At 58.8% G+C, this 56831-nt stretch carries 57 protein-coding genes and 1 rRNA gene (1 of these 58 running past the window's edge); 5 read left to right on the top strand and 53 right to left on the bottom strand.

Annotated features, from left to right (window positions below):
- The 6 genes from AC6I6H_RS11235 to AC6I6H_RS11260 all read right to left on the bottom strand — a co-directional run.
- Positions 1–144: ribosomal RNA gene (locus tag AC6I6H_RS11235) — 16S ribosomal RNA — on the bottom strand; the annotation flags it as partial.
- A 449-nt stretch (positions 145–593) separates the two neighbouring features.
- Entirely contained in the window at positions 594–1964 is a 1371-nt protein-coding gene (locus AC6I6H_RS11240) for an FAD-binding oxidoreductase (RefSeq protein ID WP_497953861.1), read from the bottom strand.
- Positions 1965–1976: 12 nt separating this feature from the next.
- Positions 1977–2627, bottom strand: coding sequence for a methionine ABC transporter permease (locus AC6I6H_RS11245; RefSeq protein ID WP_497953963.1), 651 nt, complete (start codon positions 2625–2627; stop codon positions 1977–1979).
- Positions 2628–2635: 8 nt separating this feature from the next.
- Positions 2636–3667, bottom strand: a complete 1032-nt coding sequence (locus AC6I6H_RS11250) for a methionine ABC transporter ATP-binding protein (protein ID WP_497953862.1) — start codon at positions 3665–3667, stop codon at positions 2636–2638.
- A gap of 37 nt (positions 3668–3704) precedes the next feature.
- A complete protein-coding gene (locus AC6I6H_RS11255) occupies positions 3705–4577 on the bottom strand; it encodes a MetQ/NlpA family ABC transporter substrate-binding protein (protein WP_497953863.1) in 873 nt (290 codons plus the stop codon).
- 22 nt (positions 4578–4599) lie between these two features.
- Positions 4600–5778 (bottom strand): pyridoxal phosphate-dependent aminotransferase, encoded by a 1179-nt coding sequence (locus AC6I6H_RS11260; RefSeq protein ID WP_497953864.1) that lies wholly within the window; start codon positions 5776–5778, stop codon positions 4600–4602.
- 360 nt (positions 5779–6138) lie between these two features.
- Between AC6I6H_RS11260 and proB the strand changes: the two genes are divergently transcribed.
- From proB to proC, 3 genes are read left to right on the top strand one after another with little or no spacing between them, the layout of a single operon-like run.
- A complete protein-coding gene (gene proB / locus AC6I6H_RS11265; protein WP_497953865.1) occupies positions 6139–7236 on the top strand; it encodes a glutamate 5-kinase in 1098 nt (365 codons plus the stop codon).
- A 24-nt stretch (positions 7237–7260) separates the two neighbouring features.
- On the top strand, positions 7261–8517 hold the full coding sequence (locus AC6I6H_RS11270) for a glutamate-5-semialdehyde dehydrogenase (RefSeq protein WP_497953866.1): 1257 nt from the start codon (positions 7261–7263) through the stop codon (positions 8515–8517).
- Between the two features lie 13 nt (positions 8518–8530).
- A complete protein-coding gene (gene proC, locus AC6I6H_RS11275) occupies positions 8531–9406 on the top strand; it encodes a pyrroline-5-carboxylate reductase (RefSeq protein ID WP_497953867.1) in 876 nt (291 codons plus the stop codon).
- A gap of 189 nt (positions 9407–9595) precedes the next feature.
- On the opposite strand, the gene AC6I6H_RS11280 is transcribed toward proC, so the two are convergent.
- The 8 genes from AC6I6H_RS11280 to AC6I6H_RS11315 all read right to left on the bottom strand — a co-directional run bounded on the left by AC6I6H_RS11280 (position 9596) and on the right by AC6I6H_RS11315 (position 18089).
- Entirely contained in the window at positions 9596–10267 is a 672-nt protein-coding gene (locus AC6I6H_RS11280) for a DnaD domain protein (RefSeq protein ID WP_497953868.1), read from the bottom strand.
- A gap of 22 nt (positions 10268–10289) precedes the next feature.
- Entirely contained in the window at positions 10290–11579 is a 1290-nt protein-coding gene (gene asnS / locus AC6I6H_RS11285; RefSeq protein WP_497953869.1) for an asparagine--tRNA ligase, read from the bottom strand.
- 150 nt (positions 11580–11729) lie between these two features.
- Positions 11730–12932 carry an acetate/propionate family kinase gene (locus tag AC6I6H_RS11290; protein ID WP_497953870.1) on the bottom strand — a complete coding sequence of 401 codons (1203 nt, stop codon included), beginning with the start codon at positions 12930–12932 and terminating at the stop codon, positions 11730–11732.
- Positions 12929–13801 carry a 3-hydroxyacyl-CoA dehydrogenase family protein gene (locus AC6I6H_RS11295; RefSeq protein WP_497953871.1) on the bottom strand — a complete coding sequence of 291 codons (873 nt, stop codon included), beginning with the start codon at positions 13799–13801 and terminating at the stop codon, positions 12929–12931. Before AC6I6H_RS11295 ends, AC6I6H_RS11290 begins: the two co-directional genes overlap by 4 nt.
- A 292-nt stretch (positions 13802–14093) precedes the next feature.
- Entirely contained in the window at positions 14094–15596 is a 1503-nt protein-coding gene (locus AC6I6H_RS11300; RefSeq protein ID WP_497953872.1) for an AAA family ATPase, read from the bottom strand.
- Positions 15589–16122 (bottom strand): hypothetical protein, encoded by a 534-nt coding sequence (locus AC6I6H_RS11305; protein ID WP_497953873.1) that lies wholly within the window; start codon positions 16120–16122, stop codon positions 15589–15591. The genes AC6I6H_RS11300 and AC6I6H_RS11305 overlap by 8 nt, the downstream gene beginning before the upstream one ends.
- A 144-nt stretch (positions 16123–16266) precedes the next feature.
- Positions 16267–16782, bottom strand: coding sequence for a cell wall elongation regulator TseB-like domain-containing protein (locus AC6I6H_RS11310; RefSeq protein WP_497953874.1), 516 nt, complete (start codon positions 16780–16782; stop codon positions 16267–16269).
- Complete coding sequence (locus tag AC6I6H_RS11315) at positions 16779–18089, bottom strand: amidohydrolase (protein ID WP_497953964.1); 1311 nt, start codon at positions 18087–18089, stop codon at positions 16779–16781. Before AC6I6H_RS11315 ends, AC6I6H_RS11310 begins: the two co-directional genes overlap by 4 nt.
- A 182-nt stretch (positions 18090–18271) precedes the next feature.
- Here AC6I6H_RS11315 and AC6I6H_RS11320 point away from each other — a divergent pair, with 182 nt between their 5' ends.
- Positions 18272–18889, top strand: a complete 618-nt coding sequence (locus AC6I6H_RS11320) for a DUF47 domain-containing protein (RefSeq protein ID WP_497953875.1) — start codon at positions 18272–18274, stop codon at positions 18887–18889.
- Positions 18890–18960: 71 nt separating this feature from the next.
- Here AC6I6H_RS11320 and AC6I6H_RS11325 read toward each other — a convergent pair whose 3' ends face one another.
- The 14 genes from AC6I6H_RS11325 to AC6I6H_RS11390 all read right to left on the bottom strand — a co-directional run bounded on the left by AC6I6H_RS11325 (position 18961) and on the right by AC6I6H_RS11390 (position 32102).
- Positions 18961–19584, bottom strand: coding sequence for a redox-sensing transcriptional repressor Rex (locus AC6I6H_RS11325; RefSeq protein ID WP_497953876.1), 624 nt, complete (start codon positions 19582–19584; stop codon positions 18961–18963).
- Positions 19581–22439 carry an ATP-dependent DNA helicase DinG gene (gene dinG, locus AC6I6H_RS11330; protein ID WP_497953877.1) on the bottom strand — a complete coding sequence of 953 codons (2859 nt, stop codon included), beginning with the start codon at positions 22437–22439 and terminating at the stop codon, positions 19581–19583. Before dinG ends, AC6I6H_RS11325 begins: the two co-directional genes overlap by 4 nt.
- 118 nt (positions 22440–22557) lie before the next feature.
- The gene (locus tag AC6I6H_RS11335; protein WP_497953878.1) at positions 22558–23169 is read right to left on the bottom strand and encodes a tetratricopeptide repeat protein; all 612 of its coding nucleotides are present in this window, start codon (positions 23167–23169) and stop codon (positions 22558–22560) included.
- A gap of 127 nt (positions 23170–23296) precedes the next feature.
- Positions 23297–23683, bottom strand: a complete 387-nt coding sequence (panD, locus tag AC6I6H_RS11340; protein ID WP_497953879.1) for an aspartate 1-decarboxylase — start codon at positions 23681–23683, stop codon at positions 23297–23299.
- 21 nt (positions 23684–23704) lie between these two features.
- Entirely contained in the window at positions 23705–24595 is an 891-nt protein-coding gene (gene panC, locus AC6I6H_RS11345) for a pantoate--beta-alanine ligase (RefSeq protein ID WP_497953880.1), read from the bottom strand.
- A gap of 13 nt (positions 24596–24608) precedes the next feature.
- On the bottom strand, positions 24609–25517 hold the full coding sequence (panB, locus tag AC6I6H_RS11350) for a 3-methyl-2-oxobutanoate hydroxymethyltransferase (protein WP_497953881.1): 909 nt from the start codon (positions 25515–25517) through the stop codon (positions 24609–24611).
- Between the two features lie 267 nt (positions 25518–25784).
- Positions 25785–26612 (bottom strand): biotin--[acetyl-CoA-carboxylase] ligase, encoded by an 828-nt coding sequence (locus AC6I6H_RS11355; protein ID WP_497953882.1) that lies wholly within the window; start codon positions 26610–26612, stop codon positions 25785–25787.
- A gap of 14 nt (positions 26613–26626) precedes the next feature.
- Positions 26627–27943 (bottom strand): CCA tRNA nucleotidyltransferase, encoded by a 1317-nt coding sequence (locus AC6I6H_RS11360; RefSeq protein ID WP_497953883.1) that lies wholly within the window; start codon positions 27941–27943, stop codon positions 26627–26629.
- Positions 27940–29115 (bottom strand): N-acetyl-alpha-D-glucosaminyl L-malate synthase BshA, encoded by a 1176-nt coding sequence (bshA, locus tag AC6I6H_RS11365; RefSeq protein WP_497953884.1) that lies wholly within the window; start codon positions 29113–29115, stop codon positions 27940–27942. The genes AC6I6H_RS11360 and bshA overlap by 4 nt, the downstream gene beginning before the upstream one ends.
- A gap of 45 nt (positions 29116–29160) precedes the next feature.
- Positions 29161–29859: a bacillithiol biosynthesis deacetylase BshB1 gene (bshB1, locus tag AC6I6H_RS11370; RefSeq protein ID WP_497953885.1), complete on the bottom strand. Its 699-nt coding sequence runs from the start codon at positions 29857–29859 to the stop codon at positions 29161–29163.
- Positions 29856–30290: a methylglyoxal synthase gene (locus AC6I6H_RS11375; protein ID WP_497953886.1), complete on the bottom strand. Its 435-nt coding sequence runs from the start codon at positions 30288–30290 to the stop codon at positions 29856–29858. Before AC6I6H_RS11375 ends, bshB1 begins: the two co-directional genes overlap by 4 nt.
- Positions 30291–30347: 57 nt before the next feature.
- Complete coding sequence (dapB, locus tag AC6I6H_RS11380; RefSeq protein WP_497953887.1) at positions 30348–31160, bottom strand: 4-hydroxy-tetrahydrodipicolinate reductase; 813 nt, start codon at positions 31158–31160, stop codon at positions 30348–30350.
- Between the two features lie 37 nt (positions 31161–31197).
- The gene (locus AC6I6H_RS11385) at positions 31198–31704 is read right to left on the bottom strand and encodes a tetratricopeptide repeat protein (protein WP_497953888.1); all 507 of its coding nucleotides are present in this window, start codon (positions 31702–31704) and stop codon (positions 31198–31200) included.
- A 59-nt stretch (positions 31705–31763) separates the two neighbouring features.
- Positions 31764–32102 carry a nucleotide pyrophosphohydrolase gene (locus AC6I6H_RS11390; RefSeq protein ID WP_497953889.1) on the bottom strand — a complete coding sequence of 113 codons (339 nt, stop codon included), beginning with the start codon at positions 32100–32102 and terminating at the stop codon, positions 31764–31766.
- Between the two features lie 164 nt (positions 32103–32266).
- Here AC6I6H_RS11390 and AC6I6H_RS11395 point away from each other — a divergent pair, with 164 nt between their 5' ends.
- On the top strand, positions 32267–33142 hold the full coding sequence (locus tag AC6I6H_RS11395; protein ID WP_497953890.1) for a YitT family protein: 876 nt from the start codon (positions 32267–32269) through the stop codon (positions 33140–33142).
- A 119-nt stretch (positions 33143–33261) separates the two neighbouring features.
- On the opposite strand, the gene AC6I6H_RS11400 is transcribed toward AC6I6H_RS11395, so the two are convergent.
- The 25 genes from AC6I6H_RS11400 to AC6I6H_RS11520 all read right to left on the bottom strand — a co-directional run.
- Positions 33262–34146 carry a sporulation protein YpjB gene (locus tag AC6I6H_RS11400; protein ID WP_497953891.1) on the bottom strand — a complete coding sequence of 295 codons (885 nt, stop codon included), beginning with the start codon at positions 34144–34146 and terminating at the stop codon, positions 33262–33264.
- A 42-nt stretch (positions 34147–34188) separates the two neighbouring features.
- Positions 34189–34854 (bottom strand): DUF1405 domain-containing protein, encoded by a 666-nt coding sequence (locus AC6I6H_RS11405; RefSeq protein WP_497953892.1) that lies wholly within the window; start codon positions 34852–34854, stop codon positions 34189–34191.
- 65 nt (positions 34855–34919) lie between these two features.
- Positions 34920–35441, bottom strand: a complete 522-nt coding sequence (locus tag AC6I6H_RS11410) for a gamma carbonic anhydrase family protein (protein WP_497953893.1) — start codon at positions 35439–35441, stop codon at positions 34920–34922.
- 77 nt (positions 35442–35518) lie between these two features.
- On the bottom strand, positions 35519–36637 hold the full coding sequence (locus tag AC6I6H_RS11415; RefSeq protein WP_497953894.1) for a hypothetical protein: 1119 nt from the start codon (positions 36635–36637) through the stop codon (positions 35519–35521).
- A gap of 131 nt (positions 36638–36768) precedes the next feature.
- Positions 36769–37431, bottom strand: a complete 663-nt coding sequence (locus AC6I6H_RS11420) for an anti-sigma factor family protein (RefSeq protein ID WP_497953895.1) — start codon at positions 37429–37431, stop codon at positions 36769–36771.
- A complete protein-coding gene (locus AC6I6H_RS11425; protein WP_497953896.1) occupies positions 37428–38021 on the bottom strand; it encodes an RNA polymerase sigma factor in 594 nt (197 codons plus the stop codon). The genes AC6I6H_RS11420 and AC6I6H_RS11425 overlap by 4 nt, the downstream gene beginning before the upstream one ends.
- Before the next feature lie 1790 nt (positions 38022–39811).
- A complete protein-coding gene (locus tag AC6I6H_RS11430; RefSeq protein WP_497953966.1) occupies positions 39812–40903 on the bottom strand; it encodes a prephenate dehydrogenase in 1092 nt (363 codons plus the stop codon).
- 67 nt (positions 40904–40970) lie between these two features.
- Positions 40971–42074 (bottom strand): histidinol-phosphate transaminase, encoded by a 1104-nt coding sequence (gene hisC / locus AC6I6H_RS11435; RefSeq protein ID WP_497953967.1) that lies wholly within the window; start codon positions 42072–42074, stop codon positions 40971–40973.
- Between the two features lie 111 nt (positions 42075–42185).
- Positions 42186–43016, bottom strand: a complete 831-nt coding sequence (gene trpA, locus AC6I6H_RS11440; RefSeq protein WP_497953897.1) for a tryptophan synthase subunit alpha — start codon at positions 43014–43016, stop codon at positions 42186–42188.
- Positions 43013–44209: a tryptophan synthase subunit beta gene (gene trpB, locus AC6I6H_RS11445; protein WP_497953898.1), complete on the bottom strand. Its 1197-nt coding sequence runs from the start codon at positions 44207–44209 to the stop codon at positions 43013–43015. The genes trpA and trpB overlap by 4 nt, the downstream gene beginning before the upstream one ends.
- Positions 44206–44979 carry a phosphoribosylanthranilate isomerase gene (locus AC6I6H_RS11450; RefSeq protein WP_497953899.1) on the bottom strand — a complete coding sequence of 258 codons (774 nt, stop codon included), beginning with the start codon at positions 44977–44979 and terminating at the stop codon, positions 44206–44208. Before AC6I6H_RS11450 ends, trpB begins: the two co-directional genes overlap by 4 nt.
- A gap of 38 nt (positions 44980–45017) precedes the next feature.
- Positions 45018–45839 carry an indole-3-glycerol phosphate synthase TrpC gene (trpC, locus tag AC6I6H_RS11455; protein WP_497953900.1) on the bottom strand — a complete coding sequence of 274 codons (822 nt, stop codon included), beginning with the start codon at positions 45837–45839 and terminating at the stop codon, positions 45018–45020.
- Complete coding sequence (trpD, locus tag AC6I6H_RS11460) at positions 45829–46869, bottom strand: anthranilate phosphoribosyltransferase (RefSeq protein WP_497953901.1); 1041 nt, start codon at positions 46867–46869, stop codon at positions 45829–45831. The genes trpC and trpD overlap by 11 nt, the downstream gene beginning before the upstream one ends.
- A 26-nt stretch (positions 46870–46895) precedes the next feature.
- A complete protein-coding gene (trpE, locus tag AC6I6H_RS11465) occupies positions 46896–48437 on the bottom strand; it encodes an anthranilate synthase component I (protein WP_497953902.1) in 1542 nt (513 codons plus the stop codon).
- Positions 48438–48754: 317 nt separating this feature from the next.
- Positions 48755–49132, bottom strand: a complete 378-nt coding sequence (gene aroH / locus AC6I6H_RS11470) for a chorismate mutase (RefSeq protein WP_497953903.1) — start codon at positions 49130–49132, stop codon at positions 48755–48757.
- On the bottom strand, positions 49123–50229 hold the full coding sequence (gene aroB, locus AC6I6H_RS11475) for a 3-dehydroquinate synthase (protein WP_497953905.1): 1107 nt from the start codon (positions 50227–50229) through the stop codon (positions 49123–49125). Before aroB ends, aroH begins: the two co-directional genes overlap by 10 nt.
- Positions 50229–51392, bottom strand: a complete 1164-nt coding sequence (gene aroC / locus AC6I6H_RS11480) for a chorismate synthase (protein WP_497953907.1) — start codon at positions 51390–51392, stop codon at positions 50229–50231. The genes aroB and aroC overlap by 1 nt, the downstream gene beginning before the upstream one ends.
- Positions 51393–51601: 209 nt before the next feature.
- The gene (locus AC6I6H_RS11485) at positions 51602–51793 is read right to left on the bottom strand and encodes a hypothetical protein (protein ID WP_497953908.1); all 192 of its coding nucleotides are present in this window, start codon (positions 51791–51793) and stop codon (positions 51602–51604) included.
- 53 nt (positions 51794–51846) lie between these two features.
- Positions 51847–52644 carry a CheR family methyltransferase gene (locus AC6I6H_RS11490; protein ID WP_497953909.1) on the bottom strand — a complete coding sequence of 266 codons (798 nt, stop codon included), beginning with the start codon at positions 52642–52644 and terminating at the stop codon, positions 51847–51849.
- A 33-nt stretch (positions 52645–52677) separates the two neighbouring features.
- Positions 52678–53121 (bottom strand): nucleoside-diphosphate kinase, encoded by a 444-nt coding sequence (gene ndk, locus AC6I6H_RS11495; RefSeq protein ID WP_497953910.1) that lies wholly within the window; start codon positions 53119–53121, stop codon positions 52678–52680.
- A gap of 48 nt (positions 53122–53169) precedes the next feature.
- On the bottom strand, positions 53170–54144 hold the full coding sequence (locus AC6I6H_RS11500; RefSeq protein WP_497953911.1) for a polyprenyl synthetase family protein: 975 nt from the start codon (positions 54142–54144) through the stop codon (positions 53170–53172).
- 4 nt (positions 54145–54148) lie between these two features.
- On the bottom strand, positions 54149–55006 hold the full coding sequence (locus AC6I6H_RS11505; RefSeq protein WP_497953912.1) for a menaquinone biosynthetic enzyme MqnA/MqnD family protein: 858 nt from the start codon (positions 55004–55006) through the stop codon (positions 54149–54151).
- Positions 55007–55069: 63 nt separating this feature from the next.
- Complete coding sequence (locus AC6I6H_RS11510) at positions 55070–55942, bottom strand: UbiA-like polyprenyltransferase (protein WP_497953913.1); 873 nt, start codon at positions 55940–55942, stop codon at positions 55070–55072.
- Between the two features lie 14 nt (positions 55943–55956).
- Positions 55957–56694: a demethylmenaquinone methyltransferase gene (locus AC6I6H_RS11515; protein ID WP_497953914.1), complete on the bottom strand. Its 738-nt coding sequence runs from the start codon at positions 56692–56694 to the stop codon at positions 55957–55959.
- Position 56695: 1 nt separating this feature from the next.
- On the bottom strand, positions 56696–56831 hold the 3' end of the coding sequence (locus AC6I6H_RS11520) for a heptaprenyl diphosphate synthase component 1 (RefSeq protein ID WP_497953916.1). Its footprint extends 728 nt past the window's final position; only the last 136 of its 864 coding nucleotides appear in the window; its start codon lies off the right edge, out of view — the gene reads right to left on this strand; the stop codon is at positions 56696–56698.

Genomic DNA, 56831 nt, shown 5'->3' on the forward strand with positions numbered 1-56831 from the left:
TTGAGGGCAGGTTGCCTACGTGTTACTCACCCGTCCGCCGCTAAGCTCATCTTCGTCCGAAGACTCCGATAAACTCCGCTCGACTTGCATGTATTAGGCACGCCGCCAGCGTTCGTCCTGAGCCAGGATCAAACTCTCCATGAAAGAATCTTGCCGAAGCAAAATTCCGAAAAGTTGATGCTTTGCTCATTGCTTAAACACTTGCGTGTTATTTTGTTGCTTGTTCACTCGTTGTTCAGTTTTCAAAGGACCATGTTGGTTTCTTGCTTGCCCCGCGCCTCTCGGCGACAGGAATTATAGTGTATCACGTTGCTCGTCTCAAGTCAACAACTTTTTCGCGATTGCGTTTTTGAAGTGACTGTCCGGCGAAGCAACTTTTATATAATACAACTTGCCGCCCGCCTAAGTCAACCCTTTTTAACAAAAACAAAACCGGAAATGTTTTCTGTAGGTTCTCCCCTCGATCCGCTTCTTATTCAACCTCGTTTTTAAAATTCGCCCGCGCCCATAACAGTAGAACATAAAAACAAACCGTGCGCCGACGCGCACGGTTTGTCTCAAGACACCACAGCTTTTCTTCACTCAAGTTACATTCAAGAGCGGTCAAAGATTTTGCCGGGGTTCAGAATGTAGCGGTCATCCAGCGCCGCTTTGATCTTCCTCATGGCGTCCACGTTGGCCGGCGGCGTGACATTGCGGAAATAAGCCTTCTTTCCGATTCCGATGCCATGCTCCCCGGATGGCAGTCCGCCCAGCTCCCGGCTTTTGTCGTAGATACGCGTCATGACAGCCTTCAAATCGCTTTCCCAGGCCGCCAAGTCCCTTTCTCCCCGAACGACGCACAGATGGACGTTCCCGTCGCCGGCATGGCCGAAGCTGATCAGGCGCACGCCGCTTTCGCGTTCCACTTCGTTCGCAAAGGCGATAAATTCGGCCGTCCGGTTGATCGGCACGACGATGTCCACCGGCTCCTGCTCGGACACCGCTTCAACAGCCTTCACCAGCGCGCCGCGAACCTTCCAGATTTCATCCAGCTGCCGTTTGTCGCGAAGCGGCAAAAACGAAAGAGCCCCTGCTTCAAGCGCCGCCTGTCCCGCTTTTTCCATATTGTACGCCACTTCGGATTCGCTGTTCCCGTCAAAAGAAAGCAAAATATACGCCGCCGCTTCGGGATGCGGAAAGCGGAAGCCGGTAAACCGTTCCCCAAGCTCCACTACATTGCGCTCCATAAATTCGATCGCCGTCGGATTCACGTTCTCGTGGATCAGACGGATTACGGCCTGAATGCCGGTTTTCAGGCTGTCGAACGGCACCAAGGCTCCCAGCGAGCAGGACGGCTTCGGAATCAGCTTCAAGACGCATTCGGTAATCACGCCAAGCGTCCCTTCGGAGCCGATCAGCAGATGCTTGAGCGAGAGTCCCGAGCTGTCCTTCACCGTCTTGCCGCCCGTCCGGATGATTTCTCCGTTCGGAAGCACCGCCGTCAGACCGCGTACGTAATCGCGGGTCACGCCGTATTTGACCGCCCGCATTCCGCCGGCGTTCGTGCTGATGTTGCCGCCGATCGAAGATTGCTTTTCGCCCGGATCGGGAGGGTAGAAAAGCCCGCGTTCCTCCACAAAGCGCTGCAGATCGGCCAAAAGCACACCAGGCTCCGCCGTAACGGTAAGGGTTTCCTCGTCCAGCTCCAGAATGCGGTTCATCTGCGACAGATCAAGCACGATCCCCCCATGCTCCGGTACCGTCGAGCCTACGAGATTGGTTCCGGCTCCACGGGGCGTCACCGGGATGGAGCGCTCGTAGGCGTACTTGAGGACGCGGCTGACCTCCTCTGTCGTTTCCGGAAACACAAGCGCGTCGCAAACGCCGCGCAAACGCCCGAGCGTATCCGACACATAGGCGTACGCGATGTTTTCCGTCACGACCTGCTCGGGACGCCCCACCAGTTCATACAGTTCCTTCAAACCCATCCACCTCTATTTTCGTGTAAACGCGCGCGCCAGCAAATCCCCGATCAGCTGGGCGACCTGGACGATGACGATCAGCAGGAGCACGGTCGCAATCATGACGCCGGTTTCATACCGGTAATAACCGTACTGAATCGCCAGGTTCCCGATCCCGCCGCCGCCCACCATGCCCGCCATGGCGGAATAGCCGATGAGGCTGACAAGTGTAACCGTCGTGGCGCGGATCAAGCCGGGGAGCGCCTCCACCAGCAGCACCTTGCGCATGATCAGCCAGAAACCGGCGCCGGTGGCGATCGCCGCCTCCAGAACACCTTTGTCCACCTCGCTGAATGCACCCTCCACCAGCCGGGCGAAAAAGGCGATGGAAGCGACGGCAAGCGGCACCGAAGCCGCGATCGGCCCGATGCTGCTGCCCACCACCAATTTGGTAAACGGAATCAGCAGCACCAAAAGAATGACAAAAGGCACCGAGCGCACAATATTGACGATAACGCCCGCCAGCGAGTTCAGAACCGGCTTCGGAAAGAACAGCGGATTCGCCGTTAGATAAAGCGCCAGCCCGAGGACCAGACCGATCGTCAGCGAAGCCGCCATCGAGATCGCCACCATGCTGACCGTTTCGTTAACGGCCTTCATGAGCTCCTTTTGCAAAATATCCATGGTTTCGTTCACGCGGAGTCCCCTCCTTTGCCGGTAAAGGAGATCGGCTCGATTTTGTAGACCTGCTCCTCCATGAAAATGCGCGCCTTCTCCCGTTCTTCCCTTCCGCCCGTAAGCTTCACCAGCAGGATGCCGAGGGGTTTGCCGTGAATATACTCGATTTTGCCGTGCAGGATGTCCACATAGACGTCAAACTGCTTGGAAACCTGGCTGATCACCGGATCGTAGGCCCGTTCGCCCGTGTACGTAATCCGGAACAGCTCGCCGTCCGGGTCCGGCTCCAGATGATCCGGCACTTCGACGTTCAGAACCTTGGAAACCAGCGCTTGCGTCATTGCCTGGCGAGGCTCCGTAAAAATGGAGTACGTGTCGTTTACCTCGACGATCCGCCCCTCGCTCATGACCGCGATCCGGTCAAACAGCTTGCGGGCCACGTCCATCTCGTGCGTGATGAACACGATGGTAATTCGCGACTCACGGTTGATGCGCCGCAAAATTTTGATGATTTCTTCGGTGTTGTCGAGATCGAGCGCCGAGGTGGCTTCGTCGCAGAGCAGGATTTCCGGATCGTTGGCAAGCGCCCTGGCGATGGCGACCCGCTGCTTTTGGCCCCCGCTCAGATTGGCGGGATAGACGTTCGCCTTGTCCGACAGATTAACCTGCCCCAGAAGCTCCATGACCCGCTGGCGGATACGTGATGCCGGGTAGCGGTTTGCCTTCAGGGCAAACGCGATGTTCTCGAACACGGTCGCTCCGCTGATCAGGTTGAAGTGCTGAAAAATCATCCCGATTTTGAGCCGCACCTGCCGCAGCGCACCGCCCTTGAAGGCTGTGATTTCCCGGTCCTTGATAAAGACGCGGCCCGATGTCGGCGGCTGGAGCAGATTGATCACGCGGACAAGCGTGCTTTTGCCTGCGCCGCTCGGTCCCACGATGCCGAAAATTTCGCCCTGCTTCACTTCCAGGGATGCGTTCCGGACGGCGACCAGCTTTTTGCCTTTTTGCTTAAAGGCCACCTCGATGTTGTCTAAAACAATCACTTTGCGCTCTCCTTCTCCGGCCTAACGGCTTGTCCGATCAGTTGCCGTATTTGGTTACGTACCATTCCGGTTTGTCGAAGTCTTTGAAAATATCGTCGGGGTTTTCAATGGCTTGGTGGAATTCCTCCGATTCCACAGCGGCCTTCAGGTCTTTGCCGAGCTGGCCTTCTATGTCCGGCGTCCGGACGGCAACGACGTTCTTGTAGTTCTCCGCCAGCTTCTCGACAGCCAGCGCGTCCGCGAAGTCCAGCTTGGCGGCGATCGCAAAGTTGCCGGGAATCAGGCCGATGTCCACGCTGTCCAGGCTGCGGGAAATTTGCGCCGCGTCCATCGTAACGAATTCGAGGTTGTGCGGATTTTCGGAAATATCGTGAACGGTCGCTTTCGTTTCGTCGATGTCCGCCTTGAAATCAATTACATTCAGGGCTTTCAGCAGACGCAGCGAACGGGCCAGGTTGGAGGCGTCGATGGCGATGGCCACCTTGGCGCCGTCCGGGATTTCCTCCAGGCTCTTTACCGAATTCGAGAAAACGCCCATGCCCGCGGTCGGGACAGCGATCACTTTGCCGATGTCCAGGTTGTTGTCGGCGGCGAATTTCTCCAAATAAACCGTGTGCTGCATCAGATTGGCGTCAATTTCGCCGCTTCCGAGCGCCTGGTCGGGCTGCACATAGTCGGTAAATTGAACGACCTCGATTTGGTAGCCCTGCTTCTCCATGTAAGGCGCGATGGCTTTTTCGATCATGTCGCCGTAAGGTCCCGGCGAAATGCCGATTTTGATGTTTTTGTCGGCGCCGGCCGTCGCGGCGGCTCCGCCCGTCTCTTCTTTGCCGCCTCCGCAAGCGGAAAGCGCGAGCGTCAGCATCGAAATGGCAAGCGTCATGGCAAAACGTTTTTTGGTCTTTTTCATGGCAAGTTCCCCTGTCTTCGGTTTAATTGTTGGCTGCGGATTGTTTGCGGTAGGCCGTAAGCTTTTCAAGGCGGCGCAGCGCTTCACGCAGCGTTTCTTCTTTTTTGGCAAAATGGAAGCGGATGTACTGGCGGACGTCTTCACGGAAAAAGCTGGAGCCCGGCACGGCGGCAACCCCGATCTCGCGGGCCAGCCATTCGCAGAACTTATAGTCGTCCGGCTCGCCGAACTCGCTGATGTCCACAAGGACGTAATAAGCACCCTGCGGCTTGTAATACGTCAGTCCGATCCGGTCGAGGCCTTCGAGGAACAGCGTGCGCTTGCGCTCGTACATCGCGGTCAATTCCTCGTAATAGTCGTCTCCGAATTCGAGGCCTTTGACCGCCGCCTTTTGCAGCGGAGCCGCCGCGCCGACGGTGAGAAAATCGTGCACCTTCCGGCAGGTGTCGATGACCTGGGCCGGTCCGATGATGTAACCGAGTCTCCAGCCGGTGATCGAATACGTTTTGGAGAGCGAGCTGCAGGACAGCGTGCGCTCGAACATGCCCGGCAGAGAGGCGATATAGTGGTGTTTATAAGGCTCGTACACCAAATGCTCATACACCTCGTCGGTGATCACAAACGTGTCGAACTCGACGGCGAGCGCGGCAATGTCCTCCAACTCTTCCTTGGTGAACACCTTCCCGGTCGGATTCGACGGGTTGCACAGAATAATCGCCTTGACGCCCTGCTCGAAAGCTTCCCGCAGCGCCTTGCGGTCGAATTGAAAATCGGGCGGGGCAAGCGGCACATAAATCGGCGTTACGCCGGTGAGAATGGCGTCCGCCGTATAGTTTTCATAAAACGGCGAGAATACGATAACCTTTTCCCCCGGGTTGCACACGGTCATCATCGCCGCCATCATCGCTTCCGTGCTGCCGCAGGTCACCACGATGTTCGTCGCGGGATCAATCGGAAGCCCCATCAGCCGGCTCTGCTTGGCCGCGAGCTTTTCCCGAAACAGCTCGGACCCCCAGGTGATTTCGTATTGATGCGGCCCGTTTTCGGCCGCCTCCTTGAGCGCTTCCGTCAATTCAACCGGCGGGTCGAAATCCGGGAAGCCCTGGGAAAGATTGATGGCGTCGTACTGCTTGGCCACACGCGTCATTTTGCGGATAATCGATTCGGTAAAGCCGTCCAGCCTGCTGCTCAATTCCGGCACTGCCAACCCACTCCCTCATTCTGTAAAAACCTTATATTCTGATCAATTTAATGGATTAAAGTATAGATTCCCTCCTTTGGGTTGTCAATGCTTTTTCCGACATGGTTTTCAAGCCTTCGACAAAGGGATGTCCCTCCTTATATATAGAGGCGGGCGCAGGAGCTTGCCGGACGGCCCGCGCTTCTTTACAAGCCGTTTCCATTCGTGCTATTGTTAAGAGAAACCTAACGTAAAGACCGGAAGTTCCGCTCTTCCGAGTGGTGCAACGGGTGGACTTTCGTCGGATCGGGCGAAGGTCCTTTTTGTTTCCTGCGAGAACCCGGCTCCGGAACTCTTATATCGACGTCGAGAAGGGATTTTATGAACCGTTACGTAATCAAAATTGGAAGCAGCTCGTTAACCTCGGATGAAGGCGGGTTGAACCGCGGCAAAATCGATTTTTTTGCGGCGGAGCTCGCGGCGCTCCACAAGGCCGGACATCAGCCGCTGCTTGTCACCTCCGGCGCCGTGGCGGCCGGGTTTCCGCTGATCGGGTTCCGCAAGCGGCCCCGGCACCTGCACGAGAAGCAAGCTTCCGCAGCCGTAGGCCAGGCGCTTTTGATGCAGGCGTACCAGGAAGCCTTTGCCCGGGACGGGATCACAGTGGCTCAGATTCTGCTGACCCGCTCGGACTTTTCCAACCGCTTGCGCATCCATAATGCTCAGATGACCATTGAAGAGCTTCTCCGGCACGGGGTCGTTCCGGTTTTTAACGAGAATGATACCGTGTCCGTCAACGAGCTGAAATTCGGAGACAACGACATGCTTTCCGCTCTCGTCGCCAATCTGGTCAAAGCGCACCAGCTTGCCATTTTGACGGATATGGACGGGTTGTATACGGCTGATCCCCGGAAAGACCCCGATGCGACCAAAATCGAAAGAGTCGGGCAGATCTCCGGCTCGCTGCTGCAGATGGCCGGCGGCTCCGGGTCGTCCGTCGGGACGGGAGGCATGCGCTCCAAAATCGAAGCGGCGCGCATCGCGACCCGCGGAGGCGTTCCCGTGTTTGTGGGCCGTGTGGCGGAACCCGGCGATTTGCGCCTGGCTGCTGACGGCGGCGGCAAAGGGACGTATTTTGACACCACCTCCCAGACACTTTCCACCAAAAAGCAGTGGGTCGGATTCCATTCCCTGCCGCAAGGGTATATCTTGGTGGACCACGGCGCGGAGGAAGCCCTGCTTACCGGGGGCAAAAGCCTTCTGCCTGCCGGAGTGACCGAAGTTTCGGGCGATTTCAGCCCGGGCGATGTTGTCGAAGTGCAGAACCTGGACCGGCAAACCATCGGCCGGGGCGTCGTCAACTACGCGGCCTGGCAGCTTCACGCAGTGGCGGGGTTGTCCACCGAAGAAGCCGTCAAACGCGTCGAAGTGCAGCGCATGGAAGTCATTCACCGCGACGAATGGATCACGGTCGGTTAATCTTTTCGTGAGGAGGAGACGCAAATGAGCGAAGTGAGACAGAAGGCCGAAGCGGCCAAGAAAACGACGTCCGTGCTCAACCAGTTGACCACGGAGCAGAAGAACGAAGCCCTCGGGCTGATGGCGGAAGAACTGCTGAACCGGCAGGAGGAGCTCATCGCCGCCAATCGCCTGGACATCGAACGGGGAGCGGCAAACGGCCTCTCCACCTCCCTGCTGGACCGTCTGACGCTGAACCCGAAACGGATCGAAGGCATCGCGGAGGGCCTGCGGCAGGTAATCGACCTCCCGGACCCGATCGGAGATATGTTGGAGGAATACGAGCGGCCGAACGGGCTTTTGATCCGTAAAATCCGCGTGCCCCTCGGTCTCATCGGCATCATTTACGAAGCGCGGCCGAACGTGACGGTGGATGCGGCGGCTTTGTGCCTGAAGGCGGGCAATGCCGTCCTGCTGCGGGGCGGCAAGGACGCCCTGGAATCGAACCGGAAGATCGTCGAGGTGCTCCACGCGGGATTGGCCAAATCGGCTTTGCCCGCAGAGGCCTTGCAGCTTGTGGAAAGCGCGGACCGTTCCTCCGTGGACGAAATGCTCCGGCTGAACGAATGGCTGGACGTGCTGATTCCGCGCGGCGGGCATTCGCTGATCCGCAACGTCGTCGACAACGCCACGGTTCCCGTTATCGAGACGGGCGCGGGCGTCTGCCACACCTATATCGACGACGGAGCCGATCCGAAAAAAGCGCTGGAGATCGCCTTTAACGCGAAAGTACAGCGGCCTTCGGTCTGCAACTCGATGGAGACCCTGCTGGTACACCGGGAGTTTGCCCAAACCCATCTGCGCCACATTGCCGAGAAGTTCATCGCCTCCTCCGTCGAGCTGCGGACCTGTCTGGAAACCTCCGATCTGATCGGCGACCTGGGACCGGTGAAGCAGGCCACCGAGCAGGATTACGCGACCGAATACAACGATTACATCCTCAACATCCGCATTGTGGGCGGACTGGATGAAGCCATCGCCCACATTAACAAATACGGCACCAAGCATTCGGAGTGCATCGTCACGGAAAACGCCGATCATGCCCGGAAATTCATGCTGGAGGTCGATGCGGCGGCCGTTTATCAGAATGCCTCCACCCGGTTTACCGACGGATTCGAGTTCGGGCTCGGGGCGGAAATCGGCATCAGCACGCAAAAGCTGCACAGCCGCGGCCCCATGGGCCTGCCGGCGCTGACCACAAGCAAATTCTGCGTTTACGGAAACGGCCAGATCCGCGAATAAGGAGCGAAAGCAAATGACCAGTCCCTTGTCCGATAAAAACATTGTGTTTCTCGGCGCAGGCTCGATGGCGGAGGCGATAATCCGCGGCTTGACGGAAAACGGCGTGGCCGACCCCGCAAGGATGACCGCCGTCAACCGCTCCAACCGCGAGAAGCTGGACGCGCTTTCGACCCGTTACGGCATCAAAGGCTTGCAGGACCCGGAGCTCGTTAACGCCCGCGTCAAGGAAAGCGATATTGTCGTTTTGGCGATGAAACCGGTCGATTCGGCCAAAGCCGTCTCGGCGTATCGCGGCATCTTTCACGAGAACCAGCTGATCGTGTCCGTCATCGCCGGCCTTTCCATACCGGTGCTGCAAAGCCTGATCGGTGGGGAGCGCATTCCCGTGGCCCGCACCATGCCGAACACGTCGTCCAGCATCGGACTCGGCATGACGGGCATCAGCTTCAGCCCGGGCATGCCGGAAGCCTTCCGCCAGCTCGCGCTGGCTATGTTCGGCGCCGTTGGAAGCACGGTCCTGATCGAAGAGGAGCAAATGCATGCGCTGACGGGCATTTCCGGCAGTGGGCCCGCCTACATTTACTACATCATGGAGGCCCTGATCGAAGGCGGAGTAAAAGCCGGCCTCAGCCGGGAACAGGCTCATGCGCTCGCGGTCAGCACCGTGCTCGGGGCGGCTTCGATGGTAAGCCAAACGGGTGAAGCGCCCGCCGAGCTGCGAAGGAAGGTGACGTCTCCGAACGGAACGACCCAAGCCGCCTTGGAAAAGCTCGCGGATTTTCGCGTGGACGAAGCTGTGCAGCAGGCGGTGCTGCGCTGTGCGGAACGATCGCGGGAAATCGGGGACGCCATCGGTGAAGCCGCCCGGGAGTACATGCCGCAAAGCTGAGCCCCCTTTCCAGCGTGTTAAAGACTGAAAGCCTGCCGCGCTTCACTCGGAAGCAAAGCGGCAGCTGATGATTGCGAACAGAAGAAAGAGCCGGTCCCGGCAAGGAACTTCTCCTTGTCGGGCCGGCTCTTTCTCGTTTGCCTGTTCAATGTGCTGCCATGCGCAGGCGGAAAACGCTTCTTGCTTTGTTTACCCTCTTCCGCGAAACCGCTGGCCGTGCTCCTTGGCCTGCTCCACCGTCTGGATGCGGTTCCGCTGCCATTCCAGCAGGATGCGGTCGATGTAGCGGAAGTGAACCTTTCCGGCAAAAACGGCTTCCTTCAAAGCCGCCAATATCAGCTCTTCCTTGTAGCCGTCCTGGTCCAGCCAGCTGGAAATGGTTTCGAATTCCATCGGGGTAATCGGCCGCGCGAACTCCTTTTCAAAAATGGCGAAAAGGTTTTTTTCTTTTTCGGGCTTGCGGCTGGCTTCGGTTAAAGCAGTGCTGTATTCCTCCGCCCAAAGAGCCGCCAGCCGGACCCGCAGCGGATCCAGGTCGTACCGTTCATACCGCACGTTGGTGACAGGGTCCGTGCCTTCCTCGATGCCCAGCAGCCCTTCCTTCAACAGCCGCTCCAGCGCTTCGATCACTTCGTCGGGTTCGGCCGACATCCGTTCCCCGATCTGTTCGGGCGTCGGAAAGTCAACCCGTTCATTATCCCGGAAAGCAATCAGATGCACGATCAGCATTGCTTCCGTATCGGTAATGTTCAGCTTGCGGTAGGAGCCCAGAAAAAGCGGAGGAATGCCCGTTCCGCCCGAACGCAATGCGGCCAGCATGCCCGCTTCCGCACCCTGCACCACTGATTTTTTCGCTCTCATTGCCTACGCCCCGATTCGACTGTTAAGGATAGAGACGGTACAGAAGACGCGGGAACGGAATCGTTTCGCGTACGTGATCCAGGCCGCAAATCCAGGCGACCGTGCGTTCCAGCCCCAAGCCGAAGCCGGAGTGAGGCACCGTGCCGTATTTGCGCAAGTCCATGTACCATTGGTAAGCTTCCTCGGACAGCTCATGTTCTTTGAAGCGTTCGGCCATCAGCTCGGGATCGTCGATCCGCTGGCTGCCGCCGATGATTTCGCCGTAGCCTTCCGGCGCGATCATATCCGCGCACAGCACAACCTCTGGTCGGTTCGGGTCCGGCTTCATATAAAACGCTTTGATTCCGGTCGGATAATGCGTAATGAAAACCGGTTTGTCGTACCGCTGGGCAATCGCCGTCTCGTGCGGAGCGCCGAAATCTTCTCCCCACGGAATTTCAAACCCGTTCTCGTTCAAATAGGTGATCGCATCGTCGTAAGTGATTCTCGGGAACGGCGCCTGGATCGCTTCCAGCTTGGCGATGTCGCGCTCGAGCGTTTCCAGCTCCTTGCGGCAGTTTTTCAGCACCGATTGAACGACGTGCGAAACAAACTGCTCCTGGACTTGCAGGCTTTCCTGCAGGTCGGTAAACGCCATTTCCGGCTCGATCATCCAGAACTCGATCAGGTGCCGGCGTGTTTTCGATTTTTCCGCACGGAAGGCGGGGCCAAAGGAATAAACCTTGCCGAGCGCCATGGCGGCCGCTTCCATATAAAGCTGACCGCTTTGGGTCAGGAAGGCGTCTTCCTCGAAATATTTCGTATGGAACAGTTCGGTCGTTCCTTCGCAAGAAGAAGGAGTAAGCACCGGGGGATCGACCAGATGAAACCCGCGTTCATCGAAAAACTGCTGAACGGCGCGGGTGATCTCCGCGCGAATAATCAGCACGGCACGCTGCCGGGGGCTGCGCAGCCAAAGGTGACGGTGATCCATCAAATAGTCGACACCGTGTTCTTTCGGCGTGATCGGATAATCAACGGCAATCTGGATAACCTCGATACCGGTAACGGTCAGTTCAAAGCCGCTTTGGCTGCGGGCGTCTTCCCGTACCGTGCCGGTGACATAAAGCGAGCTTTCCTGGGTCAGCTGGCGGGCGGCCTCCCAGGTCTCTTCGCTAACTTCGCTTTTTACCGCGACGCCTTGAATATAGCCCGTCCCGTCCCGAAGCTGAAGAAACTGGATTTTCCCGCTGGACCGCTTGTTGTGGACCCAGCAGCCGATGGTGACTTCTTCGCCGACGTGATGACGGACTTCGCTGATCGTGCTTTTCATAGGGTGATGACCCTCCTTGGCCAAATGTTTCAACTTTACAATTGTACAACGAATCCGGCTGGATTACTAACCACTGTTCAAAAAAAGACGCAAGAAAAGCCGGCCGGCTGCTTGCCGGTCGGCTCCTGTTCAAGCAACGCGCCGCTTCGCTTACCGGTTGCCGACGAGGCGGTAGGTGTCGCGCGCGATCATCAATTCTTCGTTCGTCGGAATGACGAGCACTTCCACCTTGGAGTTCGCGCTTGAAATGCGGCGGGGATCGCCGGAACGGACCGCGTTCAGTTGCGGATCCAGCTCCACGCCCAGATACGTCAGATTTTCGCAAACCTTCTCCCGGACCACGACGGAGTTCTCTCCGACGCCGGCTGTAAACACGATGACGTCGACCCCGTTCATGGCAGCGGCATAAGAGCCGATGTACTTGCGCAGGCGGTATTCGTACATTTCAAACGCCAGCGTCGCGTTTGCGTCGCCGTTTGCCATGCCGTCCGTAATTTCGCGCATGTCGCTGCTGATGCCGGAGATGGCGAGCAGGCCGCTGTGCTTGTTCAGCATCGAGTTGACTTCGCTGACCGTAAGGTCTTCCTTGTTCATGACATACGGAACGACAGCCGGATCGATGTCTCCGCTCCGCGTTCCCATCATGAGTCCTTCCAGAGGCGTCATCCCCATCGAGGTATCGACGGAAACCCCGTTCTTGACGGCAGTCAGGCTCGCTCCGTTGCCGATGTGGCAGGTAATGATCTTCAATTCGTTCACATCGCGTCCGAGAAACTCGGCCGCGGCTTTGCTGACGAAATCATGCGACGTGCCGTGGGCCCCGTAGCGGCGCACTTTGTATTTGTTGTACAGCACCCGTGGAATCGGGTACAGGTAAGCTTTCTCCGGCATTGTCTGGTGGAAAGATGTATCGAACACAACCACCTGGGCCACGCCCGGCATATTGGCTTCCGTTGCGTTGATCCCCATGATCGCCGCCGGGTTGTGCAGCGGGGCCAGGTCGATCAGCTTGCGGATTTTTTCCTTCGAATCTCCATCGACAATGCTGGATTCTTTAAAAAACTCCCCGCCGTGCACGACGCGGTGGCCGACCGCTTCGATCTCGTCGACCGATTTCAATACGCCCTGCTCTTCGTGGACAAGCTTTTCCAGAACCTTGCGGATGGCCGTGTTGTGCTCCAGAATTTCGCTGACCTCCGTAACGGCTTCCTTGCCGGTCGGCTTGTGCGTCAGAATGGAGGAATCCATTCCGATCCGTTCGACCAGGCCTTTGGCCAGGACACTTTCGTCGGTCATGTCATACAGCTGGTATTTCAGGGATGAGCTGCCGGTATTGACGACGAGAACTTTCATAATTTCGCACCATCCTTATCGTAGCTGAAGAAGCCTTCGCCCGTCTTGAGGCCGAGCTGTCCGGCGCGGACCATCTTCTTGAGCAGGTAGTTCGGGCGGTATTTCAGCTCTCCGTATTCACGGAACATCTTGCTGAGGGCGGCGTAAACGGAATCGAGGCCAAAGCGGTCCGCCATCTCCAGCGGGCCGTATTTGAGGTCGTAGCCGTCGCGCATCGCGGCGTCGATGTCCTCCGCCGTTGCGACGCCTTCCGAGAGAACCGCAACCGCTTCGTTGATCAGAATGCAAATAATCCGGGTCGTCACGAGGCCCGGGGATTCATACACCTGAATGCCCTTCTTGTGCAGCGTGCCTTCCAGAAAGCTGCGAGTGGACGCGAAGGTATCATCCGAAGTCCGGATGCCGCGGACCACTTCCACTACGTCGATCTCCGTCATCGGGATCAGAAAGTGGAGGCCGATGACGCGTTCGGGATGAGCGCAAACGCCGGCAAGCTCCGTCAGGCTCAGCGTTGAGGTCGTGCTGGTGAGAATTATGTCTTGGGAAAGCGTGGCGTCCAGCTTGCGGAAAATGTCCTTTTTGCCGTCCAGGTCTTCCGTTGTGGCTTCCACAACCAGCTGGCAGGACTGGAAATCCTCATACGAGGCCGCTTTGCGGAACCGAGAGACGATCAGCTTCTTCTCGGTATTGGTGATGCCCCATTTCTCGATCTGCTTGTCCAGCGAGTTGTTGATCGCCGCCAGCGCATTGTCGAGCTTTGCCTCCGAGGTTTCCAGCATGTAGACGTCGAGCCCATTTTTGGCCAGCATTTCGGCGATGCCTTGTCCGACAGTGCCGACTCCGATCAGGCCGATTTTCGTAAATTTCATCGAATCACCCGTTTCTATCGATAATCTTGTCTTTTTCCGAATCCGAACCCTTTGCTCCGCTTGAAGCGCATCAAAGAAAATCATACAATGTTTTCCGCCGTTTTTCATCTCTTGACACAAAGGCTTCACAAAAAAACAAAGATTCGAAACAGCCGGAATGGGCCGCCGAACCCCGCCCGTATGCCTTGGCGCTTCAAAGGCAAAAGAAAAGACGCACCCTCCATTATTATGGATGCGTCGAAAAAATTCAAACGATTTGAGCGGAATTTGCAAAAAAATCGCATTTTCCGTTTCAGGCCGTCGTTTTGTGTTTAATAATGGAGAGCAGCTTGCGGAATTCCGCCCCGGACATCACTTCTTCCTTGAGCAGAATCGCCAGAGACTGGTGGAAGACGGTACGGTTGAATTCGAGAATTTCCCGGGTGCGAGCGGTCAGCTGCTCGATGATCCGGTTGTTTTCCTTCATAAGTTCTTCTTTGGTAACCATTTGACGATCGATGATTCCGAGCGAAGTCAGTCCGGAGTCCATCATCGTCTTTACCAGGTTCAGCACCTGTTCAAAGTCGTTCCGCGAGCCGGTGCTCCGGTTGCCGTAGAACATTTCTTCGGCTACTGCGCCGCCGAGCGCCACCATCATCCGGTCTTCCAGCTCTTGCTTGGTGTACAGATACTGGTCGGCCTGCGGATTGTGACGGACGTATCCCAGCGCTTGTCCACGCGGGCTCAGCGCCACCTGGGAAACCGAGCCGGGCTTGACCGCTTCGGCCATAATGGCATGTCCCAATTCGTGCAGCGCGACGCGTTCCCGTTCCGCCTTGGAGCTTTCCCGGTCGGAGCGTTCCCCCATCATGACCTTGTCCAGCGCCGCCGACAGATGGCGGTGTTCGATCACTTCACTGTTTTCCCGCATGGCGTAAACCGCCGCTTCATTCATCATGCTTTCCAGCTGGGCACCGGAAAAATTAAACGATTCCTCCGCTACCTTTTCCAGATCGACCGTCATGGCAAGCGGTTTGTTTTTGGCGTGGATGTTCAGAATATGCATGCGGCCCTTCTTGTCGGGCAGATCGACCTGAATCTGGCGGTCGAACCGGCCGGGGCGCAAAAGCGCGCTGTCGAGCATTTCCTTGCGGTTTGTGGCTGCAATCAGCAGGATGCGCGGGGTTTCCGCCGTATGGATGCCGTCCATTTCCGTCAGGAGCTGGTTCAGCGTCTGGTCATATTCGCGGTGCTGCCCGCCGTCCCGTTTGCCGCCGATGACGTCGATTTCATCGATAAAAATGATTGCGCTGTCCTTGTTCTCCTTCTGGGCGCGGGTCCGCGCATCCTTGAACAGATCGCGGATGCGGCTCGCGCCGACGCCGACGTACATCTCCACGAATTCACTGCCGGACGCCGCCACGAACACCGAGTTGGTGTAATGCGCGGCTGCTTTTGCGAGCAGGGTTTTCCCGGTTCCCGGAGGGCCTTCGAGCAAAATGCCCTTTAAGGGCCGGATACCGAATTTTTTGATTTCCTCATGCTTGATCAGAAAGTCCAGCGCTTCCTTCAGCTCGTTTTTGGCCCGGTCCTGTCCGCCGATGTCTTCAAACGTCAGGTAGGAGGGCGTTCTCGGCTTCGCTTTCCGCTCCACGGTGGCGGCGATGGCGCCTCCTTTGGGACGGGCGAACAGAAAGAAAGCCGCCCCGAAGGCGAGCAGGGTTACGTAAGGAACAATATTTACGCCAATAAAGGCCAGGAAAATCAAAAGCGAAACCGCGGTTCCGATCAAGATCTCCTTCCAATACTTACTCATTGGGCCACACTCCCATCGTCGCCGGAATCCGGGGCAAAATGATCGATTTGCTGTGCGTTCCGTCAGTCAGACGGATATATACATTCTCGTCATCGATCTCCGTTTCGGCATCGAGCGAGCTGTCCGTTTTTGTTTTTTCCTCCAGAATCTTCGGGATGTCCGAATAATGCCGGGTTTCCATGGCCTGCGCCACGTCAAACAGCGCTTTGGACCACCAGGCGTCGATTTCCGGGGACGAATTGCTTTCGACGTCCAATTGCACTTTGCGGCCGTCGATCAAGGATGCGCCATCCTTCACGATGGTCTGGTATATGTCCCGAATGCTGGCGTCGTCGCTCAGCTTCAGGTCGATTTGGACGGTATCGTTGGTGAATTTGGATGCTACCTGCTCCACTCCCTGGTTTTTCTGGACAAGCTCGGCCAGCGGATTTTCCATCGCATAGCTGCGATACATAAACCAGCCGCCAAACAACAGCACGCCGGAGGTCAGCAGGGCGACAAGAACCGGTATACCTTTCAACTTCATTGACGTCCGCCTTTCTAGTTGATGAATTTTGATATAAATTTGATATAAGACAGTATAGCACATAATATATCACAAGTGTTGAAACTTTGCGCAAAAACATAAAAAACCCGAAACCATTTGGTTTCGGGTTTCTTGTTCCGTCTATCAGTCTGCGCCGAGCTTCCACTTGTCCAGCAGCGTTCCGTCGCGGAACCGGTAAAATTCGTAGTAGAGGGTTTCCTTCCCGCTTTCCTCCAGCCGGTAAAAGGACTGCCAAACGTATTCGTTCTCATAGACCCCGGGTACAATGCGCATGATCGAAGCGGCCGGGGTTTGCTCCAGCACCTTTTTCTTGATGTCGGCTTTGGTCACTCCTTGATCGGCGTATTCGGCATGCACCTGTCCGCCCAGCACCCAGACCAGCATTTTGCGGCCTTCGGCGTTTGCTCCCTGCACCACCATCATCGGCGCGTCGGCGACAAAAGGCGTCACCTGACTGACGGTAACCAGTTCGCTTTGCTGCCTGGCCACCTCCGCAGCCGCATCTTCCTCGGTCCAAATATCCGCCTGCACGCTAATGTAAAACCGGTATCCGATTACCAGCAGCACAGCGAGCCCCAGCACAATGCCGACAATGATCTTCGTCCGCTTCCGCGAAGCGCGCGTTCTTCTTCCGCTCAACGCCCGATCAGCCCTTCATAGCTGGCGGCAAATTCCGCTTTGATTTTTTCTTCATCCAGGGTCAGGACCGCTCCGTTTCGAACGACCGGCCGCCCGTCGATCCACACGTCCCGGACATCCGCGGCGGTAGCCGAGTAGACCACATGCGACAGGAAATTCGAAGCCGGCTGATAATGCGGCTGGTCGATGTCAAGCGCGATAAAGTCGGCCTTCATGCCGGGCGCAAGCGCTCCGGTGCCGTCCAGCCAGATCGACTCGGCTCCGGCCCGGGTCGCCATCCGGAACGCTTCGTAAGCGGGAACGGCGGTCGGGTCCCCCGTTGTTCCTTTGTGCAGCAAAGCGGCCAGGCGCATTTCCTCGAACATGTCGAGGTTGTTATTGCTGGCGGAGCCGTCCGTCCCGAGCGATACCTTCACACCGGCGGCGAGAAGCTTGGTCACAGGCGCGATGCCGCTTGCCAGCTTCAGGTTGCTGCCGGGGTTGTGGGAAACCCGGACGTCGCGGCGGGCCAAAATTTCAATTTCCTTGTCGTTCAAATGAACGGCATGCGCGACAAGACACGGACGGTCAAACACGCCCAGCTTCTCCAGATGCTCGACCGGCCGGAGCCCGTAGGCCCTTTCGTTTTCCTCCACCTCACGCGCGGTTTCCGACATGTGGGTGTGCATCGGAAGATCCAGCTCGTACGACAGCTCCACCAGCTTCTCGATATAGTCCGGCGGGCAGGTATAGGGTGCGTGCGGCGAAATCATCGCCGTGATCCGGCCCCCTGCGGCGCCATGCCAGCTGCGGGCGAAGGCGGCCGCTTCACGCAGCTTGACGTCCTGCACCTCGGGCGGGCAGAGCCCGATGACGCCCCGCGTGAGACAGGCCCGCATGCCCGACAGCTCGACCGAGCGGGCCACTTCATCCATATGATCGTACATGTCGACGAACGTCGTCGTGCCCGATTTGAGCATTTCCACAATGGAAAGCAGGGTGCCTATTCTTACGTCGCCCGCCGTAAATTTCGCTTCGTTGGGCCACATTTTCTCTTCCAGCCAAACCTGGAGGGCCAGGTCGTCGCCTACGCCCCGAAGCAGCGACATCGCCGCATGTCCGTGGGTGTTGACTAGTCCGGGCATGTACAGCCGGCGGCTGCCGTCCACCACTTCGTCAAAGCCGGAGGCAAGCTGCTCCGGGGAAAGCTCGGGTCCGAGCCATTCAATTTTATCGTCTGCCACAATCATATTTCCGCGCAGTACGGGAGACTCCGCATCCGGAGTCAGAAAAATGCCGTTTTTGATCAACAATCGGGCCAAAGGGATCGTTTCCTTTCTGCTATCCGTTTTTCTAGAGCGTACAACGCCGGCGGGGCAAAAGCAAGGCTTCCGGACAAGAGTTGACGAAACCGTGGCGAAGGGGCGTCCTCATTGCGCGGCCCGCTCTCTTTATGATACCTTAACATAAGGAGCAACGGGGTCATATATAAACGGGAGGCTAAACCTACATGTTTCAGAAAAAGGGAGATACCGATTTTTTCAAGCTGCTGCTGGAATCCGCAGACAACACGCTCGTGGCGGCCAAAATGTTCCGCGAAGCAATGAGCGGCTCGAAGCCGCCGGTGGCTTACATCGACCAATTGAAGGATCTTGAACACAAGGGCGACAACATCACCCATATGATTTACCGCGGGTTAAATAAAGTGTTCATCACCCCTCTCGACCGGGAGGACATCATGGAACTGGCGAACAAAATGGACGATGTCATGGACTACATCGAAGAAACGATCGCCAAATTCGACTATCTGAACATCGAAGCCTCCGACGACTACATGCGAAAATTCGCCGAAGTGATTGTGAAGGCCTGCGAGCATATCGTCGAAGCGTTCCACCTGCTCTCCAAGAAGAAATACGATCAGATCTCCGAGCATACCGTGCAAATCAACAGCCTGGAGAACGAAGGCGACCGCCTCATGCGCGAGGGCATTCGCAAAATTTTCACCGAGCAAAAAGACCCCTACACGGATTTCAAAATCAAGGAGCTGTACGAGCGCCTGGAAAAAGCGACCGACGCCTGCGAAGGCGTCGCCAATATACTCGAAAGCATCATCCTGCGTTACGCCTGAGACGGCAGACGCGGATACACAAAACGCCGCGATCCCTTACGGATCGCGGCGTTTTCATTGGGAAGAAACGATTAATCCAGGTAATACGCCAGGCTCAGCAGCTCCGTCGTAAAATCGGCATAATGCACGCGCACGTTCGGAGTCACTTTAATGATGGAAGGCGCAAAATTGAGAATCGCTTCGACGCCGGCGGCAACAAGATCGTCTGCGACGCCCTGCGCTTCCGATCCGGGGACGGTGATGATGCCGACCCGGATGTTCTGCTGGCGCACCGTATCTTTCATTTCCTCGATAGGCTGGACCGTCAGGTGATTGATCTTCGTGCCGACAATTTCCGGAACGGCGTCGAACAGGGCGACAATGTGCATGTTGTCCTTCAGGTAGGCGTTGTAGTTGCTGAGCGCCTTCCCCAGGTTCCCGGCTCCGACCAAAGCGACGGCGATTTCCCGGTCCAGCTTCAGGATCTGACGTATTTTCTCAATCAGGTATTCGACGTCATAGCCAATGCCCTTTTTGCCGAAATCCCCAAAGTAGGCCAAATCCTTGCGAATTTGGGCGGGATTCAGATCCAGTCTGCGTCCCAGGTCCTGAGAGGAAACGGTCTGCACGCCATTGGCATGAAGCTCGCTTAAATAGCGCAGGTATACCGGCAGTCTGCGGACTACCGCTTCCGAGATTTTCTCCGTCGTCTTCATTCGTTAACCCCTTCCATCCATTGCGAAATTCTCGGCACCAGTTGCTTGGCATTCATATGCTCAATTTTGGGTCCCGGCAGCGAGTATAAGAAATGCTTTCCGTAATAGGTTTCCAGAATCCTTGTGTCGTACACGATCACAATGCCTTTGTCGCTTTCGCGGCGCACCAGCCGGCCGAAGCCCTGCTTGAAACGGATGACGGCCTGCGGCACGGAAAGCTTCATGAACGGATTCTGGTTTTTCTGTTTGATGCGGTCGCATTTGGCTTCCACCACCGGATGGTTCGGCGGCTGAAACGGCAGCCGGACGATCGCCAGGCAGCTCAGCGCTTCGCCGGGAATGTCGACCCCTTCCCAGAAGCTGCTCGTTCCAAGCAGAACGGTTTTGCCGTTCGCCTGAAAGAGCCGGACCAGCTTGCTTCGGCTTCCGCCGTCCATGCCCTGCCCCAATACCTGGATGCCGTCGGGCGTGAGCCGCTCGCGCAGCTCTCCGTGCACCTGCTTCAGCATCCGGTAGGAAGTGAACAGCACCAGCATGCGCCCTTTGGTTTCGCGCGCCACCTCGGCGAGCGATTCCACCAGCGCGGCCGTAAACTCGGCCTCGCCTTTCATTCCCTTCAGCACCGGGAAATCGCGCGGGATAACGACCAGCGCCTGCTCCCGGTAATTGAACGGCGAAGGCAGCTGCACCTCCCGGAGCCGGTTGTCCTCCGCCGCCTCCCGCAGCCCGAGCTGATCGATGGTGTAATCGAACGTTTTGCCGACCGACAGCGTGGCGGAGGTCAGCACGACGCTTTCCTTTTGATCAAAGAAATGCGCCTTCAGCATCGGGCTGACATCGATGGGAACGGACATGAGCTGCAGCGACTTCATTTTGTGCTGGTGGTTGCCTTCAATCCAGTAAACAAAGCCCGCATCGTTCTGGGCAACGAAAAAGCGCAGGTTGTCGCGCAGCCGGGCCAGCTCCTTGACGCCGCCCGAAAGGTTGGTGGCAAGGCTTTGCAGCTCCGACCGGTCCGGCTCCTCCTTGAGCGGCGCGAGCAGTTTGTCCAGCTGCTTCAGCAGCTTCGCCAGAAGCCGATCGAGGTCCTCGTGCGCTTCGGTCAGCTCCGCCCAGCCGGCCGGCTTGCGGTCGTCGGTCAGCCGGAATACCAGGGCGTTCTCTCCCGTATCGCCCGCACCTCCCGCCATCCGCTCGTACAGTCGCGACATCCAGTTGTCCCACCGCTCGCGGATGTCCGCAAACAGAGGATACATCTCGTCAATCGATTCGCAGAGCACGCCCGCTTTGTCGGCCGACAAATTGTCGTCGTGCACGATGCGCTGGCGAAGCAGAGGGAGCTGACCCAGCCGGCTGTCCTTGTAAAGCCAAGTGAGCCCGTTCACAAAAGCATGCCAGGAAACTTCCAGTCCAAGGTGCTTGGCGGCCACTTCTTCGAAATTGTGCGCTTCATCCACCACGAGCTGCTTGTAGCCCGGAAGAATCCGGTGCTCCGCCTTCATGTCGGTAAACAAAAGCGAATGGTTCGTGATGACCACATCCGCCTCGCCCGCATCGTAGCGGGCGCGATGATAGAAGCATTTTTTAAACCAGGGGCAGCTGCGGTTCTGGCAGGAATCCGCGTCGCTCATGACCGACCGCCAGAAATCGGCTCCCCGGCCTCCAAAGTGCAGCTCCTCGTCTTCACCGCGTTCGGTGAGGCTGAGCCAAACCAGCATTTGCGCCGCGGTGACCAGATCTTCCCGGCCGTTGTCAAACTCCTCGTACACGATCTTCTGCTCGAACTTGCGGAGGCACAGGTAATGGCTTCTACCCTTCAAGACCGCCGCCCGGAACGGGACGGGGAAAACTTCGTGCAAAAGAGGCAGGTCCCTTTGCCGCAGCTGCTCCTGCAGGTTGATCGTGTGCGTGCTGACGACCATTTTTTTGCTTTCACGAATGCCGTAATAGAGCGCCGGCAGCAGGTACCCGAGCGATTTCCCGGTTCCCGTACCCGCCTCGACCAGCAGGTGCTCTTCCCCCTCGAACGCGGCGGCAACCTCCGCGGACATGCGGTTCTGCGCCTCCCGCTCTTCATATGCAGGAAATTTGGCCTGCAGCTTCTTCTTGACGCCCTCGTGAAAAGCTTCAAAGGAATCGCCCAGCGTTTCACGGGCTTCCTTCTCGTCGCGCTCCCATTCCTCTTCGCCCCAGTCCTCCGCCTTCAAAGCGAATTGGCGGAAATGCTGCTGCGCTTCCGGCTCGGCGGCGACCGACTGCTCCTTCCGGGCGCATTGCTCGCGAAGGAACCAGCCGAGATCGGAGGAATCCTCCCGAAACAGCGCCTCAATGCGCTGGACCGTCAGAAGCGGGAGCTCCTGAAACCGGGACACGCACTTCAGCCAGAGCTCCGCGGTCGCTTCCGCGTCGGAATCCGCCTGATGAGGCCGGTCATGGGAGATGCCCAGCTCTTCCGTAACGTTGCCGAGGGAAAGACTGGACAAATCGGGGTAGCAGATGCGGAGCAGGTCCATTGTATCGAGAACCGGCCCGCCGAACTTGAAATATCCGCAGGCTTCAAGAGCCCGCTGCAAAAAAGCCAAATCAAACCCTACGTTATGAGCGACCAGGATGCTGTCCTGCAAAAGCGGCTGCATCTCCATGATGACCTGATCGATCGCGGGCGCGTCCTTCACCGTTTCGTCGTCGATCCCCGTTAAAGCGGTGATAAACGGGGGGATCGGCGTCCCGGGATTAACATAGGACGCATAACGCTTTCCAATCCGGTCTTCCTCTATAAGAACAAGACCAACCTGAATGATGGAATCAGTCGGCTGGCCTCCGGTCGTTTCAAAATCCAATACCGCGAATTTCATTGCCGCTTATCAAATCCCTTCTCCCGCTCCCCTAAGCATACCACAATCCGATTTCGCACAAAAGAAAAAACGACCGGAGTCTACGAGAGCCCAGTCGGTTTTGCAAATGGCGGCCCGCTTACTGTTTCCTGCGGTAAGGCCAAAATTCCTTGCTCCAGAAGGCCGGTTCCATAAACGAGGAATCGGTCAGGTCCGCCAGTTTAAAATATCCGTAAGCCTGCTCCATGTTCTGGTTGTGTACCTGAATGCAGCCCATGGCGTTATAGGAAATAGCTTTCAGCTTGGCGTTATTCGTCAGCGGAACCAGCAGATGAAAATGCCGGTAAGCCTCGTCCAGCTCACCTAATCGAAGGTATCCCATCGCCAGGTAAACGCGGCCGAGAATGAAGTCCGGCTTCTCGCGGACAAGCGCCGCGAATTCGGCGACGGCCTTGTCGAACATGTACAGCTTGTAAAAGCCCTGGCCTTTGATAAAATGCTCGGACACCGGCTGACCGCCGTCCAGATCGGAGTCGGCCAGCGCCGCGGAACCCGAACCGAGCAGCTGGCTCCGGCAGGCCGAGAGCCTTTCTTCAAAACGCAGCCATTCCTCCAGGCAGCAGTCGCTCATCGACTTCAGCATAGAAAAGCGTTCTCCAAGCTCGGCTTCCCGGTCCGCCCCTGCTTCGGCGTATTCGGAAAGGATTTCGTCGAGGGCTTCGTTCATCGTTTCGAAGATTTCCCGGAACATGCCGTCCCTCCCCGCCTGATGGCCTTTGGTCGTACCCTCATTGTGCGCCGGGAGGGGCGGTTTCATACCGGAGCCGGACGGCCAATAAAAGTGCATTTATCCGGAAAATCCGGGCCGTTCCGGCGAATTAGACCAGCACCGTGGAATGCTTCTCGGTATAGGCGGTTTCCACGGGACGGTTCTCGTCGTCCAGAATAACGACCTTCGGCTGATGTGTTCTGGCTTCCTCTTCGGACATCATCGCGTAGGAGATGATGATTACTTTGTCGCCGGGCTGCACCAGACGCGCGGCGGCCCCGTTCAGGCAGATGACGCCGGAGCCCCTCGGACCGGGAATGGTGTAAGTTTCCAGACGGGCGCCGTTATTATTGTTGACGATTTGCACCTTCTCGTTCGGATACAGATCGGAAAGCTCCAGCAGATCCTCGTCAATGGTAATGCTCCCGACATAGTTCAGGTTGGCTTCCGTGACGGTGGCGCGGTGCAGCTTAGATTTCATCATGGTTCGAAACATCGGGCTTCTCCTCCCTTTTCATCAAGCCTTAGGTGCGCTCGGGCGCGGGACGGCCAGCAAACGATTGTCGATCAGCCGCGTTTTGCCGTACCGGACGGCAAGCGCGACAATCCATCGGTCGGTTTCCTTCCATTCTCCTGAAACAGACACGGCGGAAGGCTGAAGCTCCGGATAGGTCAGCACCTCGACATAATCAATGTCGGCAAGCGGGGACGCGGCAATCGCCTCCCGGATCCGTTCCTTCAACCGGCCGGGATCTCCCTTTTCCTCTTCCAGCCAACTCTCCGACTGGGCCAAGGAGCGGGAAAGGGCCAGCGCTTCCTTCCGTTCCTCCGCCGACAAATAAACGTTGCGCGAGCTGAGCGCCAGTCCGTCCGCGTCCCGCACGATGGGGCACGGTACAATTTCGACATCCAGGTTGAGGTCTTCGGTCATGGTTTGAATCACCGCCACCTGCTGGGCATCTTTCATCCCGAAATAGGCGCGGTCCGGCTGTACAATATGAAACAGCTTGCTGACGACAAGGGCTACGCCGTCAAAATGCCCGGGGCGCGAAGCGCCGCACAGCTTTCCCGTCAGCCCGCCCACCGAAACGGCGGTAAATGGCGGACGGGGATACATTTCGGCCGCATCCGGCAAAAATACGTATGCGGCCCCGGCGTTCCGCGCTTTCTCCAGATCCCCTTCGGTATCCCGCGGGTACCGGTCAAAATCCTCGTTCGGTCCGAACTGGGTCGGATTCACAAAGATGCTGACTACCGCCGTATCGTTTTCTTCCGCAGCCCGGCGGATCAGGCTGGCATGTCCTTCATGGAGAAACCCCATCGTCGGCACCAGGCCGACCGTTTCCCCGTTCATCCGCCGCTTTTTGAGCGCTGCGCGCAATTCCTTTATCGTTCCGATAACTTCCATCGGTCTGCACTCCTCACTTGCCGAAGGCGCCGTACAGCGTCCCGGGTTCTTCCGGTTTGGCGCCGCGGCTTTCTTCAGCCGTCTTTTTGGCGCCTCCGCTCAGGCTTTCTTTTGAAAAGCCGTGTTCCTTGCCGGGAAAACGCCGGTTTTTCACGTCCTCCCCATATGCGCGCAAGCCTTCCCGGATTTGTTCGCCCAGGTTGGCGTAGGTTTTGACAAACCGCTTGGGCGCCGATTCGGGCCCGTACTGAAGCAGGTCATGGAACACCAGCACTTGTCCGTCGCAGCCCGCTCCCGATCCGATGCCGATGGTCGGCACGCTTAACCGGGACGTAATGTCGGCGGCGACTTCCTCCGTCACCAGCTCCAGCACAATCATGAATGCGCCGGCCTGCTCGAGGGCCGTTACATCATCGATCAGCTTGTCGATCTGGTCCTGGTTGCGTCCTTGAATGCGGTAGCCGCCCAATTGGTGGACGGACTGCGGCGTCAGCCCGACATGGCCGACCACGGGCACGCCCGCTTTAACGACAGCCTCCACCGCTCCGGCAATCTCCCGTCCGCCTTCCATCTTCACGGCCTTGCTTCCGGCCTCCCGCATGATCCGGCCCACGTTCGCCAGCGTATTGTCCAGACTCCCGTGATAGGTCATAAACGGCATGTCCGTCACCACGAAGCTGTTGGCGGCACCGCGGGTAACGGCCTTGCTGTGGTGAATCATGTCCTCCAGTGTAACCGGCAGCGTTGAATCGTAGCCAAGGACGACGTTCCCGAGGGAATCGCCGACCAGAAGCATATCGATTCCCGCTTCGTCCGCCAGCCGGGCGGACGGGTAATCGTAGGCGGTCACCATGGAAATCGGGATGCCGTCCTGTTTCATTTTGCGAAGCTTGAGGGTCGTGACCGGTTTGCGGTCTTGCATGTCCATTACCTCCATTCCATGTGGAAGCGCGGTACAGTCCAGGGGTCCCGTTCCGGAAACATAAAAAACCTTTCGGCCCAAACCGAAAGGTCATCCATACACAAAGAAACTGTGTGGGCATGAGCTCTCTGTCTCGGTCCTTGCGGCTCAGAGCAGAATTCGCCATTCCAACAATGCGTGATCCTTATCCAATAAAAACGGGCCTGGAGTGCGATTCGTATCGATACCGCCTCCTGGGACCCATTATAACAAACACGGGACTGGAAATCACATGATTTTTTCCGGACGGGAGCGAAGCTCACCCGAGTAGAGCCGATGTTCCTTGCCGTTCCGGTCGCATGCCACCAGAGCGCCCGTATCGTCGAGCCTGACCGCCTCCGCGGGAGCCTCTCCGTCCGGCAGCAGCAGCAGGATTTCGCCGCCGAGCGTTACGCTGTGGGTTTCCCACAGGGTGCGGATCGGTGAAAAGCCTGCCCGCAGGTAAAGCTCGTACAAGTCTTCCCATTCCTTGAGAAACTCACACACCAGCACATTACGGTCGATGCACCTTCCGCTTTCGATGCGCAGCGAGGTCGCCTTGCTTCTCAGCTCCTCCGGATAATCCGCGGGTTCCAGGTTGACGTCGATGCCGACACCGGCGATGATGGCCGTTTCTCCGTGCGCGGCGGCTCCCGTTTCCAGCAGGATGCCCGAAAGCTTCCGGCCACCCGCGAGCAGGTCGTTCGGCCATTTGATCCCGGCCTCCACCCCCGTGAAACGGCGGACGGACCGGCACAAGGCTACAGCCGTGAGCAGCGTAAGCTGCGGGGGATAGGCAAGCGGTGCGGACGGCTTCAGCACCATGCTCATCCAGACGCCTTTTCCATAAGGCGAATGCCAGACGCGGCCCTGCCGGCCCCGGCCGTTCACCTGCTCCTCCGTAAGCACCAGCGCACCGTGAGGGGCACCTTCCGCCGCCCAGCGGGCGGCTTCGTCCTGGGTGGAGCCAAGACGGTCGAACCGCTTCAAGCTGCGGCCGAACACACTCGTTTGCAGCCGTTCCTCCAAACGGCCGAACGGAAGCGCCGCGTCTCTGCAATCCATTGTATCCGTCATGACGCTTTTTCCTCCTACTCGTTGCTTCCTTCCGTATCGCCACGCTCAAGCCATTCCCTAGCAAGGGCGAGAAGAGCGGCTTTTTCATTTGCGACCTTGCCGAGCGCCGTCTCTTCCAGCAGGCGACGGAGCGTTTTGCCGAGCCAAGGGCCGCGCGGCTTGCCGGCCGCCTCCGCAAGCTCCCCTCCGCCGACCGCCAGTCCACGCACTTCCTGAACCGGCATTTCAGCCACGAATCGGCTTCCATGGTCGGCCAAAACAGCCGCAAACGTCTCGGGCCCGCCTTCCAGCAGCTCGTTCAGCCGTCCCGTGTCCCGGTAAAGCGAAGCTGCCGACAGCCAAGAAACGGCGGCCGGTGCTCCGAAGTACAGCACGCCTTTCTTGAGCGCGGCATCCGGCTCCAGACCGGTTTTCCCGGCCTGTCCCAGGTAACGGTCAAGTCCGAGAAAGGCGGCCGTCCGGGCGGTCTCCGCCGCCGGGAAAGCGAGCGCCGGCCAGTCCTCCTGCACCGTCTCCGGTTCAAGGCGGAACGCTTTCGCCAGGAGAAGCCAGCGGTCCGGCGGGGCGAGCCGGGAAAGCTCCTTCAGAACAGCGGGCGGCTGCCGGTCGGCCGGCCACTGGGCGAGCGGGAAGGAAAGCCGTTTTTTGGTGTGGCGCAGCAGACGGCTGGCGACAAGCAGGCAAATTCCGCGGTACGGATCGTTTCCGCTGATCATGCGCTCCAGCTCGGCCCGTACCCGCTCCATCGCCACATGACGAAGCAGGCGCGTGCAGGAAAGGAGTCCTTCCCAGGTGCCAGCTTCAATGGAAAAGCAGAATTCGGCCGCGATCCGCACGGCGCGAAGCATCCGCAGGGCGTCCTCGCGAAACCGTTCCTCGGGCTCTCCCACGGCGCGCAAAATGCCCGCGTCCAGGTCGCCCCGGCCGTCAAACGGATCGTGAAGCACGCCCTTCCAGTCCATGGCCATGGCGTTAACCGTGAAATCCCTGCGCCGTAAGTCTTCCTCCAGATCCGATACGTATTCGACTGCGGACGGTCTCCGGTGATCCGTATAATCGGATTCCTTGCGAAATGTCGTGACTTCAAAGCCGAAGCCGCCCGAGCGGACCGTAACCGTTCCATGCTTCAACCCCGTCGGGAGCACGGACGGAAACAGCTCCATGACCTGCTCCGGAAGAGCGCCGGTTGCGATGTCGATGTCCTTGATCGGCCGCCCGAGCATGCTGTCTCTGACGAAGCCGCCGACAAAATACGCCTGGTGGCCCGCCTCCTCCAGACGCTTCAGCACGCGGACCGCTTCGGCTTTCATCGCTCCGCCGTTCGGGCTCATCGGCAAGCGGCTTCCGTCTCGCCGCGTCCGTTCCCGTCATAGGGAACGCCCAGCACGCGGTAATAGATCTCCTCATACTGGCGGCCGATTTTTTGATTACAAAATGTCATGCGGGCGCGCTCGATGCAGTTGGCGGAAATGCGCTCATAAAGCTTTTCGTCCCGCAGCAGCCGGATGGTCTGCTCCGCCATCGAAGCCGTGTCGCCGATCGGCGACAGAAAGCCGCTTTCTCCGTTCTCGATCAGCTCGGGGATGCCGCCCGCAATCGAGCCGACGGTCGGCACGCCGCACGCCATCGCTTCCAGGGCGACGAGCCCGAAGCTTTCCTTTTCGGACGGGAGCAGCATGACATCCGAAGCGGAGAGAATTTCCGCCACGTCGTCCTGCTTCCCGCAGAACAGCACCCGGTCTTCGAGCCCGAGCTCCCGCACGCGGGCGGTTACCCGGCTGAGCTCCGGCCCCTCTCCGACAAACAGAAGCTTGGAAGGCACCTCTTCATGCACGCGGGCAAATACGTCCACCACATCCATCACCCGTTTGACCGGGCGGAAGTTGGACATGTGCAGCAAAATTTTCTCGTCGTCGCGGGCGAATTCGCGCCGCAAAGCCGCCGCGTCACGCGGGTAGAACACCCGCTTGTCTACAAAATTGTAGACCAGATCGATCGGCCGCTCGATGCCGAGCAGCTGGCGCGTCTCCCGGATCAGGTCGCCCGAAACGGCCGTTACGGCGTCGCTCTCGTTAATGGCGTATCCGATCAGATTGCTGAGCGAGCCGTCCTGCGCCAGCACCGTTATGTCCGTTCCGTGCAGAGTGGTGACGATCTTCAGCCCGTTTCCCGTCATCTGCCGGGCAAGAAGCGCGCATACGGCATGCGGGATGGCGTAATGCACGTGAAGCAAATCCAGCTTTTGCGACTGGGCCACCTGGGCCAGTTTGTTGGCCAGCGCCAAATCGTAAGGCGGGTAGCGGAACACGTAATAGTCGCTGACCTCCACCTCGTGAAAATAAATGTTGCGGTGATAACGTCCGAGCCGGAAAGGCATGCTGTGCGTGATGAAGTGGACCTCGTGGCCTTTCTCGGCCATCAGCTTTCCGAGCTCGGTTGCCACAACCCCCGAACCGCCCAGCGTAGGATAGCAGGTGATGCCGATTTTTAATTTATCCTTCAAGTGTGCTCCTCCTTGAGCGGGGATGGCGGAACCGGATGGGACGCTTTACACGAACCGTTCGGCGAGATAGGGAAGCTTGCTGACGAAGCCTTCGGCATAAGCCAGCTGCCTTGCACCGCCCAAAACCCGGTCGCGCGCTTCCACCCGTTCCAGATAACCTTGGTTTAAAGGGGTCGCGACCGCATCGGCCTCCGGCTCCTTTTCAAATTGGCTTGCATAAGCGCGGAGCGCGCGCATCTTGACTTCATGGACAGACGAAACATCCACCAGAACATCAGGCTGGCCGATGTCGTTTATATAGTAAAAGTAAACCGCCTTGACGGTAACCGGCTCCACCTCGGGACGGTACCGGCGAAGCTTGGCGGTAAAGACGGCTTCGCTGACGATGCGGCTGGCGGCGACATGGTCGGGATGGCGGTCCTCCCAATAGGGGGCGAACACAATTCTCGGCCGCAATCGGCGGATTTCCATCGCCACCGCTTCAATGTGCTCCCGGCACAGAAACAAGCCCCGGTCCGGGAGACCGAGGTTGCTTCTTTCCGTAAGGCCAAGCACCTCCGAGGCGGCGGCCGCCTCGCGGGCCCGCCGCTCAACCGTGCCGTTCGAAGACATTTCCGAACGGGTGAGGTCGCACACGGCAACCGAGCGCCCCTCCCGGACATGCTTTGCGATGGTGCCGCCCATGCCGATTTCGGCGTCGTCGGCGTGCGCGCCGATGACAAGAAGGTCAAGCGTTCCGGTCATTCCGTCTCCCCCGGATCGCCTTTGTATTTGTGCACGACTTCCCGCCAGGCGAATTCGCCTCTTTCCAGCGCGCGGACTAGCAGCTCCGCCGTCGCGACGTTTGTCGCCAGCGGGATGCCCTGGACGTCGCAAAGGCGAAGCAGCGCCGTGATGTCAGGCTCGTGGGGCTGCGCCGTCAGCGGATCGCGCAGGAATATCACCAGGTCCATCACATTGCGGGCGACCAGCGCGCCGATCTGCTGGTCTCCGCCGAGCGGTCCCGACATAAAGCGGGTGATCGGAAGCCCGGTTTTGTCCATAATGCGTTTGCCGGTCGTGCCGGTAGCATACAGGCGGTGATCCATGGCGAACACATGGCGATAAGCGGTGACAAAGTTAACCATTTCTTCTTTCATGCGATCGTGAGCGATAAAGGCGATATCAAGACCCAACTTGTCCACTTCCTTTGCATATGGAGACTGATGAGGATGCAGCTGCTAATAAAAGATCTAATCGAGAAGATGCTCGAAGCCGTAAACAAGCCCCTTCAGGTTCATTACTTTTTTGACCGCGATGGCGACGCCCGGCATATAGCCCGCCCGGTCGTAACTATCGTGACGGATTTTGAGCGTTTGGCCGTAGCCGCCGAAAACGACCTCCTGCTGCGCGAAAATGCCGGGCAGACGGACACTGTGAATGCGGAACCCTTCGTACAAGCCGCCCCGCGCTCCTTCAATCAATTCTTTCTCGTCGGGATTGCCCTGACGGAATTCCTGCCGGGTTTCGGCGATCAGCTCCGCCGTCTTGACCGATGTGCCCGAGGGGGCATCCAGCTTTTGATCCCCGTGGTATTCGATAATTTCTACATGGGGCATATATTTGGCCGCCTGGGCCGCAAACTGCATCATCAGGATGGCGCCGATGGAAAAATTGGGCGCGACCACGACGCCGATCCCCTGGGCAGAAGCAAGCTTGTCCAGCTCTTCCAGGTTCTCGGGCGTCAGCCCGGTTGTGCCGATGACCGGCCGCACGCCGTGGCGGATTGCGGTCCGCGCGTTGTCCATCACCGTGTGGGGCACCGTGAAATCGACCAGCACATCCGGCTTCGCCTCCACCAGCGCAAGCTCCAGGTCGGTCTGAACCGGAACGCCGGCATTGCCCGCTCCGGCCAAAAGTCCGGCGTCCGTTCCTTCTCCCGAACGGTCCAAAGCGGCGGCCAGCTTCAATTCCTTGTCCGTCAGCGCCAGCTTGACAACCTCCCGTCCCATTCTGCCGGCCGCGCCCGCCACGGCTACCGAAATGATTTCCTTCGCATTTGCCATCGTGCTCCACTCCGTCTCTTTTGCTTAGTATAGGTTGCTATTTGTTGGAAGATATCAAGCGCGCGAGGCGCCTTGCCGCCTCCGGATGGTTGGGGGTCAAACGCAGAGCCTCTTTGGCTGCTTGTATGGCGGAAGCGTTGTCTCCGACTTCTTCATAAACGGCCGCGAGAAGAAGGTGGGCTTCCGTATGAAGCGGATCGAGGCGGAGCGCCTGCCTCAGCAGCCGGACCGCTTCTCCTGCGGCGGCGGTGCCGTTCCGGTCCAGCTTGTGGCGCGCTGCGTTCACCAGAAGCAAAGCTTCCACATGGCCGAGGTGCTGCCGAAACCCTTCATGCCCGGGCGCCAGCCTGCAGGCGGCCTCCGCCGCCAGCCGCGCGCGCTCGAGCTTGCCGCTTCGGGCGCACGTGACCGACAACCGGTAATAATAGTCGGGGTTGGCCGGCTCCGCTTCGATCGCCTTTTCGAAACACAGCACGGCTCTTTCGTAATCCCCGCTTAAAATCGCCTCGTATGCTTCCTGAATCCGCTGATTTGCCTGGTTCACCGTCCACCCTCCCTACGCCGCAGCAGCGGGCCAAGGTCTGATGGTACAGCATATGTGTATTATTCGGAATCGGTGTCCAGCCGGGTCCAGCGTCCGGCATCGCGCGTGTTGAACTTGTGCAGGACGCGGTCATGCGCTTCGGTCAGGTCGATGCCGAGGGAGTTGGCGAAGCAGATGACAATAAACAGGATATCGCCCAGCTCCATGGCGATGGAATTGTCGGCTTCGTCCGGCTTTTTGCGTTTGTCGCCAAATTCGTGGCTGATCTCCCTCGCCAGCTCGCCGACCTCTTCGGTCATGCGGGCGAGAAGCGACATCGGCCCGAAGTACCCTTCCTTGAATTGCGATATGTAGCGGTCCACCTCGCGCTGCAGCTCCGCCAGGGACTTTTCCTCCACGTTGTTCCCTCCAGGACCTCCTGAACCGGCAGCCGGTTCGGACGGCCGTTCATTCTTTATTCTCCATGTTAACGCAAAGCCAAACGGAAAACAATCGAACCAATCCGGCAAAGTAAGGTATAATATAGCCGACTCGGATACTTCATGGAACAGGAGCCAAAAGAATGAAAGCACGCTTGACGATCAAGCTTCTACAGCGCCTGGGGGGCATTTTGCTCGGAACGGCGATTTACGGATTCGGCATTAACTACTTTGTCATTCCCAACGAACTGATGGAAGGCGGCATCACCGGCGTCTCGCTCCTTTTGCGTTACGCGGCGGACATCTCGCCGGCCTTGACGACACTTGTGCTGAACGTGCCGCTGTTTTTGCTGGGGCTGCGCATTTTCGGCGGGCGGTCCATGATCTACACCTTGTTCGGGATCGTCTCGCTTTCCTTTTTCCTCCGCCTGTTCGAGCTGCTGATCGAGCACGGATGGCTGACCCCGTTCGCTTCCCGGGAAGATTATTTTCTGGTGACGCTTTACGCGGGGCTTTCCATCGGCGGAGGCCTCGGGATCGTTTTCCGCAGCGGCGGCACGACGGGGGGCGTGGACATCATCGCCCGGCTGCTGAACCGCTGGAGAGGCTGGAGCATGGGGCAGATCATGCTTGTCATGGACATCGTCATCATCGGCGCCTCCCTGCTCTACCTCCCGAAGGAGAAAATACTCTACACGCTGGTTGCCGTATTTGTCGGTTCCAAGGTCATCGATTTCATCACGGAAGGCGGCTATACCGCCCGGTCGTTTACCATCGTATCGGACCATACCGAGAAGCTGGCCGACCGGATTACCGTGGAGCTGGAACGAGGCGTTACGCTTTTCCCGGCACGGGGCGGGTATTCGAAGCAGCCCAAAAACGTGCTTTATTGTGTCGTCGCCCGCCACGAGGTCAGCCGGCTCAAATCGCTGGTGCATGAGCTGGACCCTGCAGCTTTTATGATCATCGGCAACGTCCACGATGTTCTCGGAGAAGGCTTCCGCGAGGAAAAATCCTGACGGTACGCCAGCTTTATCGCCTTGCCGCCGTACCACAGCGGACGCAAAAACGCCGTTTGCCGGGGTCCCAAGCAAAAGGACCTTCCCGTCAACGGCGTTTTGCGTTCATTCGCCCGCTCTCAATCGTTTTTTCCGTCCGGCCGTTCCCGCATCACACGGGCCACCCGCTTTTCAAACCGGAACATGCGCCATGCGGCAAAGCTGAGCGCCGCAGCCAACACCGCCCCGATGCCGGAGGTCCACAGAAGAGGATGATCGGCTCCGGAAAGCGGAAGGTAAGCGGTGCTTTCCTCCCTTTCACCAAACAAGAGGTCCAGTGCGTCGTCAAGCTTTTTGGCCGCTGCCTGGAATGCCTCGGTGCCCGTTCGCCCCTCTTCGATTTCCTTGTGCAAAAACACCAGCAGTGAATCCATCGCCGCGATCCGGGCGGAGGCCCCCTTCACGGTAAGGGCGGGCCGAACCGTCAAGTACCCGTTCCGGAGCTCCGCCAGCGCCCGCGCGGCTTCCTCCCTCCGGCTTTCCGCCGCAGCCTGCTCAATCCGTCCGGCCGCGTCTTTCAACAGCTTGTAGTAACGTTTCCACATCGGCGCTTCGGGATGGGCCATCGCATCCGTGACGAGACGCACTTTTCCAATCGCAAGCAGCGCGTCTTCCTTGGAATAGACGACGCGGTTCAAGCTTTTCTGCGCTTCCAGCACCGCGTCCGTCAAGGACCGGATGCCTTCCACGCCCGCGGCGCCGGCGAAGGTGGTGCGGGCCACCTGCTCCGCGAGTCCGTTCAGCTCCGCCCTGGCTTCGGCCAAACGGTCGGCTTTGGCATGCGTTTCCGCTTCCGTCGCCATCCGGTCCAGCAGCAAAATGTCCGCCGATGTTTCGGACGTAACGGCCGTCGCTCCTTCGGGCGCCCGGGTTTCGTGCGTGCAGCCGGCCAGCAGCGCCAGGCCCAAGCACAAAACCAAAGCGGTCAACCGGAGTTTCCGGGTTTTCTTCCTACTTCCGTCCATGGCAACCCCTCCACTCTCATGCATATGGAGGGATGTCCCCATTTATGATCGTCTTGTCCTTCGGGCAATTACCGCGAAAAGAGTCACCGTCAACGCGCTGAGCAGGCACGTAAGCGCCGCGACAAGACCGATCCGGTCCTCCAGTACGGAGGGCAGATTCGGATAGACGCCCATCGTGTAGTCGACCGCATCGCTGGCAAATACCCATAGGGCGCCAATCCCCAGCGCGGCAGGCGTAAGACGGAAAAACCGGCTGAACAAAAGCGCTTCGGCCGCCATGCCGAGATGGGAAGCCGAAAGCATGAAATCCACCCAGGTGACGGGGCTGCCCTGCGCATTGCCGGCCACAATGACAGCGACGGCCCAGATGCCGTATTTAAAGGACGCCGCGCAGGCAAGCGCTTCAATCGCGTTTCGGAGAAAGCCCCCCGGGCGCGTTTCCCCTTCCCCGGAGCCGGGCGTCCGGCGGTAGGAATCGATCAGCAGAAAAAGCAGCGCCAGCGTAAAAAACAGGCTGCCCGTCGGGCTGTCCGGAACGAGGACGAGCGTCCAGAGCGGCTTCGTACGCGCCGTTTCGGCGAGCTGCCCGCCGTACCAGTAATACCCGTAGACCGTGCCGAGCAAATTAATCCAAAACAAAGCATGCAGCATGAAACGGGAAGTTAAAAATGATTTGCTCCAAAAATAAGACCATGAACCCGCCTGCAACCGAAACCCTCCTCCTCATCAAAACGCAAAAACCAGGCCTCGCCTTTCGGCCGGCCCGGTCGGACTTACGGCCAGCCGGCCGTTTCGTCCCGGTACTCCCTTGCTTTCTGCACGTAGCTGTCCGTCGTCCGCTTCATCCGGTCGAGGTCCTGCTCCGTCAGCTCGCGAAGCGGCTTGGCGGGCGACCCGACGCAAAGCGTGTACGGCGGCAGCTTCCGCCTTTCCGCCACGAGGCTCCCCGCCGCAAGAAAGGTATAGTCCCCGAGCTCGGCGCCGTTCAGCACGATCGCCCCCATCCCGATGAGGGAGCCGGTTCCGATCGTGCAGCCGTGTATGATCGCTCCGTGCCCGACCGATACCCGATCGGCGATCAGAAGCGGCTGCGCCGTATTCACATGGCCCACGGCTCCATCCTGAATGTTGGCTTCGGCTCCGATGCGGATCGGTGCCAGATCGCCCCGCAGCACCGCATTAAACCAGACGCTTGCATCCCGGCCGACCGTGACATCCCCGATCAGTCTGGCTCCGTCGGCCAGGAAAGCCGTCCGGTCGACCGACGGCATTGTTCCCCGGTATGGATATCGCATGCGCTCCCTCCCGAATATCCGTTTGTGGGGCGATTATAGCAATCGGTCCGGTCGGCTGTCAAACAAAGCCAAAGCGGCTAATCGGGCAGCACGATCCGGTCCTCTTCCGGCACGTAGGTTCCCCGGATGAGCCCCGGCCCCCCTTTGGTCACCTTGACGACCGTTCCGGCGGAGCCGCTTTCCCCGATCCGGAGAAGTCCGAGGTGAACCAGCATCGGGATCAGCCGCTCCCGAAAAATCGCCTGAGGCGAATCATAGTAGAATTCCTTGAGGAAGTGACAGACCACTCCGGTCAGGGAATCCAGCGTGGTCCACTCGCGGGCGAGCAGCGCCGTCCAGTGCACGACCGCCTGCAGGTTGGGAACCGGCCCTTTGTACAACCGGATCCAGAACCGGTACAGCTGATTCATATCCTCCCGGCGGTTTTCCCGGACACGGCGAAGGCCCGACTCCGTTACGGCCAGCCGGTCCGCCGTCTCATTCAGAAGCCCGTTATAGAAGCAATAATCATACAGAAACGAAAACCGGGCCGGGTATTCCCGGAAGCGCCTTCCGTAACCGAACCGCCAGGCGGTCTTTGGCAGCGGGTCCTCGCTCACGGCCAGCCGGTCCTGGATTTGCTGAAGGGACCGCTTGTACAGATACCCTTCCGCGTTTAATGCAAGCTCGTTCTGGGAAGCAAACCGAAGCAGCTGGAGCAGGTCGTCGGCCAGCAGCTCCGTTTCCTCCCGGTAAACCTCCGGCGCTACCGGCACGGTTTCAAGCCGGGCGGCGAAATGCCGGGCCATGACCTGCGTAAACCGGTCCTTCAGGTCGCCCGGCAGCAAAAACAGATACCGGTTGCTGTGATGATGGCCATTGAACAGCCAGCCTCTCCGCTTGAAGCGTCCGATCAGCTCGCGCGGATTGACGGTCTCTTTTGCAGCGGCGTCGTATACGCCTCCTTTTACCCGGGCCGTCAGCTCCTCCAGACTGAAAGAATCCCGTTTGTCGAACAGCAGCGAGCTCAAAAACCGGATTTCTTCCCAGCTCATCCCGCCCACCTGGCTTTCCAGCCGGTCCTTTGCGCCGACCGCCGCGAGAATGGACTGGATCAGCTCGTGCTTGGAATGCGGGTTGCAGTTCAGCTCGTAGGTTTGCGCAATCCCTCCCAGTTCACGAATGTCCGCATAGCTCAGCATATCGGCCAGATTCATGCCAATCGCCTCCGTAAGGTTTTCTTCTAGTATGGACGCAGGGAAAGAAGACTATAACCCTTTGAAAAGAAGGCTTCCGAAAACTACAAAAAACCCGCATTCGGGGCGGCTCGGTCGGAGGACCGTCCGCTCTAGACGCGGGTTCGGGATATCCAGTTGAGAATCAGCAGGGCGCAGACCAGGCTGAACAGCGAAAACACGATCCAGTAGTCGGGCGTCCGGTCAAATTGGCCGAACCGGATTTGCTCCATCACAACCGATCCTGTGGTCGCCACGGCGGAGCTGGAAAACAACGCGGTATCGGCGATGTCATCGGAGGCTGAGAACGCGGCGGCGGGATGAAAACCGTAAAGCGACGACGTCTCCATTCCGGCGGCCGTTTCCGCGGGTTTGTGCTGGAGCGAATACAACAGACTGATGGTAAAGACGGCAAAACAAAGCGCGAGAAACGCGAACAGCGGCCGGCGCAGCCGGCCCGGTATTGCAAAGGACCGCGATGTTCCGGGATCCAGCCGCCAGGATTCATCCTGCTGAATCCGTTCCATGACACGTCCGCTAACCGTAACCGGCTCCGGCATCGACGCGGCCGGCTCCGGGCTGCTTTCCTCATAAGACCAGTCGGCGTCCAGGCCGGAAAGATCTTCAATCCATTCGGCACTTTCTTTCCAAAGGCGAAATTCCTCGGCGCAGGAAGGACAGTCGGCGAGATGCTCCTCCAGCTCCAGCTTGCGGCTGTCTCCATCCGGAAGGCCGAAATAAAGAGCGAGCAATTCCTCCGCGCGAGCACAGTTCATCTCATGCTCACCCCTTGAAGCTCATCGAAAATGGGCTCCGCAAAGTACGGCTCCAGCTGCACCTTGACGCTTGCCCGCGCCCGGAACAGCAGGGATTTGACGGCGCTGACCGTCTGCCCCAGAATGGCGGCGATTTCCTGGTAATCGAGCTGGTCGTATTCCCGCAAAATCAGCGCGGACCGCTGCTTGTCGGGCAAATTGTTGATCGCTTCCCGGACCATGGTAACTTTCTCGTTGCGGAGAATCGTATGCTCAGGCATCGCCTCGATGGAAGCATGCGGCGTATGGCCGCTTTCGTCGAGCGAAACCTTGATGTGTCTTTGTTTGCGAAGTTCGCTGAGTACCGTATTGCGGGCGATGGTATAAAGCCAGGTTGAAAAAGAAGCTTCCACTTCCCGAAAGGTTTGGAGGCTGCGGTAGGCTTTGTAAAACGTTTCCTGACAGAGATCGTCGACCGCCGCTTCCATCTTGGCGCTTTTGAGCATATGAAACACAAACGCATAAATTTTGCGTTCGTAGCGCCGCATCAATTCCTCGTAAAGCTCGGCGTTTCCGTCCTTGATTTCTCTGATCAGCTGAGAATCGGTCATGCGTTTGTTCCTCCTTGCCCTTCCATTGCAGCTTTTTTAATATTCCGCGCAAAATCCGAAAATCCTGCCGGACTCTATGAAATAATGTCGAATTTTTTTGCAAGGAAGACCCTCTCTCCCCTGCACCCTTTTCCCAGACGAACGGATAGTGCGAAAGGTTGCAGCAGCGAAAGAAAATTTTTGGAGAACCACCTTTGTTCGTCCGATGATCAGACGGCATCGGTAGAGATCGCAGCCGGGACGGGCATCTGGCGTTGCCGGACATGCCTCGTTTCCCTTTGGCGGTCATTTGGCGTTTTGCCGGACGTGCCCCACCCCGATTCCCTTTAGTAGCTTCGGCGTGCAAGCGCATTCCTCCACTTAACGTGTTTGTGAATAATCCGTTTAGAACCCCCCGCCCCTCGAACTCGCTAATCTCTACCTCTGGGCAAAGAGGACCGTATAAAGTCTATTAACCTCAATTGCTCGACTGGACTCCATGTATTTCCATTTACAGCATGCAGCGTTGTTTCTTTTTCCTCTCTCTTATCGGCCGTTTCGCCCGGATTTTCGAGCTTTCGAACGCACTTTCTAACATTTTCGTTCTGACCATGCTTTGCGAAGGAATTCCGCCAAATCACCATAATTATTATTCTGTGGGCCTGAAAAATTCTGTGGGCCTGCGAGCAGCAAAGGATCCTCCCGTATGCAATGCATGACCAGCGGCAGTTTCCGTCCCTCTCCGTCCTTGAAATCTCGTCGTTCAAGTCTTCATTATTTTCTGGTTGCACACAGAACGGAGCACAACGGCTAACGGTTGCCACGGCGCTTATTCAAGCAAAATTCGCCTTGTTTTTTCGCTAACGGTTGCCACGGGGCTTATCCGAGGAAAAAACAGCATAAAAGGGGCATAAAAACCTAAATAAGCTCTGTGGCAACCGTTACAATTTGAAACTCCTCTTTTCGAGGCAAATAGCCTCTGTGGCAACCGTTAGCCGCCCACGCCATCGCGAGCACCACCGGTAATGCAACTTGGAGCCTGCTTTGTTTTCAGGTAGATTAACTTTGGACAGTCCCGAAATTCCGGCGCATGGTCGCCCCCCGTTGTGTACTGTAACTATCGAGGGAAAAGACGGAATCCGTCGTAGTCTCCACCGAACGCCTACCGCACTCTGCGTCGCCCCCCTCAACTTCTCCGCGTCTCAGCCGCCCGCCGTACTTTCAGCGCCGAACGCCAGCCCCATCTGGGCCGCACGTCCGTCGCCCTAATTCGCGATCTCCGCCGCCCGCCGCACACTCCCTCACCATATCCGCACTTTTTGCCGCCTTTGCCGCACTCTCCGTCTTACTCTCCCCTACTCTCGTCCATTCTCTGCCGCACCTTTGCCACACTCACTCCGCATTCCTTACGCATTCTCTGCTGTACTCTCTCCGCCGTTTAGCGGCCATCTTCTATATGTACGATCAGCGTTTTTCACCGCTATAGTCTACCATCAGGTTTCACATCGTTTCGGTGGCATGGCTCAGTCACTTTTTCCCTAGCTGAAAAAAATGCGGGGACCAACGAACTTGGCTATAAAAATAGGCAAAAAAAAACCGCCTTAGCGGCGGGTGCACATAGTGCAAATTCGGATAGGAGTGGAGAGAAACCATACTGTACTTTTATTATATGTATCCGTTTTCATTCTGTCAACACTTTTTTGAAAGCGATTTCGAATTAAGCCCCGGCGCGGATTTTTCTTCCGGCGGCGTTTGAACGGGGTTGCGAAAATAACAACAGTTCGCCCTCTGGAGAGCACAAAAAAACCGGTTCACGCATGAACCGGGTATTCTTTGCCGAGCAGAACCGATGCGAGGTCTTTCTCCTGCTGGGTGGCGAAGGACAACCTCAGAACGCCGGGCACGTCGGCCCGGCTTTCGATTACCTGAATGTTTTTCAGGTTGATCCGCTCCTCCCCGAGCTTCGAGGCGACATGGCCGATGATCCCGGGATGGTCGGGAACGTCGATGTAGAGGTCGAACCAAGGGTTAAGCATGCCCCGGCGCCGCTCCGGAATGCGGTCCCGGAACTCGCGCGACCGGCGGAACTCGTCTTCAATGCCGGTGCCGTCCCCTTCTTCCAAAAGTCGGATAAACTTCTCGGTCTCCCCGGTCCATTCCTTGAGCAGCGACAGAACGACGCTCCGGTTGCCGAGCAGGATGTCGCGCCAAACGACCGGCTCGCTGGAGGCGATGCGCGTAATGTCGCGGAAGCCGCCGGCCGCCAGGCTCATGTACAGCGGGTTTTGTTCGTTGTAGCGGGAGACCAGATTGACCAGCGCTACGGCAACGATATGCGGCAGATGACTGATTCCGCCGACGATCGCGTCATGCTCCTCCGGGTCGACCCGGACGATTTGGGCGCGGGTAAGACGAAGCAATTCGGTAAGCCGCGTGAAAGCTTCCTCCGGTACGCCTGCCGCCGGCGTCAGGATGTAAAAGGCGTTTTCGTACAGCGTCGGGGATGCCGCCTCCACGCCCGAGCGTTCCGAGCCGGCCATCGGGTGCCCGCCGATAAACCAGGCGCCGCCCAGCTCGAGGCTTTCCGCCGTCCGGCAGACGGACGCTTTGGTGCTGCCGACATCCGTGACGATGCAGCCCGGCTTCAGCTTTAGCGAGGCCAGCTTGCGCAAGTATTCGTCCAGCATGCCGACGGGGACGCACAAAAAGATAAAGTCCGCATCCGCCGCGGCTTCTTCAAAAGAGGTCGTGGCTTCGTCCACCACGCCCCGCTCCTTGTATTTTAGAGCCGACGCCGGATTCGGCGAGTGACCCACCACCGTCATGCCGGGCTGCTCCCGGAAGCACATCGCCAGCGAGCCACCCATCAGTCCGACGCCGTAAATCGCTATTTTCGTCACCATCATCAACCTTTGTCTCCGTGGTAGAACGAAACCCGGCTTTCAGCCGGGCCCGCCCTTCAGCCCGTTGCTACGCTTCGACTTTCCGTTCGGCCAGCACCTCTTCCAAAGCGCGCACAAATCCTTCGTTTTGCTCCGGCGTGCCGACCGTAACCCGAATGAAAGTCGGAAAATTGAACGCGTGACCGCCACGGACGATGTACCCCCGGCGCAGCAGAGCGTCGAATACTTCCTCCGAAGGCCGTTTGACATCCGCCATGATAAAGTTTCCGTGGGCGGGGAATGCGGCAACGCCGAGACGTGCAAACTCGCCCGTCAGGTAACGGATGCCTTCCGCGTTTGCCTTCCGGCAGCTCTCCACGAATTCGCTGTCGGAAAGCGAGGCGAGCGCTGCGGCCTGGGACAGCCGGGTCGTGTTGAATGGAGGCCGGACCTGATTGATCAGCCGGATCACCTCCGGATGTCCGATTCCATAGCCGATCCGCAAGGAGGCCAGTCCGTATATTTTGGAAAACGTACGGAGCAGCATGAGGTTCCGGTGCGCCTTCAGCAGCTCGAGTCCGTCCGGATAGCCGGGATCCATTACATATTCGATATAAGCTTCGTCGAGGACGACAAGAACGTTCTCCGGGACGTTTTCCAGAAAAGCCTTCACATCCGCATGCGGCACAATCGTGCCTGTCGGATTGTTCGGGTTGCAGATCCAGATCACCTTTGTCTTATCCGTCACGGCCGCGCGCATGGCCTCCAGATCGTGCGTATGGCCGCCAGTCATCGGCACCCTTACGATAACGGCATTCTCAACGGCGGCATTGTGGGGATACTGGGAAAACGTGTGGGTCGCCATTACCGTCTCGTCGCCTGGCTCCAGAAACGCTTTGGCGATCATCGCGATCACTTCGTCGGAGCCGCAGCCGAACACGATCTGATCCGGCCGAACCGCGTGCTTGCGGGCGACGGCGGCAGTCAGCTCGACTGCCGCGCCGTCGGGGTACAAGGACAGGTTCTGCATCTCCCGAAGAATCGCTTCTTTTGCTTTCGGCGAGCATCCGTAAGGATTCTCGTTGGATGCGAGCTTGATGACCTCGGCGAGGCCCAGCTCCCGTTTCACATCTTCGATCGGTTTTCCGGGCTGGTAGACCGGCAGGCCGACAATGTTCGGTTTCGGACGCACTTCCATTCCCCATTTCCTGTGGATGTCGCACGCGGGCGGCTTGTATTTTAGAGGTATTATAGCTTAGTTTGCCCATTCGCGCTACGCCCGCAGGGAAAAGGCGCCGCACCCTTACCGGCTCTTCAATCCCGCCACGAAGCCGCGGATTTGTTCGATTCCCTGCCGCCGGGTGCCGGGCTGCTCGAGGAGCGGCAGCGCTTCTTCGATTTGCCCGACGATGGCGCTGCCGACCACCACGCCGTCGCACAGCATTTCAAACCGCTCGACCTGCTCGCGGTTCGAAATGCCGAAGCCGACGGCGATCGGCACATTCGCGGCTTGCCGGACGGTGGCCAGAAACTCGTCGATGCCCGCGTGGAACTCGCTGCGGGTGCCGGTCACGCCGAGCGAGGAGACGCAGTAGACAAAGCCTTTTGCCGTCGCGGCGATTTTTGCAATGCGCTCCTTGGACGTCGGCGCCACCAGCGGGATCAGATGAATGCCGCTCGCTTCCGCCAGCTCGCGCACCGGTCCGCTCTCCTCCACCGGAAGATCGGGGATGATCAGGCCGCTGATCTCGTTTTCGGCGAGCAGGCCAAAAAAACGCTCCAGCCCGGTTTGCAGCACGGGATTGAAGTAAGTGAACAAAATGAACGGCAGCGCGGAACCCCGCTCGCGGCTTGTTTTGGCGGCCCGGATGCAGTCTTCGATGCGGATGCCGCCCGCCAGCGCCCGCCCCGAGGAGCGCTGGATAACCGGTCCGTCCGCAAGCGGATCGGAGTAGGGAACGCCGAGCTCCACCATATCGGCGCCGGCCTCTTCCAGTGCCAGAATAATGTCGACGGTGGCGGCGAGATCCGGGTCGCCGACGGACAGAAACGGAATCAGGGCCGAGCGTCCGTTTTCTTTTGCCGCCGCAAATGCCTGGTCGATCCGGTTAACGGAAGGAAGTACCTGATTCATGCTTGCGCCCCCTTTTGATACCCGAGAATGGATTCCACGTCTTTGTCGCCGCGGCCGGACAAGCTGATGACGATGATTTCGTCCTTCTTCATCGTCGGAGCCGTTTTGACCGCCTGCGCAATGGCGTGCGCGCTTTCCAGCGCCGGGATGATGCCTTCCGTCCGGCTGAGGAGGCTGAGCGCGTCCAGCGCTTCCGCGTCGGTAATCGGCAGGTACGCCGCGCGGCCGGCGTCCTTTAGATACGCGTGCTCCGGTCCGATGCCGGGGTAATCCAGTCCGGCGGAAATCGAATGCGCCGGAAGCACTTGCCCCGACTCATCCTGCAGCAGGTAGCTGAGCGACCCCTGGAACACGCCGTGACTTCCCTTGGTCATCGTGGCCGCATGCTCCGCCGTGTCCACTCCCCGTCCCGCCGCTTCCACGCCGAGCAGGCGCACGCTTTCGTCTCCGACAAACGGATAGAATATGCCCATCGCGTTGCTGCCGCCGCCGACACAGGCGATGACCAGGTCAGGGAGCCGCCCTTCCTTCTCCAAAATTTGCTTCCGCGCCTCATCGCCGATGATCCGCTGAAAGTCCCGGACCATCATCGGGTACGGATGCGGGCCGGTCACCGAACCGAGAATGTAGTACGTATCCTCGACGTTGCTGACCCAATAACGCAGCGTTTCATTGCAGGCGTCCTTCAGGGTGCGCGTGCCGGACATAACGGGCACGACCTCGGTGCCGAGCAGATTCATACGGAAAACGTTGAGCTGCTGGCGTTTCGTGTCCTCCTCGCCCATGAACACTTTGCACTCGAAGCCCATCAAGGCCGCCACCGTCGCCGTCGCCACGCCGTGCTGCCCGGCTCCGGTTTCGGCGATCAGCTTCTTTTTGCCCATGCGCTTCGCCAGCACCGCCTGTCCGATCGCGTTGTTGATTTTATGCGCTCCGGTGTGGTTCAGGTCTTCCCGCTTCAGGTAGATTTTTGCGCCGCCCAGCTTCTCCGTCAGCCGTTCCGCATAATACAGCGGCGTCGGACGCCCCGAGTATTCCTGAAGAAGGTAAGCGACCTCCTCCTTGAACGACGGATCGTGGGCATGCTCCCGGTAGGCTTCCTCCAGCTCGATCAGCGCGTTCATCAGCGTTTCGGGCACGTACTTGCCGCCGAATTTGCCGAACCTTCCGTGTATGTCAGGCAGTTGAATCATCGCGTCTTCACCCTTTCCACAAACGTTTTTATTTTTCCGATATCCTTTTGGCCTTCCGTCTCCACCCCGCTCGATACATCCACTCCGTCGGGGCCGTAATCCCGGATCAGCCGTTCGACATTGTCCGCATGAAGCCCGCCTGCCGCAAAAAGACGGATACCCAGCCGGTGCGCCGCTTCCCGGTACGGCGGCAGCGCCGTCCACGGGAACGTCTTGCCGCTTCCCCCGCCATACACCGGATCAAAGGTGTCCAGCAGCACGGCATCGACCGAGCCCTGAAAAGGAGCAAGCAGCCGTTCGGCTTCCTCCGCAGCAGGCGAGCGTCCCCCGGATTCCGGTTGCGGGCTGCCTTCACCCGCTGCTGTTCCCTCCCTTCCGGCTTCCGCCGTAAGGGAGATCACCCGAAACACCTGAACGCCAAACCGCTTCTTGATCCAGCCGCAAAAGTCCGGCGGCTCCTGGCTGTGCAGCTGGACGGCGTCAAGAGGGACGGCGGCCAGCACCTCTTCCAGCTCGCGCCGAGACGGCTCCACAAAGACGCCTGCCGCGAGCGGACGCTCCGGTCCGCCTTCCGCCCGGAGAATCCGGACCAGCTCCGCCGCCTGGGCCGGCTCGACGCGGCGGCGGCTTTTGGCGAATACGAACCCGGCGTAGTCGACCGGCAGCCCTAGCACGGCCCGAACCGTGTCTGCATCGGTCAAGCCGCATATTTTCACAGCCGGCAATGCACGGCCGTCCTGCCCGCTTTCTGCAAATCCCCTTTCGGTCAAAGCTGCTCCTCCTTCTGGTTCGTCCGCCCGTTTTCGCTCTAGCGGCCTTCTGCGCCTCCGGCGTTTTCCCGGACGGGACCGAGAAGCTGCGACACAGCCGCTTCAACATCCGGCTGGCGCATAAAATGTTCGCCGACCAGCACCGCATGAGCGCCGTTTCGGCGCAGAAGCGCAATGTCGTCCGGTCCGGCGATGCCGCTTTCGCTCACCAGTGTCCGTCCCGGCGGCACCAGCGCCGCAAGCTCTCCGGTTGTGCGCAGATCGGTTTCGAACGTATGCAGATTGCGGTTGTTGATGCCAATCAGCTCAGGGGCGGACGGCAGCGCCAGCACCCGCTCCAGCTCTTCCCGGTCGTGCACCTCCACCAGGGCGTCGAGCCCAAGCGCCCGGCTCAACCGGATAAACTCCTCCAGCTCCTCCGAGGTCAGCATCGCCGCGATCAAAAGCACCGCATCCGCGCCGATCAGCCGCGCCTCGTAGATTTGCCGGTAGTCGATCGTGAAATCCTTGCGCAAAACGGGAAGCTTTACGGTCTGCGAAACGAGCGTCAGATACTCGTTAGCACCTTGAAAGTAATCCCGGTCGGTCAGAACGGACAGGCAGTCCGCTCCAGCACGCTCATAGGCCGCGGCCAACTCCGCGGGCTCAAATTCCGCCCGGATCAGCCCCTTGGACGGCGATGCCTTCTTCACTTCCGCGATCAGCCCGGTGTCGCGTTTGCGTCCGTCGGATAAGGCGTTCGCAAAGCCCCGGCAAGGAGGAAGCGCCGCGACGGCTTTTTCCGCTTCCCGGAGAGAGAAACGGGCGGCGAGCTCCGCCACTTCTTTTTCTTTGGTTGCCCGGATGCGGTCAAGAAACATGGTTCACCTCTCCCGTGCAGGCGATCAGCTGCTGCAGCTTGCTGTACGCCCGTCCTTCGTCGATCAGCCGCGCCGCCGCCAGCACGCCCTCCCGCAAGCCGGACGATTTTCCCGCCACGTACAGACAGGCTCCGGCGTTGGCAAGCACGATATCGCGCCTCGCGCCCCGCTCGCCCCGCAGAATGCCCCGGATCAGGTCGGCGTTGAAGGCGGCGTCGCCGCCTTTTACCTCTTCCGGCTTGTAGGTTTCCAGCCCCAGCTCCTGGGGCGTGATGTCATAGGTGCGAAGCTCGCCGTTTTTCAGCTCGGTCACCCGTGTCGGCGCCGATACGCTGATCTCGTCCAGCCCGTCGTGGCTCGCGACGACCAGGCCCCGCTCCAGGCCCAGCGATTTCATCACTTCCGCCATGCGCTCCGTCCGGTCCCGGTCAAATACGCCGAGCAGCTGCCGGTCGGCGCCGGCCGGGTTGGTGAGAGGTCCGAGCAAGTTGAACACCGTGCGAATGCCGATTTCCTTTCGCGGCCCGGCCGCATGCTTCATCGATTTGTGGTAGGTTTGGGCGAAAAGGAAGCAGATGCCCGCCCGCTGCAGACAGGATGCCGCTCCCGCGCTGTCCAGCTGAATGTTGACGCCGAGCGCCTCCAGCACGTCGGCGCTGCCGCTTTTGCTCGACATGGCCCGGTTGCCGTGCTTGGCGACGCGTACGCCGCCCGCCGCCGCTACGATCGCGGATGCGGTGGAGATGTTAAAGGTGTTCGCTCCGTCGCCTCCGGTGCCGCAGGTATCAAGCAGCCCGTTCGCTTCCGCCGCCACCCGTTCGGCTTTGGAACGCATGACTTCCGCGAAGCCGGTCAGTTCATCGGCCGTTTCGCCTTTGATGCTGAGCGCGGTCAAAAAACCGCCGATCTGGGCGTCGCTTGCGCGCCCTTCCATAATTTCCGTCATGGCGTCGCGCGCCTCCGGACGGGTCAGGTCTCCGCCGCCCGCAATACGGGCGATCGCTTGCCGCAGTGTAAATGGTCCGCTCACATCCGATTCCTCCTCCGTATTGGGTGTCAGGCGAAATAATCCCCGTTGATCACGACATCCTCTTCCCGGCCGGTCTGAAACATTTCCTCGGCCATGCGGATGGCGCGGAGCAGCGCCTTTGCCTTGTTGCACGACTCCTCGTATTCTTTCTCGGGCACGGAGTCCCAGACCACCCCGCCGCCCGCCTGCACGTAGGCTTTGCCGTGCTTGAAAACAATGGTGCGGATGGTTATGCAGGTGTCCATATTTCCTGAAAACCCCAGATACCCGATGGCGCCCGCATACGCTCCGCGCGATTCGTTTTCCAGCTCGGCGATGATCTCCATGGCCCTCAGCTTCGGAGCGCCGGATACGGTCCCGGCCGGCATGCACGAAAGGAAGGCGTCGAAAAAGTCCTTGTCCTTGCGCAGCCGCCCCGATACGTTGGAGACGATGTGCATGACTTGCGAATACCGTTCGATTTCCATAAACGAGTCGCAGACGACCGTTCCGTATTCGGCGACCCGTCCGATGTCGTTGCGCCCGAGGTCGACAAGCATCAAATGCTCGGCTTTCTCCTTGTCGTCGGCAAGCAGCTCCCGCTCCAGCTCGTGATCCTCCTGCGTTGTTTTGCCGCGCGGCCGGGTTCCCGCGATCGGCCGGGTTTCCACCTTGCCGTCTTCGACCCGGACCAGCAGCTCCGGCGATGCGCCGACAATCACTTCGTCGTCAAATTTCAAGTAATACATGTAAGGCGACGGGTTGGTCGTACGAAGCACCCGATACACGTCGAGCGGGGAAACGCCGGTTTTTTTCTCGAAGCGCTGGGACGGAACCACCTGAAAAATGTCCCCGGCGCGGATGTATGCTTTGGCCTTTTCAACATTCGCCATGTACTGTTCTTTTGTTAGGTTGGATTCCACACCGGTCAGCTCCACGTCCGCCGGCATCGGCCGGTGCGGGCGGGTGAGGCCCGGCGCCTGCTTTTGCAGCTTGTTCACCGTCTCGTCGATCGTTCGGCAAACACGCTCGTACTCCCGGGCAATGTCCCGGTCCGTCGCTCCGGGCGGAACATGGACGTTCCCGATCACCAGAATTTCCTGTTTGAAATGATCGAACACAATCAGGCGGTCGCAAAACAGGAACCGGATGTCCTGCATGCCGAGATCGTCCTTGCGGTGCGGCGGCAGCGCTTCGTAATCCTGGAGCAAATCATAGCCGAAAAAGCCGATCGCTCCTCCGGTGAGCCGCGGAAGCCCTTCAATCGAAGGGCTGCGGTACGTCCGGACATGCGCCTTCAGCACATCGAGCGGCCGTTCGTTCACCGTCTCGGTCCGGCCGTTCCGGGTCACCCGGCTCACGCCTTTTTTGCCTTCCACCATCAGGAACGGGTCCGTTCCAATAAACGAGTACCGCGCCCATTTCGCCCCCCCTTCTACGCTTTCCAGCAGGAAAGAACGAGGTTCGTCGGAAAAATGGCGGAATACCCGGATCGGGGTTTCCATATCCGCCAGGAATCGGCGCGCGACGGGAATCAGGTTATACGATTCCGACAGCCGCAGCACGGTTTTCAATTCCGGATCGTGCACGGTCTTCATCTCCTTTTTGCCTGATCGCGGCAAAGACGGGGAGAAAAGAAAAAACCTCTACAAAGTAGAGGTTGGTGTCTCAATCGAAAATAGCGGAAAGGTACGCCAAATACAACCGTCCCTGGGCGTTATCAGGATTCTGCCTGCGCCCGGACTTGGCGGTTTTCCTATTGCTCGACTCGACTCATCTCTTCTCTGCTCTACTCGTCTCTTGCTCTGCTTGGCTCTTCTACCTTCCACTATACACACGGGGGCGTACCGCGTCAATGACCGATTGAAACAGCGGCGGGAAAGCCCGCCGTTATCGGCCGCCGCCCTTATGAACGGGATGTTCCGGCGATATCGGGCCGGAGCACCCTTGCGTTGTTTAAATAAACATGGCGGATTTCATCCTGCCGCTTCTCCGTGTTGATTTGAATCATCAGACGGATGCATTTGGACAGGCTCGATTCCACCGGAATCTCCATGCAGCACATCAGCGGCACAAGCTCCCAGCCCCGAAGGCCGCGGATCGCTTTGGCCGGAAACGTGGAGCGGAGGTCATGCGTCACGGTTACGAAAACGCTGCAGATCTCCTCCGGGTCCACTTCGTTCTCCTCAATGATCCGGTCCAGAAGCACTCTTGTCTCGCGCAGCACTTCCGCTTCCTCGTCATGCTCCACCGTGGTGGCGCCGCGGATTCCCCTTACGCGCATGGCTGCCCCTCCTCCTTTAACTCCTCAACCACCTGGCGGACCTGCTCTACGGTCAGATCGCCGTACTGCTCGGCAGAGCCGATGTCCCGCAGAAGCACAAAGGTCATCCGGCCTTCCGTAAACTTCTTGTCGCGCCCCAGTGCGTCCAAAATCGCATCGGTGTCGAGACCGGACGGAATGGCGGTCGGAAGCTCAAAGCGCTCCAGGATGCTTTGCGTCACGCTCAAAATACGTTCCGGTCTTCCGAGACGCACCGCCAGCTTCGCGGCGCCGACCATGCCGATGGATATCGCTTCTCCGTGCAGCAGCTGTCCATACCCGGCCACCGCCTCCAGCGCGTGTCCGATGGTGTGCCCCAGATTCAGCAGCGCGCGCTGGCCCGTTTCCTTTTCGTCCTGCGACACGATCTCCGCCTTGATCCGGCAGCCCGACAAAAGGGCTTGAATCAACGGCTCCGGCTCAAGCTTCAGCAGAGCATTCGCATGCTCTTCCAGCCAGCCGACCAGCGCCGCATCCCGGATCAAACCTTCCTTGATCACCTCGGCCAGACCGGAACGGACCTCCCGCTCCGGCAGGGTTTGCAGAAAATCGATATCGTACAAGACCAGCTCCGGCTGATGAAAAGCCCCGATCACATTCTTGGCCAGTTTGTGGTTGACGGCGACTTTTCCGCCTACACTGCTGTCATGGGCAAGAATGGTCGTCGGCATCTGCACGAACCGGATTCCCCGCATGTAGCTCGCCGCCGCAAAGCCGGTGAGGTCTCCGACCACGCCTCCGCCGAGGGCGATCATGACGGATTTGCGGTCCAGTCCCGCCTGGAGGCCTACCCCGATGATTTCTTGCAGGGAGGCAAGCGATTTGGTCGCTTCTCCGGCCGGTACCACATGCGCGGTCGCGTGGTAGCCGCCGCGGCTCAAAGCCTCCATAACGCTTTGCAGATGAAGCGGGGCCACATGATCGTCCGTCACCACCAGCAGGGGCGAGGACGGCTTAATGTCCCGCTCGGCCAGCCGCTCGGCGATTTCCGCCGCAATGCCGGAGCCGATGAGAATCGGATAGGACCGGTCCCCCAGCTCAATCGTTAAAGTTTCCATTAATACCGCTCCAATTGGGCTTTGTATTGAGCCAGGTTGGCCCGGATTTCCTCCAGAGAATCTCCACCGAACTTTTCCATGAACGCGGCGGCGACTTCCCAGGCGACCACGTTCTCCATGATGACGCCTGCGGCCGGCACGGCGCAGGTATCGGAACGCTCCACCTGGGCGGTGAATGCCTCTTTCGTGTCGATGTCCACGCTTTGCAGCGGCTTGTACAGAGTGGAGATCGGCTTCATGACGCCGCGGACCACAATCGGCTCGCCCGTGGTCATGCCGCCTTCAAAACCGCCCGCGTTGTTGCTGGCGCGGTGAAAGCCGCGTTCCGGCGAATGCAGGATCGGATCGTGCACAAGCGATCCCCGCCGTTCCGCCGCTTCAAAGCCGATGCCGAATTCGACGCCTTTGAACGCCTGGATCGAAACGACCGCCTGGGCGATCCGGCCGTCCAGCTTCCGGTCCCACTGCACGTGGCTGCCGAGTCCGACTGGCACGCCCTCCACCACAACCTCGACGATTCCGCCAAGCGTGTCGCCGTCCTTCTTGGCGGCGTCAATCGCCGCGATCATCGCGGCTTCCGCCTCCTTGTCCGCGACGCGGACCGGCGATTCCTCCGTCACCGCGGCCAGCTGCTCCGCCGGCAGGTCCGACCGGACCGCAGTCACGTCGCCGATGCGAAGCACCTGGCAGGCGGTGCGGATGCCGAACGCAGCGAGCAGCTCCTTGGCGACCGCGCCGACGGCGACGCGCATCGTCGTTTCCCGCGCGCTGGAGCGCTCCAGAACGTTGCGCAGGTCCTTCAGGTTATACTTCAGCCCGCCGTTCAGATCGGCATGCCCCGGACGCGGCCGCAGAATACGGCGCTTGCCCTCGTTCTCCTCGGGCGGAACCTCCGCCCCCATAATTTTCGTCCAGTTCTTCCAGTCTCTATTTTCCACAACCAGCGCAAGGGGCGCTCCTGTCGTCGAGCCGTGGCGCACGCCTCCCGCCAGCTTCACGGTGTCCTGCTCAATCTGCATGCGGAGCCCGCGTCCGTATCCCTTTTGCCTGCGCAGCAGCTGCGCATTGATGCTTTCCGCCGAAAGAGGCAAATTGCTTGGCAATCCTTCCACAATGGCCGTCAGCTGCGGCCCGTGGGTTTCACCCGCCGTCAAAAATCTCAACCCGGTTCCCCCTCATCTGCTCTCTACCTTGGATTAAGCCGATATACCCGGCATTTGCTTCTTACGCTTTAGCGCTTTTATGCGCTAATTATAATATAGGTCTTCCGCTTTGACAAGACGAGTCCGGCCAAAGGCTTTCCGCTGCCGCCGTCCGGCTCGCAGCAAGCAAAACCGCCGTGTCTCCGGACACGGCGGTAAAGTGGCGGTAGTTACAATTCTTTGCTTCCCCGGCACAGGCCCGAACGAAGCAGACCGCGCCGCATCCCGGCCGCTTCCGGCTCCGGCCGCTTCCCGCTGATCAGCGTCAGCAGAGGACCGGTTTCCACGCCCAGAATTTGCGCGCATTGCTCCCGGGTAATCCTACCTTGCCGATATGCGCCGATCACAAGCCTCTTTTCCATTGCTGCACCTCCTGGGGATTTCCCTCAGCTAGCGTTGGCAGAGCGGCTTCCGGTTATACTTTCTTCGCGTCGATTTTCCGGTAGAAAAACGTATCGGCCAGCTCCAGCCCGTAACGGGCGGGGCTGAAAATCTGCTCCGTGCTTCCGACAAAAAGGAGTCCGCCCGGCCGGAGCGCGTCTGCGAATTTTTGATACAGCTTGGTTTTGGCATCCTCGGTAAAATAGATCATGACGTTGCGGCACACGATAAGATCAAAGGAAGTATCAAACCGGTCCGCCAGCAGATCCTGCTTCTGGTATTTGATCGCCCGTTTCAGCTCGGGTACCACCTGTACCATGGGGCCGTCTTCGTGAAAATAAGCTTTTTTGAATTCCAGGGGAACATCGCGGATCGAGCGGTCCATGTAAACGCCCTGCTTCGCTTTTTCGAGGACATTCTCGTCGAGATCGGTCGCCAGAATGGAGCCGGACGCCAGCAGCCCCAGCCGGTCCATGATCATGGCAAGGGTGTACGGCTCTTCCCCGGTCGAGCAGGCCGCGCTCCAAACCTTCAGCCGCTTGTTCTCGGCCGCAAGCTCCGGGAAAAAGCGGTCCTTCAGTACCACCCAGCGGTTCGGGTTGCGCCAAAACTCGGAGACGTTGATGGTCATCCGGTCGAGAAATTCGTACAACAGCGTTTTGTCTTTGGCAATTGCGTTGAAATAAGCGTCAAAGGTGCTGTAGCCGAGCTTCAGCCGAAGCGTCGTCAGCCGCCGTTTCATCTGGGCTTCCTTGTACTGGTTCAAGTCGATTCCCGTCAAGTCCTTCACATTCTTTACAAACCGCGTAAAATCCAGATCCGCGCTCTCCAAAAGTGCTCCCCCCGCAATGTCAATCGACCGTAATTAAATCCAAACCGAGATGTCTTTCGAATAGTCCAGCAGCTCCTCAGGCCGGAAAAAAACGCCGATTTCCCGTTCCGCGCTCTCCGGCGAATCGGAGCCGTGAATCAAATTGAAATTCGTGTGAACGGCAAAGTCTCCCCGGATCGTGCCCGGAAAAGCTTCCAGCGCATCCGTTTTGCCCATCATGTGCCGGGACAGCGCGATGACCCGGTCGCCTTCCCAGACCATCGCGAAAACGGGGCCGGACGTAATAAAGTCGACCAGCTTGTCGTAAAACGGCTTTCCCTTGTGTTCGGAATAATGAATTTCGGCTGTTTCCCGTGAAAGCTGCATTAATTTGGCTCCGACCAAACGAAACCCTTTCAGCTCGAAGCGGCGGACGATTTCGCCGATAAGTCCGCGTTGGACTCCATCGGGTTTGACCATTAAATAGGTACGTTCCATTGCTCGTCACCTCATTCGCGGAATAAGCCGGACTTCCGTCCGGAAAAGTCAATACGTGCGCTCGCCCACAAAGCGGGCGACGCCGGCCAGGTCTCGCCTGGCCTGGATGTCCGGAAGCCCATCGAGGTCGGCCACCGCACGCGCGATGTACCGTTCCGCGAGTTCCTCCGCTTTGGCCAGCCCGCTGCTTCCCCGTACAAGCTCAAGAAAGCGCGTTACGTCGGTCTGGCCGTCCGCTTCCCGAATCCGTTCCACCTCCTGTAGAAGCGGTCCCGATAAGCCCGGCTCGCGCAGCGCCAGCAGCACGGGCAGCGTCAGATTGCCCTGCCGGATATCGCTTCCCGGCGGCTTGCCGATCTGCTCCGCCGTCCCGCACAGATCGAGAAGATCGTCGCGGATTTGAAACGCCATGCCCACGTTGTAGCCATAGGAATAAAGCCGTTTCGTGACGTCCGGCGGGGTCCCCGCCGCAAGCCCGCCCAGCTGGCAGCTGATCGCAATGAGGAGAGCCGTTTTCCGTTTGATGCGGAGCAGGTAATCGCGGGTGGTTTGACCGGTCTCGAAGAACAGCCGGATTTGCTCCAGCTCCCCCACGTTCATTTCCACAATGGCGTCCGACATGATGCGATGAATCAGCGGATTCTCCAGCCGGGTAATGACGTCGAGCGCCTGAGCGAAGATGTAGTCGCCGGTGTACATGGCGATCCGGTTGTCCCACTGGGCCCGGACCGTCAATCGGCCGCGCCGGGTATCGGCGTCGTCGATCACATCGTCGTGAACAAGCGAAGCCATATGGATCAGCTCCATCGGAACGGCGATTCGTTTCAAGGTATCGAGACGATATTCCCCGAATTGCCCGGCGAGCAGCACGAAGATCGGCCGGATGCGCTTGCCGCCCGCTTTCAGGAGATGCAGCGAGGTTTGGCGCAGAAGGTCGTGATCGGTGTCGATGCTCCGTTCCAGCTCCTTCTCGACCTCATTCATGTCTTTTTTGATTCGGGTGTAAATATCGATCAGTTTCATGGATTCACCTGTACGATGGAATGTCTTCCCATAATGCGATGCGTGCCGGCTTTTGCAGCAGTCCCATCTCGTAGGCCATATCGTAATAGGCCTGCAAGCCCTGGATTTGCGGTGTGCCAAAATCAAAGCAGAGGTTGGCGAAATACGACGCCCAATACGCTTCCGTTCCCCCGACGCTTTCCATGGCGTAACGGATGATGCCGGAGGGCCGGGCAAGCCCGAGCCGCTTGCTCTCCTGGAAAGCGTGAAACACTTCCGAAACGAGCTCCGGCATGGCTTCCGCGGCTTCGCGGCGGACGGCCCAGACGGCGAACGACATCCAGTTGCCGGTCATCCGTCTCCACTCCTCGCCGAGATCGGTTACCCGGTACTCTCCCGTTATCCGGTTGCTCCAGTCCGCGCGGATGGCGTCGTCCCCGATCAGCAGCGCGGCGTCCTCGTCCGGCCGCAGGTTGCCGAGGTCCGGCAGATCGAACCGGTAGCTTGGCGCGCCGGAGTATCGCCGTTCCAGCAAAATCTTCAGCAGATTGACGGAGGATGCCGAGGTCGTCGGCAGCATCACCCGGCCGCGGGCGACGTCTTCCAGAGGTTTTTTGTGAAAGAGGAGGATCGAATTGACCCGCCCAAAAGCGCTTACGGAAAGCTCGGGAAAAAGGACGTATTCGTCCGCGTGCTCTCCATAGGCAAACGAGGAGATCGGCCCCATGTCGATCTCCCCGGCGGCCATCGCCCGGTTCAGCGAAGCCGGCACCTCGGTGGTCAGCTCGATCCGCCCGCCGAACCGCTCGGCGGGAAAATGATGAAAGATGGGCCATACGTTGGTATAGAGGATCCTTCCGATCCGCAGCTTGGAGGCGTTCACCGGTTATTCCCCCCGTCTATTGAATGCTTTTTCCGCTTGCGGCGCCGTCCCGGCCGCGCTCCCCTATAGATAGCGGACCGCCGTATCCAGCATAGTAAACGCGAACACCACGCAGCTCAGCGCGCCATTCATCGTGAAAAACGCGGTATTCATCCGGGACAAATCGTGTTCGTTGACAATCGAATGCTCGTAAAACAAAATCCCGTAAGAAATGATAAGGCCGATAAAATACCACCAGCTCAGATCGGTCAGAAAAAACAGGCTGGTCAAGCCCAGCGCAGTTGCAACATGACACCATTTGGCGAGCACGAGCGATTTCGGAATCCCGAACCGGGCGGGGATGGAATAAACCCCTTCCTTGCGGTCGAACTCGATGTCCTGACAGGCATAAATGATATCAAAGCCGGTTGTCCACAAGGCGATCGCCACGTAAAAAATCCAGGTCGTCCAGTTGACGCTTCCGGTTACCGCCACCCATCCGCCGACCGGAGCAAGGGCAATGGTCAGGCCCAGCACAAGATGGCAGAGCCATGTAAAGCGCTTTGTGTAGGAATAAATAACAAGCATAAAGACCGCGACCGGAAGCAATTTGACCGCCAGCGCGCTTAAGTTGCCGGTAGCCAGAAACAGAAGCGCAAACGATCCGACAATAAAAACAGCCACTTCTTTCAGAGACAGCAAACCGGCGGGAATCGCCCGTTTCTCGGTGCGCGGGTTCTTTTTGTCCACCGTCCGGTCGATCGCCCGGTTAAGGCCCATCGCCGCGCTCCGGGCGCCGATCATCGCCAGGGTGATCCACCCGATTTCTCCCCAGGTCGGCAGCCGGTCCAGCATCACCGCCGCCCCCAGCACCGCACCCATGTAGGCGAACGGCAGCGCGAACAGCGTATGCTCAAACTTGATCATTTCCAGAAAAATCCGAACCTTTTTCAGCATTTCGTTCCCCCAGCTTACGTTTCCGGTTTCACTCCGATATGAAGGGCGGCGATGCCGCCGGTCAGCGAATAATCTTCCACGGCGCTGAACCCGGTTTGCCGAAACAGCTCGGCCAGCCGGCGACGGTCCGGAAAGCTCGCCAGTGATTCGGGAAGCCATTTGTATTGTTCGTAGCTCTTCGCAACCAGCTTCCCGAGCAGGGGAAGCATCTTCTCGAAATAAAAATAATAAACGGATTTGAACGGCTGCCGGGTCGGCTTGGAAAGCTCCAGGCAAACCGCTTTGCCGCCCGGCTTGACGACGCGGCGCATTTCCCGCAGCACCTGTTCGATATCCGGTACGTTCCGCAGTCCGAACCCGATGGTGACAAAATCAAAGCTGTTGTCGGCAAAGGGCAGGCTCATGGCGTTGCCCTGGACAAGCTCGACCCGCTGTGCGAGACCGGCGCGTTCCAGCTTTTCGCGGCCGCGCTCCAGCATGTTGTTGCTGAAATCGAGCCCGACCACGGTTCCTTCTCCCGCCGCTTCGGCCAGCGCGATGGTCCAGTCGCAGGTGCCGCAGCAAAGATCAAGAGCGGAATCGCCCGGAGCGATCGCCATTTTCTTCATGGTAAACCGCCGCCAGTAGCGGTGGCGTTGAAAGCTCAGCAGGTCGTTCATCATGTCGTACTTGGGCGCGATCCGCTCAAAAACGGAATGCACGTATTGCTCCTTGGCCGCATGCGGGTCCTTCCCGCGGTTTGCTTCCTTCATGTCAGTACTCCTCCAACGCTTTCGGCCGGCGGATTGAACGGGCCAACCGGTCCGCCACCGGCTCGAGGTCCTTCCGCAGCTTTTCGCTCTTTGCCTGGCTGAGCAGCTGGAGCAGCTGGCGCGCCTGATGATCGGCC

This window comes from Gorillibacterium sp. sgz306347 (assembly GCF_059735245.1).

What these genes read in the sequence shown, in the direction of transcription:
- AC6I6H_RS11245 (WP_497953963.1), bottom strand. Translation starts at nt 2,627, where the DNA reads ATGGATATTTTGCAAAAGGAGCTCATGAAGGCCGTTAACGAAACGGTC.
- AC6I6H_RS11255 (WP_497953863.1), bottom strand. Translation starts at nt 4,577, where the DNA reads ATGAAAAAGACCAAAAAACGTTTTGCCATGACGCTTGCCATTTCGATG.
- proB (WP_497953865.1), top strand. Translation starts at nt 6,139, where the DNA reads ATGAACCGTTACGTAATCAAAATTGGAAGCAGCTCGTTAACCTCGGAT.
- AC6I6H_RS11270 (WP_497953866.1), top strand. Translation starts at nt 7,261, where the DNA reads ATGAGCGAAGTGAGACAGAAGGCCGAAGCGGCCAAGAAAACGACGTCC.
- proC (WP_497953867.1), top strand. Translation starts at nt 8,531, where the DNA reads ATGACCAGTCCCTTGTCCGATAAAAACATTGTGTTTCTCGGCGCAGGC.
- AC6I6H_RS11280 (WP_497953868.1), bottom strand. Translation starts at nt 10,267, where the DNA reads ATGAGAGCGAAAAAATCAGTGGTGCAGGGTGCGGAAGCGGGCATGCTG.
- asnS (WP_497953869.1), bottom strand. Translation starts at nt 11,579, where the DNA reads ATGAAAAGCACGATCAGCGAAGTCCGTCATCACGTCGGCGAAGAAGTC.
- AC6I6H_RS11290 (WP_497953870.1), bottom strand. Translation starts at nt 12,932, where the DNA reads ATGAAAGTTCTCGTCGTCAATACCGGCAGCTCATCCCTGAAATACCAG.
- AC6I6H_RS11295 (WP_497953871.1), bottom strand. Translation starts at nt 13,801, where the DNA reads ATGAAATTTACGAAAATCGGCCTGATCGGAGTCGGCACTGTCGGACAA.
- AC6I6H_RS11300 (WP_497953872.1), bottom strand. Translation starts at nt 15,596, where the DNA reads ATGAGTAAGTATTGGAAGGAGATCTTGATCGGAACCGCGGTTTCGCTT.
- AC6I6H_RS11305 (WP_497953873.1), bottom strand. Translation starts at nt 16,122, where the DNA reads ATGAAGTTGAAAGGTATACCGGTTCTTGTCGCCCTGCTGACCTCCGGC.
- AC6I6H_RS11320 (WP_497953875.1), top strand. Translation starts at nt 18,272, where the DNA reads ATGTTTCAGAAAAAGGGAGATACCGATTTTTTCAAGCTGCTGCTGGAA.
- AC6I6H_RS11325 (WP_497953876.1), bottom strand. Translation starts at nt 19,584, where the DNA reads ATGAAGACGACGGAGAAAATCTCGGAAGCGGTAGTCCGCAGACTGCCG.
- dinG (WP_497953877.1), bottom strand. Translation starts at nt 22,439, where the DNA reads ATGAAATTCGCGGTATTGGATTTTGAAACGACCGGAGGCCAGCCGACT.
- AC6I6H_RS11335 (WP_497953878.1), bottom strand. Translation starts at nt 23,169, where the DNA reads ATGTTCCGGGAAATCTTCGAAACGATGAACGAAGCCCTCGACGAAATC.
- panD (WP_497953879.1), bottom strand. Translation starts at nt 23,683, where the DNA reads ATGTTTCGAACCATGATGAAATCTAAGCTGCACCGCGCCACCGTCACG.
- panC (WP_497953880.1), bottom strand. Translation starts at nt 24,595, where the DNA reads ATGGAAGTTATCGGAACGATAAAGGAATTGCGCGCAGCGCTCAAAAAG.
- panB (WP_497953881.1), bottom strand. Translation starts at nt 25,517, where the DNA reads ATGCAAGACCGCAAACCGGTCACGACCCTCAAGCTTCGCAAAATGAAA.
- AC6I6H_RS11355 (WP_497953882.1), bottom strand. Translation starts at nt 26,612, where the DNA reads ATGACGGATACAATGGATTGCAGAGACGCGGCGCTTCCGTTCGGCCGT.
- AC6I6H_RS11360 (WP_497953883.1), bottom strand. Translation starts at nt 27,943, where the DNA reads ATGAGCCCGAACGGCGGAGCGATGAAAGCCGAAGCGGTCCGCGTGCTG.
- bshB1 (WP_497953885.1), bottom strand. Translation starts at nt 29,859, where the DNA reads ATGACCGGAACGCTTGACCTTCTTGTCATCGGCGCGCACGCCGACGAC.
- dapB (WP_497953887.1), bottom strand. Translation starts at nt 31,160, where the DNA reads ATGGCAAATGCGAAGGAAATCATTTCGGTAGCCGTGGCGGGCGCGGCC.
- AC6I6H_RS11395 (WP_497953890.1), top strand. Translation starts at nt 32,267, where the DNA reads ATGAAAGCACGCTTGACGATCAAGCTTCTACAGCGCCTGGGGGGCATT.
- AC6I6H_RS11400 (WP_497953891.1), bottom strand. Translation starts at nt 34,146, where the DNA reads ATGGACGGAAGTAGGAAGAAAACCCGGAAACTCCGGTTGACCGCTTTG.
- AC6I6H_RS11410 (WP_497953893.1), bottom strand. Translation starts at nt 35,441, where the DNA reads ATGCGATATCCATACCGGGGAACAATGCCGTCGGTCGACCGGACGGCT.
- AC6I6H_RS11415 (WP_497953894.1), bottom strand. Translation starts at nt 36,637, where the DNA reads ATGAATCTGGCCGATATGCTGAGCTATGCGGACATTCGTGAACTGGGA.
- AC6I6H_RS11420 (WP_497953895.1), bottom strand. Translation starts at nt 37,431, where the DNA reads ATGAACTGTGCTCGCGCGGAGGAATTGCTCGCTCTTTATTTCGGCCTT.
- AC6I6H_RS11425 (WP_497953896.1), bottom strand. Translation starts at nt 38,021, where the DNA reads ATGACCGATTCTCAGCTGATCAGAGAAATCAAGGACGGAAACGCCGAG.
- AC6I6H_RS11430 (WP_497953966.1), bottom strand. Translation starts at nt 40,903, where the DNA reads ATGGTGACGAAAATAGCGATTTACGGCGTCGGACTGATGGGTGGCTCG.
- trpA (WP_497953897.1), bottom strand. Translation starts at nt 43,016, where the DNA reads ATGAATCAGGTACTTCCTTCCGTTAACCGGATCGACCAGGCATTTGCG.
- trpB (WP_497953898.1), bottom strand. Translation starts at nt 44,209, where the DNA reads ATGATTCAACTGCCTGACATACACGGAAGGTTCGGCAAATTCGGCGGC.
- trpC (WP_497953900.1), bottom strand. Translation starts at nt 45,839, where the DNA reads ATGTTTCTTGACCGCATCCGGGCAACCAAAGAAAAAGAAGTGGCGGAG.
- aroH (WP_497953903.1), bottom strand. Translation starts at nt 49,132, where the DNA reads ATGCGCGTAAGGGGAATCCGCGGCGCCACCACGGTGGAGCATGACGAG.
- aroB (WP_497953905.1), bottom strand. Translation starts at nt 50,229, where the DNA reads ATGGAAACTTTAACGATTGAGCTGGGGGACCGGTCCTATCCGATTCTC.
- AC6I6H_RS11485 (WP_497953908.1), bottom strand. Translation starts at nt 51,793, where the DNA reads ATGGAAAAGAGGCTTGTGATCGGCGCATATCGGCAAGGTAGGATTACC.
- ndk (WP_497953910.1), bottom strand. Translation starts at nt 53,121, where the DNA reads ATGGAACGTACCTATTTAATGGTCAAACCCGATGGAGTCCAACGCGGA.
- AC6I6H_RS11500 (WP_497953911.1), bottom strand. Translation starts at nt 54,144, where the DNA reads ATGAAACTGATCGATATTTACACCCGAATCAAAAAAGACATGAATGAG.
- AC6I6H_RS11510 (WP_497953913.1), bottom strand. Translation starts at nt 55,942, where the DNA reads ATGCTGAAAAAGGTTCGGATTTTTCTGGAAATGATCAAGTTTGAGCAT.
- AC6I6H_RS11515 (WP_497953914.1), bottom strand. Translation starts at nt 56,694, where the DNA reads ATGAAGGAAGCAAACCGCGGGAAGGACCCGCATGCGGCCAAGGAGCAA.